The sequence below is a fragment of the Stappia sp. 28M-7 genome (genome assembly GCF_014252955.1).
Lineage (GTDB): Bacteria > Pseudomonadota > Alphaproteobacteria > Rhizobiales > Stappiaceae > Stappia.
Window position 1 is genome coordinate 1016772 of sequence record NZ_JACMIA010000001.1, and the last position, 56398, is coordinate 1073169.

Below are 56398 nucleotides of genomic sequence, written 5' to 3' on the forward strand. Positions count from 1 at the left end.
ATCTGTTCCATGAACTGCCGCCGAAGATCCGCCGCGTTGTGGCGCGCGAATTCGCCCGGGTGCTGAAACCGGGCGGGAGGCTGATCTTCATCGACAGCCTGCAACGAGGCGATCTGCCGGAGAATGACGGATTGCTGGAGCTGTTCCCCGATCTCTTCCACGAGCCGTATTACCGCAGCTATCTGGAAGAGGATCTCGATGCCCTGTTCGCGGCAGGGGGATTGCGCCGCGCGGAACTGTCGGCGGCCTTCCTGTCACGCGTCGCGCTCTACATCAAGGACTAGCCGCGTGCGGGCTCAGTCGACGTCGAGCGGTGCGGTGCCGGCAGCGCTGCCGTCCTCGGCCAGCTGAATGCGCTCGACCTTGGCTTCGGCGGCCTTCAGCAGCTTGTCGCAATGGCGTCGCAGCAGATCGCCGCGCGAATAGAGCTTGATGCTCTCTTCCAGCGGGACGTCGCCGCGCTCGAGCCGGCCGACGATCTCCTCAAGCTCCTTGAGAGCCACCTCGAAGGCGAGTGCCTCGATCGCCGGGTCGGTATCGTCTCGGGTCACGCGTCGGCTCCTGCTTGCTGCGTCGATTGGAATGCCAACCTACAGGGCGCTCCTTTGCCCGGCAAGGCGAGGCAAGGAGCCGCAGTCTTCGCCTGTGGATGGCGGCTCAGGCCTTCATGAGGGTCATGATGTGGGCGGCGGCCGAGCGTGCAAGTCCCTCCAGATCGTAGCCGCCTTCCAGAAGCGACACGACGCGTCCCCCGCAACTCCGGTCGGCGATATCCATCAGCTTGACCGTCGCCCAGGCGAAATCGGCCTCGACCAGGTTCAGCCCGCCGAGCGGGTCGCGCGCATGAGCGTCGAAGCCGGCGGAGATGATTACCAGATCCGGCCGGAAGCTCTCGACTCGCGGCAGGATAGCAAGATCCATCGCCTCGCGGAATTCGTCTCCGCCATCGCCTGCCGCAAGAGGCGCATTGACGATGGTGTTCGCCTCGCCGCGCTCGTTTGCGGCACCCGAGCCGGGGTAGAGCGGCATTTGATGGGTCGAGCAATACATCACGGTCGGATCGGCCCAGAAAATGTCCTGCGTGCCGTTGCCGTGATGCACGTCGAAATCGACGATCGCGACGCGCTCGGCGCCGTGCACCTGCTGGGCGTAGCGGGCTGCGACGGCGGCATTGTTGAACAGGCAGAAGCCCATGGCGCGGGCCGTTTCGGCGTGGTGTCCGGGCGGGCGCGAGGCGCTGAACGCGTTGCCCACCTTGCCGCTCATCACTTCGTCCACCGCCTGACAGGCACCACCCACGCCGCGCATCGCTGCTTCCCAGGTGCCGGGCGACATGGTCGTGTCGGCATCGACGCGAACCAGCCCGTCCTGTGGGGCCATCGTGTGAAGCATGTCGATATAGGAGGAGGGGTGCACCCGCGCGATGTCCTGAACCCGGCCCATCGGCGCGACTTCCCGCTGCAGCGTCTGGAAGCGCTCATGCTCCAGAATGCGGTCGATGGCTCGGAGTCTGTCGGGACGCTCGGGATGTCCTACCGGGGTCAGATGGTCGAGATACGCGGAGTGATGCAGGTAAAGGGTTGCCAAGTGCGTTTCCTTGCTTGGGCCGTTTCGGGCGCTTGGTGGCTCATCTGACCGGGCGCGGCGGGGCGTGTCAATGAGCCAAAGGCAAGGGTGCGGTGGTGACGTTGGCAGGTTTCACAGGGCGGCGGGCAAAAGAAAGCCGGGGCGGCTCGAGAGTGCCGGCCCCGGTGAGAGGTGCGGGCGAGCTAGGCCCGTAGGGGAGGTCCGCTGCATCGCCTGTGAAGGCAATGATAATACTAATCGATTCGTAGCCGTTTCAGAAGGTGGAATATGCGGAAAAGAGAAAAGCTACTTGAGAAAAGTTTCAAATCCGCAAGATGCCGATAAATTTTCAATGTAAGAAATAACAGGTATTCAAGTTGAGAGGTGTGTCATCTTGCTGTGACGCTGCGTTACCGGAAGGTGCCGCCCCGGCGAAACGCGGACGCCTGTTCGGGCGCTGGCGTGAGGGCTTGGCGGCTCAATCGCGAGGCGCCGCCGCCCGGCGCAGCCGGTCGTTGATGGCCTCGCCGAGCCCGCTTTCGGGAACCGGCATTGCAGCGATCCGCGTCGTCCCGCTGGCATCGAGCTCGCGCATGGCGGTGAAAAGATGCGCGGCCGCCTCCTGCAGGTCGCCGCTCTCGCTCAACTGGGCGATGGCGGATGCGCGTTCGGCGCCGGAAGGAAGCGGCGTGCCGAAGGCAAGCAGTGCCTCACCTGGCTCGACATGGGTAGCATTGAGCCGCAGGCCGGCACGCGGGGCGTAATGCGACGTCAGCATGCCCGGCGCCTCCGGCGCTGCGCCGGGTGAATTCGCGGGGGCCGCAAGCGGTTCGCCGAGAACTGCCTCGATCTCCTCACGGGCGATGCCGCCGGGCCGCAGTAGCGTTGCCCGGTTGCCGGCAAGGCCGACGATGGTGGACTCAACGCCCACCGGGGTCGGGCCGGCATCGATCAGCAGGGCAAGACTGTCGGCGAGATCGCCTGCGACCGCATCCGCTGTCGTTCCGCTGATGCGGCCGGATCGGTTGGCGCTTGGCGCGGCTATCGGGCGACCGCTGGCCTGCGAAAGCTCGCGCATGATCCCTGCGGCCGGTACACGCAAGGCGATGGTGTCGAGCCCGGCGGTCGCAAGGTCGCAGACGGGGCTGCCGGGGCGCTTTGGCACGACGAGCGTGAGCGGTCCAGGCCAGAACGCGGCTGCCAGCTTCTGCGCGCGTTCGTCGAGAACACCATGCTGGCCGGCAGCCTCGCTGGAGGCGACATGGGCGATCAGCGGATTGAAGCTGGGACGCCCCTTGGCGGCGTAGATCGCGGCGCAGGCGCGCGCGTTGGTCGCATCGGCCGCAAGCCCGTAGACGGTCTCGGTGGGGACCGCCACCAGCCGCCCTGCCAGAAGGTCGGCAACGGCCGCATCGAACTCCGGCGTGGTGCGCCAGCCGGTTCCCTGCGGGTCGATCTGCCAGCGCCGCATGTCCGTTTTCCTGCTTCCCGTAGCGGCGTTCGGAGAGCCGGTCGGTTTTCGCCACGTCACGTGTTGACGTTTACGTTAGCCGCAGCCATCCTCGCGCCCGAAATGATGCCGGGCGGTTCTGCGGCCTTAGCCGTCTTTCGTCAAGCACCGGCCTGTCAAGGGAGTGAGACATGTACCGTGCCCCCGTATCGGAGATCGCCTTCACGTTGAAGCAGGTGGCGGGACTGGGAGACGTTCTGGCCCATGATCGGCATGGCGAGGTGACCGACGATCTGGTGGATGCGATCCTGGAGGAGGCCGGCCGTTTTGCCGCCGAGGAAATCGCTCCCTTGAATGTCGTCGGCGACCGGCAGGGCGCACGGCTGGAGAATGGCGTCGTCACCATGCCCGAGGGCTGGCGCGATGCCTACAGGGCGTGGATCGAGGGTGGCTGGAACGCGCTGACCGGCGCGCCGGACTTCGGCGGACAGGACCTGCCCACCATGCTGCATGCCGCGGCGCTGGAGATGTGGAACTCCGCTTCCATGGCCTTCGCCCTCGGCCCGACCCTGACCATGGGTGCGGTCGAGGCGCTTGAAAAGCACGCTAGCGCGGACCTTCAGGAAACCTATCTTGCCAAGCTGGTCTCCGGCGAATGGATGGGGACCATGAACCTGACGGAACCGCAGGCGGGCTCCGATCTGAACGCCCTGCGGGCCCGTGCCGAGCGGGCGGGGGATGGCACCTATCGGATCTTCGGCCAGAAGATCTTCATCACCTATGGCGAGCACGACTTCACCGACAACATTGTCCATCTTGTGCTGGCCCGGCTGCCGGACGCGCCGGCCGGCACGCGCGGCATCTCGCTGTTCCTCGTCCCGAAGTTCCTGGTCAATGCCGACGGGTCGCTCGGTGAGCGCAACGATGTGCGCTGCGCCGGCGTCGAGCACAAGCTCGGCATCCATGCCTCGCCCACCTGCACCATGGTCTATGGCGACAACGACGGGGCCATCGGCTGGCTGATCGGGGAGGAAAACCGGGGACTGGCCTGCATGTTCACGATGATGAACAACGCGCGGCTCGCCGTCGGCATCCAGGGGCTCGGCGTTGCCGAGCGTGCCACCCAGCAGGCGCTGGCCTATGCGCTGGATCGGCGGCAGGGGCGAGCGGCCGGCCAGACCGGCGAGGGAATGAGCCCGATTGCCGCTCATCCCGATATCCGCCGTACCCTGCTCGACATGCAGGCCTGGACGCAGGTCGCCCGCGCGATCTGCTATGCTAATGCCCACGCCATCGACATGTCGCGGCTGGCCGGCGACGAGGCTGCGCGCACTCACTGGAGCGAGCGGGCGGCCACGCTGACCCCGCTCGCCAAGTCCTTCGCCACCGATATCGGCGTCGAGGTCGCTTCCCTCGGCGTGCAGGTGCATGGCGGCATGGGTTTCATCGAGGAAACCGGGGCCGCCCAGCACTATCGCGACGCGCGTATCGCGCCGATCTACGAGGGCACCAACGGCATCCAGGCCATCGATCTGGTGACCCGCAAGCTGCCGCTGTCCGGCGGCGAGCAGTTTCGCGGCCTGATCCGTGAGCTGTCGGCCGTGGCCGAGGCCGCAAGCGAAGCCGGCGTGGAATTTGCCGACGCCGGCAAGCGTCTTGCCGGAGCCCTGACCAGCCTGTCGGAGGCGACGGAGTGGATGCTGGCCGCGCTTGCCGAAGGCCGCCAGCAGGAGGCGCTGGCCGGCGCCACCCCGTTCCTGCGGCTTTTCGGCATCGCCTATGGCGGTGCGATGCTCCTCAAGGGAGCGCTCGCCGGGCGCGGCGATACCTCTCCCGACGGTGCCCGGCGGCTGTTGCTGGCCCGCTATTTCGCAACCGCCCGTTTGGCCGAAACCGCATCGCTCAAGGAGCAGGTCGTCTCGGCCGCTTCAGCCGTGCTGGACTACGATCCGCTGGCCTGAATGCGGAGTGGGGAGAGCGCGATGATCGAGATCGAGACAAGCGGGGCCGTCCAGCGCATCCGGTTGAACCGGCCGGACAAGAAGAACGCGCTGACCGGCGAAATGTATGCAGCGCTTGCCGAGGCGCTGGAGCAGCCCGCAGACGGCGTACGCGTGCACCTCTTATGCGGCGTGCCGGGAGCCTTTACCGCGGGCAACGACATCGGCGACTTTCTCGCCATGGCAGAAGGAGGGATGCAGGACACGCCGGTGGTGCGCTTCCTACATGCCCTTGCACGCTGCGAGACGCCCATCGTGGCGGCGGTCGACGGCCTTGCCATCGGCGTCGGCACGACGCTGCTCTTTCACTGCGACATGGTCTTTGCCAGTCCGCGCTCGTTGTTCCGAACGCCGTTCCTCGATCTGGGCCTCGTGCCGGAGGCGGGTGCCAGCTTGCTGGCGCCGCGCACCATGGGGCATGCGCGCGCTTTCGAGCTGTTGTGTCTCGGCGAGCCGTTCGATGCCGCGCGGGCGCAGGCTGCGGGCTTCGTCAATCACATCGTGACGGAAGACGAACTGGAGGCGCGCGCCCTTGCCGCCGCCAGCGCGATTGCGGCAAAGCCGGTGGAGGCCATGCGCCTGTCGCGCGGCTTGCTATGGGGCGACCGCACCGAACTGCGCAGCCGGATGGACGAGGAGATTCGCCTTTTTTCGGAACGGCTCGCCTCCGATGAGGCGAAAGCCGCCTTCACGGCGTTCATGGGCCGGTCGCGAAAGAGCCGCTGACAGGGAAGGGTAACGGGCTACCAGCCCATTGCCTTCCAGAGCAGGGCGCCGAGAAAGGCGCCGGCGCAGAGCGCGAAGGCGAGCCACCGCAGCACCGGGTTCTCGCGCTTGCGCGCGTTGCGCCGTGCAGGCCGTGGCTCGTCGTTCATTGTCGCCTCAGTCGAACTCGGGCCCGCGGGCTCGGTAAGGGCGCAGTTCCTTCCAGGCCCGCATCAGGGTTGCGAGCTCTTCATCACCCTCCTCGGGCAGCACGATCCGCAGCGTCACCAGCAGATCACCGCGCCCGCCGGTCCGGTTGGGCAAGCCCTTGCCCTTCAGTCGCATCGTCTTGCCGGCCTGAGCGTTCGGCGCGACAGTCAGGTTCACTGCCCCGTCGAGCGTCGGCACGCGGACCTTGGCTCCCAGAACGGCCTCATAAAGGGTGATCGGCAGGTCGAGTCGCAGGTCGTCGCCGGCCGGCGCGAACAGCGGATGACGGGCAAGGCGCACCTCGACGATGGCATCGCCCGCAGGTCCGCCGTTTTCGCCCGGCTCGCCCTGTCCGCGCAGGCGGATCTTCTCGCCGTCTGTCGTGCCGTCCGGCAGCTTCACATCCAGGGTCTTGCCGGAAGGCAGGGTAACCCGCGCCTTTCGGTCGTGGACGAGCTGTTCGAGCGTCACCTTCGCGGTGACATTGGCATCGCCGCCGCGCCGTGTCGGGCGTGCTCGCGGGCCCGCACCAGGGCCTGCGCCTGCACCCGCACCTGCTCCGCCGCCGGCAAAGCCGGCTCCGCCTCTGGCGCGGCCACCGAGGCCGCCGAGGATATCGTTCAGGATGTCGTCGAAGCCACCGCCCTGGCCGAACCCTCCGAAGCCGGAGGACTGTCCACGCGACTGACGGAAAATGTCGGAGTCGTCGAACCCGCCGCCGAAGCCGTGCGCCTGAAAGCGCGGCTTGCCTTCGGCGTCGATCTCGCCCCGGTCGAACTGGCCGCGCTTTTCCTTGTCGCCAAGGATTTCATAGGCCTGGTTGGCCTCGGCAAAGCGCTCCTTCGCCTTCGGATCGTCGGCGTTCTGGTCCGGGTGATACTTTTTCGCGAGCTTCCGGAAGGCTCGCTTGATGTCGGCCTCGCTCGCCGATTTCGCGACGCCGAGAACGGAATAGGGATCACGCATGGTTCAGACCGCAATGGTGTGTGTTGCAACGGGTATACACCCGCGCTGTGCTCAGGAACCATATGGTTGTTGATAGGAATAAAATCCAGTGGCAGGGAGCCTTCTACCCTGTCGGAATTTGCAAGGCAGGCGGCGCCCGTCAGCAGGACCGGCGGGCGAGTGTCAGCTCGCGGTCTCCGCCTCGGCGGCCTTCACCGACAGGTCGATGATCGCCCATTCCTGCATGAGATCGCGGCAGGCGGTGCCGAGATAGGCGCGCACGCCGCCAATCGTGTTGGCGGTCGTCTCGAAGCGGGTGCAGCCGGTGCCGCCGGACTGGGTGTCGTCCTTCACGGCGACGATGGTGCCGGAGTTCCCGGTGATCGGGTTGTTCCAGGAGAACGGCGGTTCGGCCATGCCGGATTCGTGTGCAGTCGCAATGGCGCGGGCGATGATGGCCCGGTCCTGCGAGCTGATGTCCACATCCGCGGCGTTCTGCTGGGAATCGATGGAACCGGTCAGGTCGAGCGGCGATTCCAAGTCGGAGCTGCCGATGGGCATGGACACGCTGCCGCAACCTGCGGCTACAAGCGGGAGAAGGAGCGCGAGTGCGACCGCGGTCGCCCGGCGGCAGCCAAGCTTGGTGCTGTCGCGGTCGCTGGAGATTGTCGTGATCCGGTTGTTTGTCATGGCGATACCGTCCCGACGCTGGTTGCTCGGCCTCGCAAGCAAGGCTGTTGCCCCTTTGCAACAGGATCGGGGAAAGCGATTAACAAACAGTAACCCGGCTCATACAGCGATCCCGTTTCCACTGCCGGGGCAGCGGGTTGTGGATCGCCTGTGATGAGCGGGGATGGCAAGAGATCAGTCCTGCTTGGCCAGCACCGCGCAGAATTCGCTTACCAGATAAGGGGTTGGGTATACCCGGTAGGGCGTGAGGCCGATCAGGCCGAGCCCGTTCAACGTGGTGATGATCTGGGTGAAGGTGTCGGGCGTGAAGCGCCAGGCATGCACGTCGATGTAGCTGCCCTTGCTCTGCTCCCACTCGCGGATCGCGTTGCGGGTCCGCCCGACCGTATGGTCGAGCGTACCGTGGTCGCCCTTCCAGTGGCGTGCTGCATCGTTATGCGTGGTCAGCGCCCGCATCTCGACGACGCTGCGCACGGTATGGACCTTCGGATTCTGGTAATGCGCCTCGATCACCTGGCCGAGGGTGGAGGGCGGAATGAAGTGGTCGAAGCAGAAGCGGCAATCCGGGACGATCATCGCGTAGACGCCGCCTTTGTCGAGTATGCGGTCCACTTGGGTCAGATGCGCGACGAGATTGGGCTGGTGCTCGATGACGTGCGAGGAGACGACCATGTCGAACGGCTCGTCGACGACGGCAAGGTCGCCCGAAGGCGACACGAAGTCGATCTGGGGAATGCCTTCCGGCTTTTCGCCGATGGCTTTCGCCCGCTCCACCAGCTGCGCCCGCGGCAGCACGTCGAAATGTTTGGTATGGGCCCCTTGCATTAGCGGACGGTGAAAGGCGCCCAGTTCCAGCGCCCTTTCGCCTCCCTGCAGCGCGTCCACGAAGTAGCCGCGTGCTGCGAGCGGCGAGGCGACCCGTCCCTCGGCCCGGCCGGTGTCGCGGTAGTGGCGCTCCAGCGCCTCGTCATCGAACTCGGCAAGGTCAGGATAGAGCGCGCGATAGTAGTCGGGATCGAATTCGGGAAGGAACCTGTCGCGCAGCGAAAGGGGCGCCACGCGCTTCAGCACAGCCTCGCGCGACCATGAGCCTGTGGTCTGCGGACGCCGCGATGCGGGTGCCCGGCGCCAGCCAAGACGCAGCGCGCCGGCGATCTTGTCGACCAGGGTCTTCATTGATTCGTATCGGCTTTCAGCTTGGTCATCGGCAGGCAAACTAGGGCAGGGGCGTCGGTGCTCAAAGCAGCTTCTTCCAGCGGAAGTAGAGGAAGGTGACAGCCACGGAGGCGATCATGATGCCGAGTGAGAACGGATAGCCGTAGGGCCAGGTGAACTCGGGCATGTCCTGGAAATTCATGCCGTAGATGGAGGCGATGAGCGTCGGCGGCAGGAAGATAACGGCAAGCACCGAGAAGATCTTGATGATCTGGTTCTGCTCCAGATTGACAAGGCCGACCGTCGCGTCGAGCAGGAAGTTCAGCCGTGCATCGAGGCCGCCCGCATGTTCGCGGATCGAGCGGATATCCCGGCCGAGCGCCTTTGCGGCGCTTTTCTGCTGGCTGTTGAGGTTCAGCGTCTTGGCGTGAAGGGCGAGGAACAGGAACAGCCGCTCCAGACTTGCGCAGGCGTCGTGCATGCGGGCGACCTTGAGGCCGATATGGCCGATCTTCTGGATCGTCGCCTTGTATTGCGTGCTCTTGCGGGTATCGAGGCCTGTCCCGAACACCTGGCTGGAGACCGCGTCGAACTCGGTCGAGCACTCTTCCACCACATCGGCAGCCCGGTCCGCGATCGCATCCAGCAAGGTGAAGAGGATGTCGCAGGCAGACCGGATCGGTATTCCTTCATGCTGGATCCGGCGGACCGCAATCGCCACCGAGGCCGGCTCGCCATGGCGCAAGGAGACGAGACGATCTTTCGTCGCCACCAGGGTCATGGCCGCGGACTTCGGATCGGGATTGCGGGCAATCAGCGGCATGACCGCCGTCATGATCAGAGCGGACTGAAGTTCGTAGAGGCGTTCGGAGGTTTCGATCGCCGCCATTTCCTCGCGCGTCGGGATCTCTGTGCCGATCCAGGCTTCCGCCAGCGCTCGTTCTTCTCGCGTGGGAGAGAACAGGTCCACCCAGAGCGCCAAATCGGGAATTCGCATTTCGCTTGAGCAGCGGATTTCGACAATGCTGCCCGCGTCGAGCGTATAGGCGGTGATCATGCGAAAAGGCTCCCGGAGTGTTTCGTTTCCGATCCCGGCAACCTATAGCGCTTTCTTGTCGGATTTGCCGCACTTAGGGTGAGGGGGCGCCCGATGGGCGCCGCTGCCTGGTCCCTCCCGGCGGCTGCCGGGATCACTTGGCCTTGGGGGCCGTCGCCTTGACCATGCCGGTCTTGCAGATAGTCGCAGCCGTAACGGCACCGATGCCGACCGGCTTGTAGAGCGAAGCGAGGCTCGGGCGCGGAGCGGGAGCGGCGGCTTGGGGAGACTTGGAAGTCATGACATGGTCCGGGTTTGGTTGCGCCGAGGAACATCCCTTCGGCGATGCGCACAAATCCTCTGTGATTTGGACAAAACTAAGGATGCGCCAAGAAAAGACTGTGATGCCAGTCACACTTCCTAACGTCCTGTAACCTTTCGCGATTTTTGGCTGCCGGGAAAATGCCCCAAAGATGTTCGGAAGGCTTTTTCTTTTCCGCAAAGAAGAAGTGAAATCAACAGGCTGACGATATCAAAAAGGCGTCACTGCGCCGGCGCTGCGCCCCGGCGGTCTTCCTCATAAATTTCTGACAAATCATCGGGCAGCTGTTCCAGCGTGGCCGGCTGCTCGCCTGCCTGCTCGCTGACACTGTCCGTCTCCTGCGCTCCCGGCTTGTTGCCGGGCAGCGGCGGGGGGGCGTTTTCGCGCTGCGGGGCATCGGGATCGAGCAGGGGCAGATCTGCCGGCAGCTCCTCGTCCTCGTTCACCGGCTCTAGCGTTCCATAGGCTGCAACGAGAACCGCGTCGAGATCCTCGAAGAAGCTGCGGATGCGGTTGGCATTGGCTCCAAGGTCATGCGCGCCGAATCGCGATGCGGAGCGGATGTCGAGCCGGGCGCCGACAGGGTCCGGCAGGATGCGCAGGGCAATGTCGTCGCGAAAGGCGAAGACGAGCGAGGTCGCGACCGCCTGAAAGCGTGTGGGCTCGTCCGGCATTCCCGGGGGCAGTTCCGCGGTAACGGTCCAGCGGTTGCGTATGGCGACCTGGAGCGCTGCCTGGTGCAGATCCGAGGGCGGAATGCGGAAGCGTCGCGATACCAGGTCGGGATAGGCCTCGGCTTGTGATTCGCCGGTGGTGAAGGGGCGACCGCTCGCCAGTTGCGGCGGATTCTGCGTGTCCGTGCTGACGTCGGAAAGACGGGGATAGATCGCAAAGGCGTAGAGCGCGACGAAGGCTGGGGAGAGCGCGATCAACCCGTAGAGGAAACCGCGCACCGCCTTGGCCCAGCCATGACCGCCGCGCTGCCACAGGACCAGCCCTGCGGCCAGCGCCGAGCCGCAGGCCAGCGCGCCCAGCAACAGGCCGAGCGTCAACAGGACCAGGAACTGCGGGGTCGTGACGATATCGGCCCTGTGGACCAGCGCCGAGATCACAAGAACGGGCAGGGCGAGCCGCCCGAACTGGAGACTGGCTGCCGCGAGGCGCGACCGGAAAGGGGGCAGGATCTTGCGCATGCGGCGGGCGGCAACTTTCCTGTGACATCGACCGCGTTTCGACCCAACCGCTTACCACGACCGGAGACGAATGCGAACCGCCTTGCGTTTCTCAGCCCGTGTCGGCGAACCGGAAGTCGGCAAACTGTTCGCGCAAGCTGGTCTTTTTGATCTTTCCTGTCGCCGTGTGCGGGATCTCGTCCACGAAGACCACGGCATTCGGCATCCACCAGCTGGCGATCCGGCCCTCCAGCACCTTCAGGATGGCTTCCTCGCTCGGTGTCCGCCCTTCCTTGGCAACCACCACCAGCAGCGGCCGCTCGTCCCATTTCGGGTGCGGCACGCCGATGACGGCGGCCTCCGCCACATCCGGATGGAGCAAGGCAAGGTTCTCCAGCTCGATGGTGGAAATCCACTCGCCGCCCGACTTGATCACGTCCTTCGCGCGGTCGGTGATCTGCATGTAGCCATAGGGGTCGATATGGGCGACGTCGCCGGTATCGAAGAAGCCTTCGTCGTCGAGGATCGGCGTGTCCTCTTCCTTGAAATAGGTGCGCGCCACCGCCGGGCCGCGCACCTTCAGCCGGCCAAAGGTCTTGCCGTCCCAGGGGCGCTCCTTGCCTTCGTCGTCGGTGACCTTCATCTCCACGCCGAAGGGCGCAAAGCCCTGCTTCTCCTGCAAATCGAGCAGGGCTTCGCCTTCGAGATCCGCCACTTCCGGCCGGGTCGCGCAGACCGAACCGAGCGGGCTCATCTCGGTCATGCCCCAGGCGTGGCGCACGCGGACGTCGTAGATCTCTTCGAAGGCCTTGGTGATGGCTCTCGGGCAGGCGGATCCGCCGATCACCACCCGGTCGAGATAGGGCAGCTTGCGCCCGCTCGCCTCCAGGTGCTGGAGCAGCATCAGCCAGATCGTCGGCACGGCCGCGGTCAGGGACACCTTTTCCCCGTCAAGCAGCTCCCACAGGGCTTCGCCGTCCATGCGCGGCCCGGGCAGTACCAGGGCGGCCCCCGCCATCGGTGCGGAAAAGGCGAGGGACCAGCCGTTGGCATGGAACAGCGGGACCACCGGCATCACGCGATCACGGGACGACAGCCCGAGCATGTCGGGCGTTGCCGCGGTCAGGGCATGCAGCACGTTGGAGCGGTGCGAGTAGACGACGCCCTTCGGGTTTCCGGTCGTGCCGGAGGTGTAGCACATGCCGGCGGCCGCGCTCTCGTCGAGCTCCGCCCAGGCGAAGTCGGCATCGGTCTCGGCCAGCCATTCCTCGTAGGGAACGGCATCGAACCCGGTCGCGGGCAGGTGCGCCTCGTCGGTGAGCACGATCACCTGCTCGACGGTGGTCAGATGCGGCAAGACCTTCTCCACCAGCGGCAGAAAGGTCAGGTCGACCAGCAGGAAGCGATCTTCGGCGTGATTGATGATCCAGATGATCTGGTCGGGAAACAGGCGCGGGTTGACCGTGTGGTAGATGGCGCCGATGCCCATCAGCCCGTACCACGCCTCCATGTGGCGCCAGGTGTTCCAGGCGAGCGTCGCCAAGCGGTCGCCCTCGCGAATGCCGGCCTTCTGCAGCCGCTTGGCGAGTTGCAGCGAACGGGTGCGCAGCGTCTTGTAGGTGGTGCGGTGGATCGGTCCTTCGACCGATCGCGAGACGATTTCGCGATCCGGGTGGTTGCGCGCGGCATGGTCGAGAATGCGGGTACAGGTCAGCGACCAGTCCTGCATCAGACCGGCCATCCTCGGCTCTGGCATGGGTTTCCTCTCCTCCGGCAAGTGCCTCTTGTGACGAGGCTTTTCTTGCGGAGAAGCATAGCACCGGCCACGGGGGGCCTGTCCAGCGGTCGCCCGGGCGTCAGTTTCGGACGATCAGCGTCTCGATCCAGTCGATGGCTGCGCTCAAGGAGCCGGCGACATGGTCGGCATGCGGGGCAAGCACCTCTGCCCCGACGGTGCCGGTCGTGACCGCCAGTGTCCTCGTGCCGGCCGCCTGGCCGGCATGCATGTCGTGCAGGCTGTCGCCGACCATCACCACTTCCTGCGGATCAAGACCGAGAGCTGCGCAGAAGCCCGAGACCATGCCGGGCGAGGGTTTCGCCCCATGCCCGCTGTCGAAGCCGATCACCGCTGCAAAGCGCTGCGTCAGGCCAAGGGCGTCGAGCTGCGCCAGAGCGGAGGCTTCCGCATCGTTGGTGGCGATGCCGAGCGCCAGCCCATGGCCGGCGAGCCGGTCGAGCGCGGGCACCAGGTCGTCGAAGGGCGACAGGTGCGGCAGGCTCATGGCGCCGATGCGGGCGTTGATGTCCTCGGCAAGCGCCTTGGGATCGGACAGTCCGAGGATCTCGGCAAAGGCGTCGGCGATATCGTCGTTGGAACCGGCGATCAGCACCGAGTCCGCCTCGAAACGTACCGCCTCCAGATCGAAGCCCGCTGCCGCGGCGAGCCGCTCGGCCTTCAGCCGGTCTCCGGCCGCAAGCTCGCTCATCAAGGTGTGGAACGTCGGCGCCCAGGTGTTCTGGAAGTCGATCAGCGTGCCGTCCTTGTCGAACAGCACTGCGCGCACGGACGCCATGGTCAGGCTGCCCTGCCGAGGGCCACGGGCAGCAGATCGGACATGCGCTCGATCACCAGATCCGCCTCGCTCACCAGCCGCTCGCGCGGGATCGCCCCCGTCGTCACCGCGATGCGCATCATGCCGGCGGCCCGTGCCGCGTGCATGTCGTGCAGGCTGTCTCCGACCATGGCGATCTCGCCCGGCTCGAGCCCGACATGGCGGGCGAAGGCGAGAAGCTGACCGGGCTCGGGCTTCGACCCGTGGCCGCTGTCATAGCCGGCCAGGAAGGTGAAGGCCTCGCCGAGGCCGAGAGCCTGCATCTGCTTGCGCGCGGACGCCTCGGTGCCGTTGGTGGCGATGCCGAGCGGCATGCCGCTGCCGTTCAGCGCGGTCAGTGTGTCCACCACGCTGTCGAACGGAGTGACCGTGCGGTCGCAATGGTCCAGCAGGATCGTCTCGATGCGCTCCAGCATCGCCTGCGAGTCCGGTTCGCCGATCACCTCTGCCCAGCCGGCCGAATAGTCCTTCGGCGACTGCACCTTGAGGACCGACGGGCCGGTAAACCGCGCCTGGGCGACGTCGAACATGGCAAGCTCCTGCAGCGTCTCCAGAAGCGCTTCGTCGCCGCGCGCCAGGTCCTTCAGGACAAGCGCGATGGCTGGGCCCCAGGTGCTGTCGAAGTCGGTCAGGGTTCCGTCGCGGTCGAACAATACGGCCTTGATGCGCATTGAGGTCTCGTTCGGTGGGAGGTGTCGGGCGGGCATCGACCCGCATTCCGCCGTCACATGCCACGTTCCCCGCCGCCCGTCAAAGGCGATGGAGCGCGGCGCGGGTCATGGCGTGTCGGTCAGGGCAGCTCCAGGCGGCTGCCCAGCGTGAGGGCCGGGGTTTCGCCGGGGGCGATGCCGACGAGCCCGCGTTCGATCAGCCATTCGACCTGTGCCAGCACCGACAGCGCTGCCGCCCCGTGCAGCGAGCGGTCGACATCGGCATAGATCGTCGCCACCATTTCCGGGATCGTCCGGTCTCCGGCGGTGAGCCGGTCGAGGATCGCTTTTTCCCGCGCCTGCCGATGCGCGGCAAGGCCGGCCACATACTCGGCAGGATCGACGACCGCGCCGCCATGGCCGGGCAGGTAGCTTGCATCATTGCGTTCCGAGAGCCGTGCAAGCGAGGCCATGTAGGCGCTCATCGAGCCGTCCGGCGGCGCAACGATCGATGTCGACCACGCCATGACATGGTCGGCGGAAAAGAGCACGCGGCCCTCGTCCAGTGCGAAGGCGAGGTGGTTGGCGGTATGGCCGGGCGTTTCCACCGCCGTCAGGGTCAGCCCGTCGACGCTTACGCTGTCGCCGCCACACAGCTCGCGGTCGGGCGCGTAGTCGGTATCGGCGCTGGCATCCAGCGGGTTGATCTCGCCCGGCAGCAGCGCGCGCGCTGCCCGGTGCGGACCGCAGCCGACGAGCGGGGCGCCGGTCATCTCCTTGAGCAGCCTTGCGCCCGGCGAATGGTCCACATGGGTGTGGGACACCAGGATCGCCGAGATGCGGGTCGCGCCGGCCGCAGCCACGAGCGCCCGTACATGATCGGGATCGGCAGGGCCGGGATCGAGCACCGCCACCTCGTCGCGCCCGATCAGATAGCTGTTCGTGCCATGCCAGGTGAAGGGACCGCGATTGGGAGCGGTAAGGCGGCGTACCGCGGCTGAAATCTCGACCACCTCGCCGTGGCGCGGGTCGAAGTCCCGATCATGTCGCAGGGAAACCATAGCTTTTGGGGGTCCGTTTCTGATTTTCGCTTTTGCCCGCAGGGAAAAAGTCGGGTCAGGCAAGTGAGTGGGGTGACCGGCGTTTGCTTCGCAGCCGGCTAATCTTTCGGTTGAAAGATCATTTCTGCCCCCATAACGTCAGTCCTGCATGTGAGGGGCGGTGTTGCTGAACATTGCCGCGCGGGGAGCCCATCGTGCTCCGGTCGCGCGAGCCGGTCGGCCAATGTCACTCCCTTCCGTGTCACACTAACGTTGTCAAACTGACCTATGGCCGAGCGAGCGATGCGGGGAGGAGACCCGTCATTCCGTCGCCGCTCGCAAGACCAATTAAAACGGAGAGGTCCGACATGTCCATTTCCCGCCGTTCGGTGCTCAAGGGCTCCGCAGCCGCATCGACCCTGCTTGCCGCCCCGGCCATCCTGAAGGCCGGCGATGCGCTGGCCTCGTCCGGCCAGGTCAACGTCTTCGCCTGGGGTGACTACATCCAGCAGAACATGATCGACAAGTTCGAGGGCGACACCGGCATCAAGGTGAACCTGTCGACCTATGGCTCCAACGACGAGGCCGAGCAGAAACTGCGCGCCGCCGGCGGCAAGGGCTTCGACGTGATCTTCCCGTCGATCACCAACGGCAACAACTACTATCCGGACGGCCTGCTGCAGCCGGTCGACGAGAGCAAGCTCGCCCTCGACAACCTGATTCCCTCCATGCTGCGCGACAGCGTCCAGCTGGGCGGCACCTATCGCGGCAAGCGTATGCTGCTGCCGTTCAACTGGGGCACCGAGGCGATCACCCTCGACAGCAGCCAGTTCAACGCCGACGACGTTTCCTACGGCACGATGTGGTCGCCGGAAGCTGCCGGCAAGGCCGCCTTCCGCCAGAAGTCGGTGATCATGGGCGTCGGCCTTTATCTGGACGCCACCGGCGAGGTGAAGTCCAACCGCATGCTCGACGTCTACAAGACCGAGGAAGATGCCCGCCGCGTGTGGGACGCCTGCGCCAAGTTCATCATCGAGCGCAAGGCCAACATCGCCGCGTTCTGGAACAATGCGACCGAGGCGACCAACGCGTTCAAGCAGGCCGGTGCGACCATCGGCCAGACCTGGGACACCACCGGCCTCCTGCTGAACCGCGAGGATGCCAAGTGGAAGTACCGCATGCCCAAGGAAGGCGGCATCACCTGGATGGACTCCATGGGCATCCCTTCGGGCGCGGAGAACCTGGAGCAGGGCTATGCCTTCCTCAACGCCATGCTGGACCCGAAGATGGCTGGCCTGCTGGCGATGAACACGGGCTACAACTCGGCCGTTTCCGGTGCCGCCGAATACGCGGGCGACAACTACAAGGCCCAGTTCGCCGACGTTTACAATGCCGAGAACCTCGCCAACCTGTGGTGGTGGCAGGCCGACACGCCGTGGTTCGCCACGCTGCGTGAGGAGTATGTGGACAAGATCACCAACGCCTGAGGCGCTTGGATCATGCGGATCGCAGCCTTGCGCTGCGATCCGCTTTTTTGTTTCCGGCCGGGTGCTTTCGGGTCCGGACCACATGCCAGACGAGGGGCAAATGCACGGACAAGACGTCGTCCTCGACGGGGTGTCGATGCGCTTCGGCGATTTCACCGCCGTTCAACCGACCGACCTGACGATCAATGCCGGGGAGTTCTTTTCCATTCTCGGCCCCTCGGGCTGTGGCAAGACCACGATCCTGCGGATGATCTCCGGGTTTCTCGATCCCAGTGCCGGCGATGTGCGCATCGGCGGGAAAAGCATGGCCGGCATCCGTCCCAATGCCCGTCCGACGGCCCTCATCTTCCAGAACCTTGCGCTCTTCCCCTTGATGAGCGTTTGGGAAAACGTCGCCTTCGGCCTCGAGGCGCGGGGCGTGCCGAAGAAGGTGCGCCGTGAGCGGGCCGAGGAACTCCTGGCCATGGTCGCGCTGACGGGGCAGGGCGAGAAGAAGCCGACCGAGCTGTCCGGCGGACAGCGCCAGCGCGTCGCCATCGCCAGGGCTCTTGCGGTCGAGCCGGCGGTGTTGCTGCTCGACGAGCCGCTTTCCGCCCTCGATCTCAAGCTTCGCCAGCACATGCGCAGCGAGCTGAAGGACCTGCAGCGCAAGACCGGCGTCACCTTCATCTACATCACCCACGACCAGGGCGAGGCCCTGACCATGTCCGACCGCGTGGCGGTGATGAATCGCGGTGTGGTCGAGCAGGTCGCCACGTCCGACGAGATCTACAATCTGCCGGCGACCCCCTTCGTCGCGAGCTTCGTCGGCGAGCAGAACGTCTTCCGCGGTCGCCTGTCCGGTGTCGAGGGCGAGGTCGCGCGCGTCGACACGCCCCAGGGCGAGATGCTCGCCCATCTGCGCGGCAAGGCCGGCGTCGGCGACGAGGTCATGATCTTCGTGCGCCCCGAGCGGATGGGCCTTGGGTCGGCCGGCGTCGCGGGCGAGCCGCGCAACCGCTTGCGCGCCACCATCGAGCGCCGCGACCTGGAAGGGCCTTTCGTCAATCTGCATTGCCGGGCCGGCGATGCGCCGGTGACGGTGCATCTGCCGAATTCGGGCGATGCGTCCTCTTCGCTGGCCTCCGGCGAGACGGATCTGGGCTTCCGGCCTACCGATGCCATCGTGATGCCGGTCGGGGAGCTCGCCCGTGAATAGTCTGGTCAAGAGCTACGGCAAGGGCCTGACCGGGATCTTCCTGGCGCTGACTGCCGTGTGGATCGCCATTCTGATCGTGCTGCCGCAGGCCCGCATGATCGAGCGCGCCTTTACCTATGTCGACCGGTCGGGCGACGCGGCGACCCTGTCGCTGGAGATCGACCGCGCCTATACGCGCGTGTTCGACATCGACACGGACCTTCGCGACCTCAACGGCCAGCTTGCGGCCGGGCAGGCGAGCGATGCGGCTCCCGCTGCCGGCCTGCCGACGCCTTCGCTCGTGCCCTCTCCGTCGCTGGTTCCCTCTCCCTCCCTGGCGCCGTCATTGCCCGCAGCGCCCAGTCCCTCGCTTCCGACGCCTTCGCTGCCGAGCCCCGGCGTGCCGAGCCCGTCGCTATCCACGCCGTCGCCGGCAACGCCCACACCAGGCGTTGCCCCGAGCCCCTTCGCCTCGCCCCAGGAAGCCCTGCCGCGTGAGGAGATCGAGGCCCGCATCGCGGCTCTGGAGGAGGAGAAGGCCGGTCTTCAGGCGCGCATCGCCGAACTGGAGGTGCAGGAGGCCGAGATGACCTCGACCGCCGGCATCAACGAGCGCTATTCGGCGAAGAACTTCACCGACATGAGCGAGCTGCATTTCCGCATCTTTCTCTCGACCATCGTCTATGCGCTCTGCGTGACGCTGCTATCCTTCGTCGTGTGCTATCCGGTCGCCTATGCCGCGGCCACGGCCAAGAGCGCCAACAAGGTCGCGCTGATGATGCTCGGTCTCGTGATCCCCTATGCGATCAACGAGCTGCTGCGCATCTTTTCCTGGGTGATGATCCTGGAGAAGCAGGGCATCCTCAACGGCGTCCTCGACGTCATGGGCCTGATCGACATGCAGGCGGGCGAGGGCGTGCGCTTCGTCGCCTCCAACGGCGCCGTGTTCACCGTGATGGTCTACGCCTATGTGCTCTTCATGGTGTTCCCGATCTACAACACCATCGACACGCTGGATAAGAACCAGATCGAGGCGGCGCGCGATCTCGGCAGCTCTACCTGGCGCATCCATTGGCGCGTCGTGCTGCCTCATGCAAAGCCGGGCATTGCCGTGGGCGCGATCATGACCTTCATGCTGTCCGCCGGGTCCATCGCCGTGCCGGAGATCGTCGGCCGCGGCCTGCATCCGGACTGGTTCGCGCAGGTGATCTATCGCCGCTTCTTCGAGGCGGGCTCGTGGAACGAGGGCGCAGCCTATTCGCTGGCGCTGCTCGTTGCCTGCATCGTCTTCATCCTCATCAACATGGCCGTCTTCCGGGTCGGCATCAGGGACATCGCGAAATGACCGTCGCCACCGCAGAAAGCGCCGCCGGCGGTGCGGTGCCGCGCCGTCGCCGGACCAGGGACTGGTCGGACGCGGTGCTGTCCGGCTACCTGCTGCTGTTCTTCGCCTACATGTTCCTGCCGCTGATGTTCATGGTCGCGGCCGCGTTCAACGCCAATCCGACGCCCTCCGTCACCGACTGGCAGGGCTTCACGCTGAAATGGTTCCAGGAGTTGCCGCAGGATGCTCGCTTCGTGCAGGGCCTGCTGCATTCGCTGGCCATCGCCGGCGGCGTCATCGTCATCTCCATCCCGCTCGGCCTTGCCGGGGCGCTGATCCTGACACGGCTGCAATCGCGTGCCTCGACGCTGCTCTACACCGTGCTGGTCTCGCCGATCCTCACCCCCGGCATCGTGCTCGGCGCCACCACGATGATCTTCTGGCGCGATGCCTTCGGAATGGAGGCCGGGCTCTTCACCGCAGCCATCGCGCAGGCGGCCTTCATCGCGTCCTACTGCATGCTGATGTTCATGGCGCGCCTGCAGCGTCAGGACCGCGCGCTGGAAGAGGCAGCCCTCGACCTCGGCGCCTCCTCGGTCTTCGTTTTCCGCCGCATCACGCTGCCGTTCCTGATGCCGACCGTGCTCACCGCCTCGCTGATCTCGTTCCTGCAGTCGATCGAGAACTACAACACGACCTTCTTCGCGATCGGCTCCAGCTGGACGCTCGTCACCGAGATCGGCGCGCGCATGCGCTTCGGCCTGTCGCCGATGATCAACGTGATCGGCGTGATCTTCGTCGTCATCACCGTTGCCGCGGCCACGGCCTGGGTGCTGGCCAAGCGGCGTTCGGGCAACAGTTGACGCGCCAGCCGGTCGACTGCGACCCTGAGGTCCCTTCTTCCGGCGATTCATTCGGGAGCTGACATGTCCGACAGGGACGGGCCCATTGTCTTTGAGCGCACGCTGCCTTTGGCACGCGAGGCCGCCTTCGATCTTCTGGTCGACCGTATCGGCGAATGGTGGCCGCACGAGTACACGTTCTCGCGCGATCCCGCAGCCGATCTGTCCATCGAGCCGGTTGCGGGCGGCGCCTGCACCGAGCGGCTGCCCGGCGGGGCCCGCATCGTGTGGGGGACGGTCCTGTCCATCGAGCGCCCTCTCTATCTGCGCCTGGCCTGGCAGATTTCGTTCGACCGCAAGCCGGTTCCGGATCCTGCCGCTGCCAGCCGTGTGATGATCGAGTTCCGCCAGATGGCCGACGGCACCCGCATTGAGCTCACCCATGGCGATTTCCTCCGCCATGGCGAGGACGGCATCGCCTATCGCGAGGCGATGGCTTCACCGGAAGGCTGGCCTACCTGTCTCGATGCGCTGGAGGCGGCTGCCAGGGCCCGCCCGGCGCGGCGATGAAGCTCTCCTTCCGCTGCTTGCCGGAGTTGGCTGGCCATGTGCCGGAGCCGGTTCCGGCCCGCGCCAGCCTGCCCGACTGGCTGAAGGCGGCGCCCTCGCTCGTTGCCAGCGAGGTTCTGGGCGGGGCGGAGGTGCGCACGTTCAAGCATTGCCCGCCGCTGATCGACGCTCTGGCCCAAGGGGTGATGTTCCGCCTTGCCGCCGATCTCGATATCGCGGGCGGCGAGATCTCATGGGACTGGTCGCCGCCGGTCACGGAGACGGCGCGCCAGACCCGCTCGCCCGTCGGCCTGCATGTGCCTGAACAGGCGGAAGGGCTGCCGTTCGGGCTTCCCGATGGGCAGTTCGTGCTCAAGTTCACCAATTTCTGGACGGTCGAGGCGCCCGGCGGCGTCTCGCTGCTGTTCACTCATCCGCTCAACCGCGAGGACCTGCCGTTTCGCACGCTTGCCGGCATTGTCGACTGCGACCGCTATCGCGACGGCTTCGTCCATTTCCCGGCCATCTGGCAGGATGCAGGCTTTTCCGGGCGCCTGCCCGCCGGAACGCCGGTCGCGCAGGCCTTTCCGATCCGCCGGGAGGCGTTGGAGCTGGACATCCGCGCGATGGACAGGGGCGAACTCGCCCGGCATCTGGAGGTGCAGGACGGCCTGCAGCAGGACCCGGGGCTTTACCGAAAGAGCTTCCGCGCACCGCGCGAGAGATAGCCTTCAGCCGGCGCCGGCAGGCTGTGTCTTGCTGGTCAAGGCAAGGCTCGAAAGCGGGATCGTCCCGCGCGGTCCTTGGCTTATCGCCTTCAGCAGGCGTGGCCGTTCGGCGGGCAACTCGGCGAACAGGGCTCTCAGGCCGGAGCTCGCCTCCGGCCGCCCGAGCCGCAGTCCGGCCTCGGCCTTGCCGATGGCCGCGTCCCTGTCGGAGGGGCGCAGGGAGAGCACCCGGCCGAAAGCCTCTTCCGCCTCGTGTGCCGCATCGCGGCGCAGGTACAGGCGGGCAAGGTTCAGCCATCCGTCCGCATCCTGCGGGGCTTTCCCGACATAAAGCGCAAAGCCGGCTTCCGCGGCCTCATGCCGGCCGGCATCCATGGCGGCGGCCGCCTTTTCGAACAGGGCGTTCAGATGATCCGGCGCGAGTTTGAGGGCGGCCGCGAAGCTCGCCTCCGCTGCGTCCGCCTCGCCGAGGCGGCGCAGGACCAGACCGAGATTGTAGTGCAGCGAGGCGTTGCCGGCGTCAGCCCGCAGCAGGCGCTTGAGCGCCTTGCGGGCCGTCTCCCAGTCCTGTGCCGCCAATGCCTGCGGCAGCAGCTCCGCCGCCCTGGCCGGTGTCATCGCGCGAAACCTCCCAGACATCGTGCCCCTAGGGGCGATGCTTCATCCGGCAGATAGCATCCGCACGGGGTTTCGCAAAGCGGGGCTCCAGATTGTTTCCCGTCTTCGGTTTCCGTCTTGGGGCTGTCATGTTGACCATGCTATTCAGGGCGTCCCGTTTCCGGCCGTTCCGCTCAGCGTCTTTCCGCCGCCCTGCGGGCATGATCGCCGGACGGCAAACAGAAAGACCCGACCGGCGACCGGAATGAGCGACGACACCACAGAGCGCCCCGCAGCGCGTCCCGGCCTGCGTAGCCGGCTTCGCGAACGCATCGCCGAGCAGCGCTGGGTGCTGGTCGCTCTCGTCGCGGTCGCGCTATTGGCGATCTTCGTTGCCCGGGTGCCGCCACTTCTGGTCGCCGTTGGCGGGGCGCTCCTGCTCCTTGCCGCGCTCGTTCCCCCTACGCGCCGCCTTCTGGTCACCCGCCGCCGCCGCGAGGCCCGGTCCCTGACGCCGTGGCCGGAGACGGGCATGAAGCAGCTGGCCGACGCGCTGCCGAACCCCTGCTTCATCGTCGACCGGCGCGGCATCACCCGCTACGTCAACCGGGCGGCGCGCGTGCGCTTCGGCGATCCGTTGCCGGGCGATCCGATCTCGCTGCGCCTGCGCGTGCCCGTTCTTCTTGAAGCGCTCGACAAGGTGATGGGAGGCGGCCCGGCCCAGCGGATCGAGTGGAGCGAGCGGGTTCCCACCGAAAGCTGGCTCGAGGCCTATGTCACCCCGATCGCGGAACTGGTTGCGCAGCCCGGCGAGCCGGCGCGTGCGGGAGCGGCAGGCGGGGCAGGGCGCTTCGTTCTGGTGACCCTGCAGGACCTGACCGAGCAACGGCGTCTGGAGCGCATGCGGGCCGACTTCGTCGCCAATGCCAGCCACGAGCTGCGTACACCGCTGGCCTCGCTGACCGGCTTTGTCGAGACGCTGCAGGGCCCGGCGCGCGACGATCCCGTCGCCCGTGAGCGATTCCTGTCGATCATGCAGCAGCAGGGCGACCGCATGCGCCGGCTGATCGACGATCTGCTGTCCCTGTCGCGTATCGAGCTGAAGGCGCATGTCCAGCCGGAAACCGTGCTCGATCTGGCATCCCTGCTGCGGCATGCCTGCGACGCGCTGAAACCCGTCGCCGACGAGGCCGATGTGGTGCTCGATATCGAGACGCCGCCGACGCCGTGCCCGGTGCGGGCCGACCGGGACGAACTGCTTGAGGTGATCGAGAACCTGGTCGGGAACGCCATCAAGTATGGCGCCACCGGCAAGAAGGTGGAGATCCGGCTCTCTCTTGCCCCTCCTGCAGGCGAGGGCGCGCGCACGGGAGGCACGTTTGTCATGAGCGTGCGCGACTTCGGCCCCGGCATTGCGGCCGAACACCTGCCGCGCCTGACGGAACGGTTCTACCGGGTGGATGCGTCCCGTAGCCGGGAAACCAAGGGCACCGGCCTCGGGCTTGCCATCGTCAAGCACATCCTGACCCGTCACAAGGCAAGGCTGGAGATCGACAGCGCGCCCGGCAAGGGGGCGGTCTTCACCGCCAGGTTTCCTGTCGCAAAAGACGCCGAACTCCCTGTTGCTGATCGAAAAGTCATTTCCGATCAAGGCGTTGAACTGTCACAAAACTGATACCGGACCTTCATATAAGCATCACGGGCCAGGACTAGGGTGCCCTCGACCTCGCGGGAATAAGTCTGCGAGGTAACGTGAGAAATCCTGAAATCCAGGGAGAGGTCAGGTGAACATCAAAGCTCTTCTCAGCGCGACCGCGGTCGCTTCGGTCGCCTTCGCTGGCGCCGCCATCGCTCGCGACCAGATCCAGATCGCCGGCTCCTCGACGGTTCTTCCCTACGCCTCCATCGTTGCCGAGGCCTTCGGCGAGAACACCGACTTCCCGACCCCGGTGGTCGAGTCGGGCGGTTCCTCCGCCGGTCTGAAGAAGTTCTGCACCGGCGTCGGCGAGAACACCATCGACATCGCCAACGCTTCGCGTGCCATCCGCGAGAGCGAGATCAAGGCCTGCGCCGAGGCCGGCGTGACCGACATCATGGAGGTCCGCATCGGCTATGACGGCATCGTCTTCGCCTCGGACATCAATGGCGCCGACTTCGCCTTCACCCCGACCGACTGGTATAAGGCGCTCGCCGCTGAAGTCGTCGTCGACGGCAAGCTCGCTGCCAACTCCGCCACGAGCTGGAAGCAGGTCAACGACGCCCTGCCGGAGCAGGAAATCCAGGCTTTCGTCCCGGGCACCAAGCACGGCACCCGTGAAGTCTTCGAAGAGAAGGTCATGATGCAGGGCTGCGAAGACAGCGGCGCGCTCAAGGCCCTCGTCGACGGCGGCATGGACAAGAAGGAAGCTGCGAAGAAGTGCATCACGCTTCGCACCGACGGCCGTTCGGTTGACATCGATGGCGACTACACCGAGACGCTCGCCCGTCTCGACGCCAACAAGGCGGGCATCGGCGTGTTCGGTCTCGCCTTCTACGAGAACAACACCGACAAGCTGAAGGTCGCGACCATGTCGGACGTGGTCCCCTCGACCCAGTCGATCGCTTCCGGCGAGTACCCGGTTTCCCGCCCGCTGTTCTTCTACGTCAAGAAGGCGCACATCGGCGTGATCCCGGGCCTGAAGGAGTTCGCCCAGTTCTTCGTCTCCGACGAGCTGGCCGGTCCGGACGGCCCGCTGGCCCAGTACGGCCTGGTCTCCGACCCGGAGCTGGCCAAGGTCCAGGAAGCGGTCGCCTCCGAGACCACGCTCACGCACTGAGCCGGTCGGACTAGCAAGGGGGCGGCGCCTTTCAGGGCTTTGCCGCCCCCTTTTTCTTCCCCGAGCTCCGGATTTTCAGCCTCATGTCCTTGCCGCTGATCGTTCTCGTGATACTTGCCCTTGCGGCGGCCGGCTTCGTTCTGGGTCGCGGCCGGGCGATGGCCAGCGCCGGCGGAGACATCCGCCTGCTGCATTCCCTTCCCGGATATTATGGCTGGAACGTTGCGCTCGCCGCGATGATCCCGGCCTTTCTCGCCCTCGTGCTCTGGCTTGCCATCCAGCCTGTGGTGATCAACGGCCAGGTATCGTCGATGATCTCGCAGGCTTCCATCGACCAGAGTTCTCTGGACCTGGTGATGAGCGACGTGCGCCGCGTCGCCGAGGGACTTGATACCGCGGTCGCCGCCGGCGCTCTCACCTCCGAGCAGGCGGGATCGATCCGCACCGAATTCACCGACGTGCGCGACCGTCTCGGCCAGGTCGGCGTCGCACTCGGCTCGGACGTGACCTCCGAGACCCTGCACGCTGCACAGCGCTACCGCGAGTTGTCCGGCCTTGGCGACCTCGGCCGGGCCATCGTGGTTCTCGGCCTTGCCGTTCTCGGCGCGGCCTGGGCCTGGCAGCGCTCCAACAAGGATTTTCGCGCCCGCAACTCCGTGGAGCGGGTCGTGCGTTGGATCCTCATCGCAGCCGCCTCCATCGCCGTCCTGACGACCGTCGGCATCGCATTGTCGCTGATCTTCAACACGGTCGAGTTCTTCCGCCTCTACCCGGCGGCCGACTTCTTCTTCGGTCTGACCTGGAGCCCGAGCTTCGGCGGCGGCTCCGAGCTCGGCATCGTGCCGCTGATCTGGGCAACGCTCTACATCTCGCTGATCGCCCTGGCGGTCTCGGTTCCCGTCGGCCTCTTCGCGGCGATCTATCTCTCCGAGTATGCCACCCCGGCTGTCCGCGCCGTGGCCAAGCCGCTGCTGGAGGTGCTCGCCGGCATCCCCACCATCGTCTACGGCCTGTTCGCGCTGCTTACGGTCGGCCCGCTGCTGGTCGACGTCTTCGGCAATGGCGGCCTGCTCGGCGTCAACTGGATGGCCGGCGGCACGGCGGTCATGACCGCCGGTCTGGTGATGGGCATCATGCTGATCCCCTTCGTCAGCTCGTTGTCCGACGACATCATCAACGCCGTTCCGCAGGCCATGCGTGACGGCTCCCTCGGTCTCGGCGCCACCCATTCGGAGACGGTGAAGCAGGTGATCCTGCCGGCCGCGCTTCCGGGCATCGTCGGCGCCATCCTGCTGGCCGCCTCGCGCGCCATCGGCGAGACCATGATCGTGGTGCTGGGTGCGGGCGCCGCCGCCAAGCTGAGCCTCAACCCCTTCGAGGCGATGACCACCGTCACCGCCAAGATCGTCAGCCAGCTCACCGGCGATGCCGACTTCGCCTCCCCCGAGGCCTTGGTCGCCTTCTCGCTGGGCATGACCCTCTTCGTGGTCACGCTGGGGCTGAACATCTTCGCGCTCTACATCGTGCGCAAATACCGGGAGCAGTACGAATGACCGACACGGCCATGAGCTATCCCGCGGGCAAGGAAGCCGGGCAGGCCGTCCGCAAGAAGACGTCGCTGCTCGAGGTCGACGCCCTGACGCGCCGCCGCAATGCCGCCGAGAGCCGCTTCAAGATCTACGGCATCGTTGCAATCCTGATCGGCCTGTTCTTCCTGGTGGCGCTTCTCTACGCCATCTTCAGCAACGGCCTCACCGCCTTCAACCAGACCTTCGTCTCCGTTCCGGTGACGCTGGAAAAGAGCGCGGTGGAGCAGGCGGAAGCCTCCATCGTCAAGACGTCGCGCTACAATGCGATGATCGACCAGGCTCTCGTAGCGGAGCTGGGCCGCGCCGGCATCTCCACCGACATGAAGCCAGCGGACTTGCGCAAGATGCTGTCCTCCGGCGCCGCCGCCCAGGTGCGCAGCTTCGTGCTCGCCAATCCGGGCCGCATCGGCGAGACGGTGACGTTCGAGCTGCTGGCCTCCTCGCGGGTCGACGGCTACCTCAAGGGACGCGTCACCCGCGAAGCGCTCGTCAACGACAAGAACCTCGATGCCGCCCATCTCGACCTGGTCGACCAGATGGCGGACAAGGGCGTCGTTGAGAAGCGCTTCAACATGGACTTCATCACCGGGTCCGACGCCTCGGACTCGCGTCCCGAGCAGGCCGGCATCGGCGTGTCGATGATCGGCTCGCTCTACATGATGCTGGTGGTGTTGTTCCTGTCGCTGCCCATCGGTGTCGCCGCCTCGATCTATCTTGAGGAATTCGCACCGAAGAACCGCTTCACCGACCTGATCGAGGTCAACATCTCGAACCTGGCGGCGGTGCCTTCCATCGTCTTCGGTATCCTCGGCCTTGCGGCGTTCATCCAGTTCGCACACCTGCCGCAGTCGGCACCGATCGTCGGTGGCCTGGTCCTGACGCTGATGACGCTGCCGACCATCATCATCTCGACGCGTGCCTCGCTGAAGGCGGTGCCGCCGTCGATCCGCGATGCAGCGCTGGGTGTCGGCGCCTCCAAGATGCAGTCGGTGTTCCACCATGTGCTGCCGCTGGCCGCACCCGGCATCCTCACCGGCACCATCATCGGCCTTGCCCAGGCACTCGGCGAGACCGCGCCGCTGCTGCTCATCGGCATGGTCGGCTTCATCGCTTCCAACTACCCCGGCAGCCTCGCCTCCGGCTTCCTCGATCCGAACTCGGCCATGCCGGCCCAGATCTACGAGTGGGCCAAGCGCGCGGACCCGGCCTTCTACGAGCGGGCATGGGGCGGCATCATCGTCCTGCTGCTGTTCCTCATGACCATGAACATCGTCGCGATCATCCTGCGCCGTCGTTTCGAGCGTCGCTGGTAAGGGGGCTTTCCAAGCCATGAACCAAATGACCAAGCCTGAGAAAGTCGCCGCCATGAACGAGGCCAAGATTTCAGCCGAGAAGGTCCAGGTCTTCTACGGCGACACCCACGCCATCAAGGATGTGAGCATCCGCATCGAGGAGAAGACGGTCACCGCCTTCATCGGCCCGTCGGGCTGCGGCAAGTCGACCTTCCTTCGCTGCATCAACCGGATGAACGACACGATCGACGTCTGCCGCGTCGAGGGCAACATCCTGATCGACGGAGAGGACATCTACGATCCCAAGGTCGACCCCGTGCAGCTGCGCGCCAAGGTCGGCATGGTGTTCCAGAAGCCGAACCCGTTCCCCAAGTCGATCTTCGACAACATCGCCTACGGCCCGCGCATCCATGGCCTGGCCCGCAACAAGGCGGCGCTGGAGGAGATCGTCGCCTCCAGCCTGCAGAAGGCCGGCCTGTGGAACGAGGTGAAGGACCGCCTCGACGAGCCGGGCACCGGCCTGTCCGGCGGCCAGCAGCAGCGCCTGTGCATTGCCCGCGCCATCGCCGTCAGCCCGGAAGTGATCCTGATGGACGAGCCCTGCTCGGCCCTCGATCCCATCGCCACCGCCAAGGTGGAGGAGCTGATCGACGAGCTGCGCGAGAACTACACGATCGTCATCGTCACCCACTCCATGCAGCAGGCCGCCCGCGTCTCGCAGCGCACGGCCTTCTTCCACCTCGGCAACCTAGTCGAGGAAGGGGCGACGAACGACATCTTCACCAACCCCCGGGACAAGCGCACCCAGGACTACATCACCGGCCGCTTCGGCTAGTCTGGACCAGCCGCGGGAACAGACGGGATGACGCGTGCACCTTGCCGCGCCCCGAATGGAGAAGAGACATGAGCCAACATACCGTTTCGTCGTTCGACGAGGAGCTGAAGGAAGTCGCCGGCCGGGTGTCGGAGATGGGCGGCCTCGCCGAGATGATGCTGAACGATTCCGTGCAGGCCCTGGTGCGCATGGACAAGGAGCTTGCCCGCCGCGTGATCGCACAGGACAAGCGGGTCGATGCCCTGCAGTTCGAGATCGAGGAGCAGGCGATCCTGATCATCGCCCGCCGTCAGCCGGTCGCCAGCGACCTGCGCGACGTGATCTCGGCGATGCGCATCTCCAACGACCTTGAGCGCGTCGGCGATCTCGCCAAGAACGTCGCCAAGCGCGTCATCGCCATCGAGGGTACCTTCGACTCCAAGAAGTTCGCCCTCGGCGTGGAGCACATGACCGAGCTCGCCCAGAGCCAGCTCAAGGATGTGCTGGATGCCTATGCCGGCCGGGACGGCGTGGCGGCGGCCTCCGTGCGCGACCGCGACGACGAGGTCGACGCGCTCTACACTTCGATCTTCCGCGAACTCCTCACCTACATGATGGAGGATCCGCGGCAGATCTCGGTCTGCGCCCATCTGCTGTTCTGCGCCAAGAACATCGAGCGCATCGGCGACCATGCAACCAACATCGCCGAGAACGTCATGTACATGTCGACCGGCGTGCTGCCGACCGACGAGCGTCAGAAGGTCGACGAGACCGGCATCGAGACCGATACCGCGTCCTGAGGACGCCCTGGCAACCTGACGATGGCGCGGACGGCCCTGCCGTCCGCCGCCGCTGACAACGAGAGCCGGCAAGGCGGCGCGAGCGAAAAGCCGCGCCGATGCCTCCCGGCCGGGTCGATTGGACAAGGGTATCCGACATGCCGAAGGTCCTTATTGTCGAGGACGAAGAGCCTCTCATCATGATGCTGCGCTACAATCTCGAGGCCGAGGGCTACACGGTCGAGACCTGCATGCGCGGCGACGAGGCCGATCTTCTCCTGCGCGAGAGCCAGCCGGACCTGCTGCTTCTCGACTGGATGCTGCCGGGTCTGTCCGGCATCGAACTGTGCCGCCGCCTGCGCTCGCGTGCCGAGACGGAACGTCTGCCGGTGATCATGCTCACCGCCCGCGGCGAGGAACAGGAGCGCATCCGCGGCCTTGCCACCGGTGCCGACGACTATGTGGTGAAGCCGTTCTCGATCCCGGAGCTGATGGCGCGGGTGCGCGCGATGCTGCGCCGGGCAAAGCCGGAGGTCGTCTCCTCGCTGCTGCGCGCGGGGGATCTGGAACTCGACCGGGAGACCCACCGGGTGCGCCGCTCGGGCCGCGAGATCCATCTCGGCCCGACCGAGTTTCGCCTGCTGGAGTTCCTGATGACCTCGCCGGGGCGCGTCTTCTCGCGCGAGCAGCTGCTCGACGGCGTCTGGGGCCATGACGTCTATGTCGACGAGCGCACGGTCGACGTGCATGTCGGGCGCCTGCGCAAGGCCATCAACCGCGGCAAGGTGCCGGATCCGATCCGCACCGTGCGCGGCGCCGGCTATGCCTTCAACGACCAGTTCGCCGCCGCCTCCTGAAACCCGCAGCTAGCGGAAACGCCTGAGCGGCTGTCGCGCCGTCTATCTGCGAACCGGCACCAGAATGCGAAAAGGCCCGCCGCGGATACCGCAGGCGGGCCTTTCTCGTAACTGCGCCCCCGGAAACGGGCCGGGGCGTTGCCTCAGCCGTTGGCGACGTTGCGGTCGCGGCGGCGGTCGCTCGCCGGCTGGTAGGCGATGCGGCAATGATAGGTGCAGTAGGGAACGCCCGGGTTCGACGGGTGGCCGCAGAAGTAGAAGTCTTCCTTGGTCGGGTCGCCGATCGGCCATTTGCAGGTCCGCTCGGTCAAGGTCAGGATCGTCGCGCGCTTGGCGATCGGCACCAGCTCGGCAACCGGCTTGGCCTGCGGCGCGGGAGCCGCGACCGGAGCGGTCTCGATCTTCAGCGCGGTGGCGCCCACCGTCTGCGGTGCCGAGGGGGCATTGCCGCCCTGCTGCTGGGTCGCGGCCTGTGCCGCTTCCTCCGCGCCGCCCTTGGCCGGCTTGGTGCGCGCCTTCTGCGCGGGAGCCGCCGCCTTGGCGCGTCCCGACAGGCCGAGGCGGTGGACCTTGCCGATCACCGCATTGCGGGTCACGCCGCCCAGTTCTGCAGCGATCTGGCTGGCGCTCAGCCCGTCGGTCCAGAGCTTTTTGAGAAGGTCGACGCGTTCGCTTGTCCAGGACATGCGCTCAACTCCGTGTTTGATCGGGCCCCGACATCTGGTTAATAAAAGGTTATCGGCACACCGTGAGGGTGCCCCGCTCATTGCCGGATTTTGAGGCTATTGTGAGTCGGATACACGAGATCTCGTATTTCTTGACTGCAAAGCTACAATATGCCGGGTTTGCGGTTCAAGGTGAGGGGGCGATTCACCTGGGGATTGATACGGTTTTCCCCAGAAAAGGCCGTTTCCGGCGACTTTGGTCCTGCCAGCGCCCGAGCGGCGCGCATAGCCAATTCCGTTGACTTTCCCGCGCTCTCCCGGTGTATAACGGGGCTTCCTCGCCGTGCCGCCTCTCGTGGGCGGCATAATTGCTTTCGGCGATGCCTGTCGGCGGTTCTTGCCGCTCTTTGCGGCGGCATGACGGCAGCGTTCCGACAGCAGGCGAGGGGATCGAAGGCGGCTCGCTCCGCCAAGGCATCTCCCCGGCAGGACAGCCGGTCAATGGGAGCAGGTAAGGACATGGAAGGCTCATCTCTCTATCAGACCTACAGCCGCGCGAACCTGGAGTTCGTGCGTGGCGAGGGTGTGTGGCTGGAGACTTCCGATGGCCGACGCTTTCTCGACTGCGCCGCCGGCATCGCCGTCAATTCGCTCGGACATTCCCATCCCGGTCTCGTCAAGGCACTGAAGGACCAGGCCGACAAGCTGTGGCACGTGTCCAACGTCTATGCCATCGAGGGGCAGGAAGCGTTCGCGCGCAAGCTGGCCCAGGCGACCTTTGCCGACCGGGTGTTCTGCACCAACTCCGGCGCCGAGGCGCTGGAATGCGCGATCAAGACCGCGCGGCGCTACTTCTATGCGAAGGGCGAGCCGGAGCGGGTCGACATCATCACCTTTGAGGGTGCCTTCCATGGCCGTACGCTGGCGACCATCGCCGCCGGCGGGCAGGAGAAGTATCTGGAAGGCTTCGGTCCCAAGGCTCCGGGCTTCGTCCAGGTGCCGTTCGGCGACCATGAGGCGTTGCTTGCCGCCATCGGCGATACCACCGCAGGCCTGCTGATCGAGCCGATCCAGGGCGAGGGCGGCATCCGCCCGGTGCCGACCGAGTACCTGCGCGAGCTGCGCCGCCTGTGCGACGACAAGGGCATCCTGCTGATCCTCGACGAGGTGCAGACCGGCGTCGGGCGTACCGGCAAGCTCTTCGCGCATGAATGGGCGGGCATCACCCCGGACATCATGGCCGTGGCCAAGGGCATCGGCGGCGGTTTCCCGCTCGGCGCGTGCCTTGCGACCGAGGAAGCGGCCTCCGGTATGAAGCCGGGCACGCATGGCACCACCTATGGCGGCAATCCGCTGGCCATGGCGGTCGGCAATGCCGTGCTCGACGTGGTGCTGGCCGACGGTTTCCTCGACAGCGTCCAGAAAAAGGGCCTGCTCCTGAAGCAGAAGCTGGCCGCCGTCGTCGACGGTCATCCCGCGATCTTCGAGGAGATCCGCGGCAAGGGCCTCATGCTCGGCCTGAAGTGCCGGGTCACCAACACCGAGCTGCTGTCGCATTTCCGCGAGGCCGGCGTGCTGGCCGTGGGCGCGGGCGACAACGTCCTGCGTATCATGCCGCCGCTGACCATCACCGAGGCGGAGATCGAGGAGGCCGTGTCGCGGATCGATCAGGCCGCTACCGCCATGGAAGCCGGGCTCGAGCGGGGAGCTGCAGAGTAATGACCATCCAGCCGCGCCATTTCCTCGACCTGACCGACGTCGATGCCAGCGAGCTGCGCTTCATCCTGGACGGCAGCCGCCGCATCAAGCAGGCGCGCGGCCCCGTCCGCGTGTCGGGCGGCGGCCCGCTCGCCGGCCGCGTTCTGGCCATGGTGTTCGAGCAGCCCTCGACCCGTACCCGCATCTCCTTCGACGTGGGCATGCGCGAGCTCGGCGGCGAGACCTTGATGCTGACCGGTGCCGAGATGCAGCTCGGCCGCGGCGAGACCATCGCCGATACGGCCCGCGTCCTGTCGCGCTATGTCGACGCGATCATGATCCGCATCCTCGATCACGATGCACTGACGGAGCTGGCCGAGTACGCCACCGTGCCGGTCATCAACGGCCTGACCAAGCGCACCCACCCGTGCCAGATCATGGCCGACGTGCTGACCTTCGAGGAGCACAAGGGCAGCATCGCCGGGCGCAGCGTCGCCTGGACCGGCGACAGCAACAACGTGCTGGCGTCCTGGGTGCATGCTGCGGCCAAGCTCGACTTCGCGCTCAACATCGCCACCCCCTCGCAGCTGGCGCCGCCGGCCGAGCTCATCGCCGCCGCCCGCAAGGCCGGTGCCGAGATCCGCATCACCGACGATCCGTTCGAGGCCGTTAAGGGCGTCGACTGCGTCGTCACCGACTGCTGGGTCTCTATGGGCGACGATGATGGCGATCGCCACAACCTGCTGAGCCCGTATCAGGTCAACGACCGCCTGATGGCGGAAGCCGACCGCGAAGCCATCTTCATGCATTGCCTGCCCGCCCATCGCGGCGAGGAGGTGACCTCGGAGGTGATGGACGGACCGCAGTCCGTCGTCTTCGACGAGGCGGAAAACCGGCTCCATGCACAAAAGGGCATCCTTGCCTGGTGCTTCGGAGCCCTGCAGGACGCATAGGACCCGACATGAGCGTTCAGGACGAACTGGAGCGGCTGGGCGTCACCCCGGCCGGTCGCGATGCCGTGCTTCCCTTCGCAGTGGAGCCTCTGGACGTGCGCGGCCGCGCCGTGATGCTCGGCCCGGTTCTCGACCGCATTCTCGAGCGCCACGCCTATCCGGCGCCGGTCTCGCGCCTTCTGGGTGAGGCGGCCACGCTGGTGGCGCTGCTCGGCACTTCGCTGAAGTTCGACGGACGCTTCACCCTGCAGACGACGACCGACGGCCCGGTTTCCATGCTGGTCGTCGATTTCCAGACGCCGGACGGTTTGCGCGCCTGCGCCCAGTTCGATGCCGAGGCGGTTGCGGCGGCCGAGGCGGCCGGGCGCACCGACACCCCCTCGCTGCTCGGCAACGGTCACCTGGCCATGACGGTCGACCAGGGCGCGGCGATGAACCGCTACCAGGGTATCGTCGCGCTGGACGGCATCACGATGGAAGAGGTGGCGCATCGCTACTTCGCCCAGTCCGAGCAGATCCCGACCGTGGTTCGCCTTGCTGTCGGCGAGGTGCTGGATCGCCGCGCCGGGGAAACTCCGCGCCATTCCTGGCTTGCCGGCGGTGTGCTCGCCCAGTTCCTGCCCGAGGCGCCGGAGCGCATGCGCCAGGCCGACCTGCCGCCGGGCGATGCGCCGGAAGGCGCGCTGGAGCACGAGTTCGAGGAAGACGACGCCTGGCGCGAGGCCCGCGCCCTGGTCGAGACCCTGCGCGACGACGAACTCGGCGACCCGGACATGACGGCCGAGCGGCTGCTGTTCCGCCTGTTCCACGAGCGCGGCGTGCGCATCTTCTCGCCCCAGCCGCTTGCCGACCGCTGCCGCTGCTCGGACGAGCGCATCCGGGGCATGCTGAAGGGCTTCACCACCGAAGAGCGCGACGACATGACCGTCGAGGGCCGCATCGAGGTGACCTGCCGCTTCTGCAACACCCGCTACGACTACAGCCCCGACGAGTTCTGATCCGCCTTTGGCGGGCCGGACCGGGCACGAAAAGCGGCGGAAACCGTTCCATCCTGTCACCGGATGTGACAGGAGTCGCAATGGTCACATTTTGATACACTCTTCGCCTTGCCAGTCGTTTGCGGCACCTGAATAGTCCGCAAATGCGGCATGTGCGTCCGCGAAGCAATCCAGTCCGCGCCCGAACGCCTATAGGTAGTGGGACCGCGCAAGAGAGCATTCGAGTGGAAAAGAGTGTCATGCTGAAATCGGTGGACGACGACAACCGCACCCCGAAAGGGGAGGTCGCGTTCGAGCGCCCGCACACGCGGCAGCGCTCTGCCGGTCGTGCGGGCGTCATGGCGATCAAGCTCTTTCTGCAGGCCGCGATCGCTCTCGCCGTGCTGCTCGCCGCCTATGTCGGCATGAACCGCCTGATCCTTGCCAAGGATCCGGTACCGGTGCGCCCGGCGCGCGAGACCGCCTTCATCGTCGAGACGACGCAGTTGGAGGTGCGCGACCACGCGCCGATGCTCTCGCTCTACGGCGAGGTGACGGCCGCGCGCACCGCCGAGCTGCGTACGCTGGTGGCCGGCGAGATCGTCCGGGTCAATCCCTCCCTGGAGACCGGCTCCATCATTTCTTCCGGCGAGGAACTCCTCGCCGTCGATCCTTTCCAGTACGAGGGCGCCGTCACCGAGGCGCGCGCCAATCTCGTCGAGGCCCGTGCCGCCCTTGTCGAGGCCAGGGGCCGGGTGTCCACCGAGGAAGGCAATGTCGAGCGCGCCCGCGAGCAGCTCGAATTCGCCCAGCGCGATCTGGAGCGGGCCGAGCAGCTGCTCGGCAGCGGCTCGGTGACCGAGCGCACCGTCGACGAACGCCGCCTGCTGGTCTCCCAGCGCGGCCAGGCCCTGGAGCAGCGCCGTTATGCCCTCGATGTCGAAAAGGCGCGCGTCGACCAGCAGCAGGCGGCCATCGACCGGCTGCAGTGGCGTCTGTCGCAGGCCGAGCGGAATCTTGCCGACACCGTGCTGAAGGCGCCCTTCGATGCGGTGGTGCGCTCGGAAAATGCAGCCATCGGCCGCCTTGTCGGCGTCAACGACGTGGTGGCGACCCTCTATGAGCGCGATGCGCTGGAGGTCCGTTTCACCCTTTCCGACAATCAGTACGGCCGCATCCTGTCCGACAGCGGCACCGTCGTCGGCCGTCCGGTCGAGGTGCTTTGGTATATCGGCGGCCAGCCGGTCACCTATGCCGGCGAGATCCGCCGGGTCGGCGCCGAGGTGGCGCTGGCGCGCGGCGGCATCGACGTCTATGCCAGCGTGACCGTCGCCGAAGGCCAGCCGGCCCTGCGCCCCGGCGCCTTCGTCGAGCTGCGCCTTGCCGATCGCACCTACCCGGACTCGGCCCGCATTCCCGAAGGCGCGATCTACGGCACGGACCATGTCTTCGTGGTCGACGAGGAAAACCGCACGCGCCGCCGCGACGTCGAGGTTCTCGCCTTCGACGGGACCCATGTCATCGTCTCCGGAGATCTGGCCACCGGCGACCGCCTGGTCTCGACCCGGCTGGACAAGGCGGGCGAGGGCCTTCTCGTCTCCGAGCCGCGCAATCGCGGCGCCAATACTGGCGGCTGATCCATGCGCGACACCGGTTTCGTTCCGCGCGGCGTCATTGGCCATTTCCTGCGCCATCGCAACGCCGCCAATCTGGTCATGGTGCTGATGATCCTGTTCGGCGCCTTCGGCCTTGCCCGGCTGAACGCCGAGTTCTTCCCGCAGATCGTCATCGATCGCATTTCCGTGTCGGTCTCCTGGCCGGGTGCCAGCGCCGAGGACGTGGAGAAGAACATCCTCCAAGCCATCGAGCCGGAGCTGCGCTTCATCGACAATGTCGACGAGATGGTCTCCTACTCGCGTGAGGGCGCGGCCTCGATCAGCCTGGAATTCCTCGAAGGCGCCGACATGCAGAAGGCGCTGTCGGACGTGGAACAGGCTGTTGCCGGCATCACCACGCTTCCCGACGATGCCGAGCGGCCGCGCATCTCGCTCGCCAACTGGTTTGACCGGGTGGCCCGCGTGGCCTTGCGCGGTCCCTTCAGCGAAGACGCACTGAAGGCCTTCGCCCGCCAGATCCGCGATGGCCTGATCGACCGGGGCATCGACAAGGTCTCGTTCAACGGCTTTCGCGACACCGAATACGTGGTGAAGGTGCCCGAGCGCGAGCTGCGCCGACTCGACCTGACGCTTGCCGACATTTCCGAGCGCGTGGCCGCCAACACCCGCGACCTGCCCTCCGGCGACCTGCAGGGCGGCGTCGAGCGGCAGGTGAGGGCGGTGGCCGACACCACCTCGCCGGAGGCGATCAGCCGCATCGTCGTCAAGTCCTTCCCGACCGGCGAGAAGATCGAGCTGCGCGACATCAGCGATGTGTCGCGCTCCTACGACCCGGACCAGACCATCGGCTATTCCGACGGCATGCGCGCCGTCGAACTGACGGTGGAGCGCTCGGCCCGCGCCGACCAGCTCAAGGTCAATGCGATCCTCGACCGCTATCTGGCGGAGATCGCACCGCAGCTGCCGGCCTCGCTGGAGCTGGTCAAGTACGAGGTGCGCGCCGAGGCGCTGACCGACCGGATCATGATCCTGGTGGAGAACGGCATTTCCGGCCTGTTCGTGGTGGTGATCGTGCTCTTCGCCTTCCTCAACGGCCGCATCGCCCTGTGGGTTGCGGCCGGCATTCCGGTCGCGATGATGGCGACGCTCGGGTTCATGTGGATGTCGGGGCAGACCATCAACATGTTCTCGCTCTTCGCGCTGATCATGACGCTCGGCATCATCGTCGACGACGCCATCGTGGTTGGAGAGCACACGGCGACCCGCATCGCCATGGGCGATGGTCCCTATCAGGCGGCGGAAGAAGGTGCCGGGCGCATGCTCTGGCCGATTGTCGCCGCCTCGACTACCACCATCGCCGCCTTCCTGCCGATCACCCTGATGGGCGACACCATCGGCCAGCTGATGGGCGTGCTGCCGCTCGTCGTCGTCGCGGTGATCACCGCCAGCATCATCGAGTGTTTCTTCGTGCTGCCGGGCCACCTCGCGCATTCGCTCGCCCGCCCGCCGTCGTGGAACTGGTGGCGGGTGGTGCTGATCGCCGGCGTGCCGGGCTTGTTCCTCGTCGGTCTTGCCGGACGCGAGGACATCACCGTGCCGGTCTGGCTCGACTGGTTGGCCGTGCCGGCACGCGCGGGCCGCGAGACTTTCGGCACGCTGCCCTTCGATGTCGCCGTGATCGTGGTGTTCTTCGCGATTGCCGCGGCGATCGAGTTCCTGCTGCTGCTGATGCGCCGGGCTCGCACGCGCCGCACCTTCGACGAACGCCCCGGCTGGTTCCGCCGCAACTTCGATGCCGGCTTCGGCTGGTTCCGCGACGTGCCCTTCCGCGGTTTCGTGCGCCTGGCCTATGACTGGCGCTATGTCACGGTGGCCTTTGCCATCGGCCTGCTGCTGCTCACCGCCGGCCTGATGCGGGGCAACCATGTCGGCTTCCGCTTCTTCCCCTCGCCGGAGGCGGAGAACATCCGCGCCACTGTCGATTTCGTCGCCGGCATCTCCATCGAGGACGCCGAAAAGGCCCTGCTGCGCATCGACGGGGCATTGCGCCAGGCTCAGGAGAGCCTGACGGCGGAGAACGGCGAGACGCTGATCGTCGCCTCCTATGCGACCCTCGGCCAGTCCGGCAACAGCCGCGGCAACAATGTCGCCAGCATCGACGTCCAGCTGACCACGTCCGAGCAGCGGAGCGTGCGCACGCCGGAAATCGTTCAGGCCTGGCGCCGTGCCATCCCCGAGATTGCCGGTACCAAGCGTGTTGCCGTGTTCGAACGTCGCGGCGGCCCCCCGGGGCGGGACCTCGACGTCCGCCTGATGGGCGACGACACGCGTGTGCTCAAGGAAGCCTCGCTGGAGCTGCAGGAACTCCTCACCTCCTATCCCGGCGTCGACGGCGTGGCCGACGACCTGCCCTACGGCAAGCCGGAACTGGTGATCGAGCTCAGCCCGCGCGGCAAGGCGCTCGGCTTCACCGTCGAAAATGCCGCCCGCCAGATCCGCTCCGCGCTGGAAGGCTCGATCCCGCGCCGCTTTGCCCGCGGCGAGGAGGAGATCACCATCCGCGTCATGCAGGAGGTGTCGCTGGGCGGCGGGGCCTTGCGCGAGCTCTCCTTGCGCGCGCCGAGCGGCGAGTTCGTGCCGCTGACCGAGGTCGTGACACTGAATGAGCGCGAGAGCTTCTCGGTGATCCAGCGGCGAGACGGCCGGGTTACCGTGGCCGTCTCGGCCGATGTCGACCCGGAGGCCACCTCCAATATCGAGATCGTCCGGGACCTTGAGACCGGCAAGATGCAGGAACTCGCGGGCAAGTACGGCATCGACTACCGCTATTCGGGCCGCGAGGAGGAACGGCGCGCCGCCTTCTCCGACCTGCAGCTCGGCATGGTCGCGGCCCTGTCGATGATCTACCTGATCCTCGCGGCGATCTTCGCCAGCTATTTCAAGCCGCTGGCAGTGATGTCGATCATTCCCTTCGGCGTCGTCGGCGCGGTCGCCGGCCACTATTTCATGGCCTACGACCTGACCATCCTCAGCTTCGTCGGCCTGCTCGGCCTGTCGGGGATCCTGGTCAACAACTCGATCATTCTGGTGGACCGGTTCGAGGACCATATAAAGGATGGCCGCAGCGTTGCGGAGGCCGCGGTCATCTCGGCGCAGGATCGTCTGCGCGCCGTGCTGCTGACCTCGCTGACGACCATCGGCGGTCTTGCGCCGCTGTTGTTCGAGACCAGCCTTCAGGCGCGTTTCCTGATGCCGATGACCATCACCATCGTCTTCGGTCTCGCCACCGCCACGCTTCTCGTGCTGGTGCTGGTGCCGGCCCTGGTCGGTATCGGCGAGGACCTGCGGCGGATGGTCAGCCTGCGCCGCGACCCGCATGGCAATGGCGGCGGCGATCACGGTCGCTCCGGCCCGCCGGCCCAGATGCCGGCGGAATAGGGTCTCCCTTCAGACCAGCCGCCTTGCGAAGTCGGCTGCCGCCTTCGCGGCGAGCGCCAGGTTCCCGTCCCAGGTCGCAGGCGATGCTCCGCGCGGAGCAAGGTCGTGGTTGCCGTCCTCCAGCCAGACCAGCGCGACATGCGCGGGCAGGGTGACTTCGGCGAGCTCGGCGGCATTGCCGAAGCCGTCGCGGTCGCCTTGCGCGATCAACACGGGCCGGCGCGCGCCTTCCAGAGGCGCCATGCGCCAGTCGTCCGGCTTGCCTTGCGGGTGGAACGGATAGCCGAGGCAGACGACGCCTGAGACGCGCTTGGGCAGAGAGCTGCCGGCCGCCAGCATGGCGGCAACGCGCCCGCCCATCGACTTGCCGCCGACCAGAACCGGCCCCTCGACGCTTTTCAGCACATCCTGCAGCGCGGTCTGGTACTCGCCGATCAGCAGGTCGGCCTTCGGCGGCGGCCGCTTCGGTCCGCCGGCGCGCCGCGCGGCCATATAGGCGAACTCGAAGCGCGCGATGGCAAGGCCTGCCGCCGCCGCATGGCCGGCGAAACGGTTCATGAAGCCGGAATCCATCGCAGCGCCCGCGCCATGGGCAAGCAGCAGCGTGGCCACGGTCGGCGTGTCGCCTTCGGGGCGGGTCCAGAGTAGCTCGGTCATCCGTGGCCTTTGGTCGCGATCTGTTGATTGATGTTGCGGGCTCCTGTCTCACGGGATGAGGTAAGGTGCAAGCTCCGTTCTGCCGAGGCAGGGACCGCGAGGGATTGATGAGCGAGGCAACCGTCAGGCTGCTGCTGTTTCTGGGCATTTTTGCCGCCATGGCGCTGTTCGAGCTGGCCTTGCCGCGCCGTGCGCTGATCTTCTCGCGCGCTCGCCGCTGGACCACCAATCTCGCCATCGTCGCCACCGACACGGCGGTGCTGCGGATCGTCTTTCCCATGGCCGCCGTCGGCGTCGCGCAGTGGGCGGGCGATCAGGGGCTCGGCCTCTTTCCGGCGCTCGGCATGCCGCTGTGGATCGCCGGGCTGCTCGGCTTCGTGCTGCTGGATTTTGCCGTGTGGGCCGAGCACTGGGCCTCGCACAAGATCCCGCTGCTCTGGCGCATCCACCGCATGCACCACGCCGACCGCGACATTGACCTGACCACCGCCCTGCGGTTCCATCCGCTGGAGATCGTGCTGTCGATGGTCTGGAAGGCGGCGGTCGTTGTTGCCTTCGGCATCCCGGTGATGGCGGTCCTCGTCTTTGAGGTGGTGCTGAACGGAGCGGCGATGTTCAACCACGCCAATGTCCGTCTGCCGCTGACGCTGGACCGCTGGCTGCGCCTGCTGGTCGTCACGCCGGACATGCACCGGGTCCACCACTCGGTGATCCGCCGCGAGACGGATTCCAACTACGGCTTCAACCTGGCGATCTGGGACAGGCTGTTCGGCACCTATGTCGCCCAGCCGGCGAAAGGACACGAGGGCATGACCATCGGCCTCGACGAATATCAGCACGAGGGGCCGACCGGTTACGTCTGGTCGCTCGGTGTGCCCTTCATGCGGATGCACCCGCAAAGCGGGATGCGCGGCGAAGACGCCGGCGATCCGCAGCGGCCTGCCTCCGACGCGGCCGAATAGGCAGCCTCAGTAGAAGCTGACGGGGAAGTAGCGCAGGTACAGCTCGCTGTAGACGCCCTTGAGCTGCAGCCGCTGCAGGGCGTGGTTGACCGCCTCCTGCCGCAGCGCGTCCTCCTTGCGGAAGGCGATGGTCATGCCGCGGTCGAAATAACCCGGCTCGATCCATGGCTCGCCGACAAAGCCGCAGCAGTCGCCTGAGGTCTTGCCATTGAGCCAGAAGGACAGGGACAGCCCGTCGCCGAAATGCACCACGGCCTCCTCGGTGCCGAGCGCTGCGCGCGCTTCCGTCGCCCCGTCGAAGGTCACGATCTCGGCATCGGCGAAATAGGTGCGCAGAAAGCGCTCGTGCATCGTCCCGGCGACGACGGAGATCTTCCGCCCCGCCAACCCCTCGGGGGTGGTGTCGACCTCCTTGCCCTTCAGCGCGACGAAGCGGGCCGGCAGGCCGAGATAGGGATCGGAGAAGAGCAGCGTCTTGACGTTGGCTTCGTTCGCGGCGAGCCCGGCGATGACCGCATCGCCTTCCTCGCGTATCATGGCCGGCACCAGCGCGTCGAAGGACTTGATGCGCAGCGAGCAGGCCGCGTCCAGTTCCTCGCAGATCGCGCGGGCGAGATCGATGTTGAAGCCGGTCAGGCGGCCGGTCCCGTCGCGAAACGAGAAGGGCGGGAAGTCGTCGCTGGCGAGGAAGCGGATCGTCTCGGGCGATACGGTCGGCTGGTCGCTGCTGCTGCGCGGGTCCCAGAAATTCGGCACGGTGACATCGGGCACCGCCTCCTGCGCCTCGGCCGGGCCGGTGAGGGAGGCAGAAAGAAGCGCGAACCATGCAACCGCAATGAAAGCAAGGGTTGCAATTCCTGAAGTCCTGCTATCAAATCGCATCGCTGTCGTGGCCGTTTGTCGGGGGGCGAACCGCAATGAAGTCCGGGCTTTGCGCCTGCGCCGTGCCGCTTGGCCGGCAGTCCTGCCGCCGCCGCGCGGCCCTTCGGCCTTTCGCGCGCCCGTATGCCGTTGCTCCCGGTCTCCCTTGCCCGCCTGTCGAGGGGCCTGCACGTTGATGGCGGATGGGCAGTTTCCGGACCTTTCGTTTCCGCACGCTGCCCGCGCCGACGCGATCCTATCACACCGATCCGCGCCCGCGTCCAGCCATGCGTTGCGGCCACATGGGCGCCGCAACGGCGCCGCAGCACCTGCCTCCGCGCTCCGCCAGCCCTCGTCGGTGCGCGTGGAGCCCTTGTCCGGCCGCAGACCCGCGGCCATGTTGCCGCCGGAGCTGGCCCTGCTGCGCGGGCGGGGTCTTGCCGATGCGCATCTGGCGACGTTGGCCCGCCGAGCCGGCCCGCGCGAGGGCGCGCTCGCCCGTCTGCTGATGGAGGAAGGGCTCGTCTCGCCCGATGCCTATTACGCGGCGCTCGCCCAGTCGCTCGGCCTGCCCTTTCTGCCGCAGGGCAGTTTCCGGGCGGATGCGCAGCTGGAACTTCTGCCACCGCGCGGGTTTCCCGGACCGCTGTTTTGCGGACGCACGCCCACGGGCGAGCGGCTCGCCGTGTTCGCGCCGGTGCCCGAGAGCGCGCCGGCGATCCGCGCGTTGCTGGCGCGCGCGCCATCTCTGCGGGACCGTCTGGCCATCGCCACCCCAGTGGCGCTCGAGCTTGCCGGCCGGGTCGCTGCACCGGGCCTGAGGCTGGCGAGCGAGCGGCCCGACGTCAGTGCCCGCGTGGTACTGACACGGGGGCAGATCGCCGTTCTTGGCCTTGCGGTCGCTGCCTTCTGCCTCGGGCGGTTGCTCACCGTGGAGGCGCTGGTCATCTTCGCCTCCGTGCTGGTGACGCTGCTCGGCATGCTGCTCGGCGCGTTGCGGCTTCTCGCCGGCCTCAGCCACACGCCCAGCCCGTCGCCGGCCCGTCTTCTCCCCGACCACCTGTTGCCGCGCTATTCGGTGCTGGTGCCGCTTTACCGCGAGGCGCGGGTGGCGGAAAGTCTCGCCCGGCACCTCGATGCCCTCGATTATCCCCGGGACCGGCTGGAGGTCCTTTTTCTGCTGGAGGAGGACGACAACGAGACCCGAGCCGCGCTGGAGCCGCATCTGGCGCCCGGCATGCGCATCCTCAGCGTGACCGGGCCGGGGCCGCGCACCAAGCCGCGCGCGCTCGTCCATGGCCTCGACCACGCGCGCGGCGAGCTCATCGCCGTCTTTGACGGGGAGGACCGGCCGGAGCCGGATCAACTGCTGCTGGCCGCCTCGCGCTTTGCCGAGCTGCCGCCATCCGTTGCGGTGCTGCAGGGGCACCTCGCTATCGACCACCGCAGCCACCGCTTCTTTCCGCGACAGTTCCTGCTGGAATATGCGGGCCTTTTCGATTGCCAGTTGCCCTGGTTTTCCGCGCGCGGCTTGCCGTTTCCGCTCGGCGGCACGTCCAACCACTTCCGCCGCACCGCGCTGGATGCGGTCGGCTCCTGGGATCCCTGCAACGTCACCGAGGATGCCGACCTTGCCCTGCGGCTGGTGCGCGGCGGCTGGTCGATGCAGATGCTCGCCTCCACCACCTTCGAGGAGGCGCCGCTCAGTTGGCGGGCCTGGCACGCGCAGCGCAGCCGCTGGCTGAAGGGCTGGCTGCAGACCCTGCTGGTGACCCTGCGCGATCCTTTCCGCCTGGCCGAGGAGCTGCGCCGCACGCGCCTTGCCGTTCTGCTCGTCTACCTTCTGGCGATGGTGGTGACGCTCGCGGCGCATCCCTTCTTTGTCGGCATCCTGTTGCTCTACGGGTCCGGCGTCGCCGGGCTGCTGCCGCGCTTCGATCTGCTCGGCGGCGTGGTGCTGACCTTGGCCGGTGTCAGCGTGATCCTGTGCTATGCCAGCATGACGCTGCTGGCGATCGCCGGGGCGGCGGCGCGCTCGCGTCTGCCGTCGCTGCTCGATCTGGCGCTGATCCCGGCCTATTGGCTGGCCCAGAGCCTTGCCTTCTACGCCGCCGTCGTCGACCTGGTGCGCCGGCCGCATCGCTGGCAGAAGACCGAGCACGGCCTTGCCCGGCGTCCGTCGCGAATGCCCGGCGTTCAAAGGCACGGCAAAACCCACTAGTGTCATCTCTCGTTTGTCCCGTGATTCCCGGCTGGTGCGCGACGTGTCGTCCTTTTCCTTCGTCCATGCGGCGGACCTGCATCTCGGAAGCCCTCTGACCGGGCTTGCCCTGCGCGATCCCGAGATCGCCCGCCGCTTCGGCGAGGCGACCCGCACTGCGCTTTCCACCCTCGTCTCGCGGACCATCGAGGCCGAGGCCGCCTTCATGGTGATCGCCGGAGATGTCTATGACGGCGAGTGGCGCGACAATTCCGTCGGCTTGTTCTTCGCCCGCGAGATGGCGCGGCTGGAGCGCGCCGGCATTCCCGTCTTCATCCTGCGCGGCAACCACGATGCCGAAAGCGTCGTCACCCGCGCCGTCACCCTGCCGGACAATGTTACGAGCTTCGGCACCCGCCGTCCGGAGACGCACACGCTGGACGATCTGCGCGTTGCCCTGCACGGCCAGAGCTTCCCGGACCGCCAGGTCGGCGAGAACCTTGCCGCCGCCTATCCGGCGCCGGTGCCGGGCCATTTCAATATCGGCGTGCTGCACACCTCGCTGACCGGCCGTCCGCCCCATGCCGACTATGCGCCCTGTTCGCTGGCCGATCTGGCGGCGCGCGGCTACGGCTACTGGGCGCTCGGCCATGTCCACGCCTTCGAGGTGGTGAGCGAGGATCCGCCGGTGGTCTTTCCCGGCAACATTCAGGGCCGCTCGATCCGCGAGACAGGCGAGAAGGGCGCGGTGCTGGTCACCGTCACCGACGGCGAGGTTTCCGGCATCGAGCGGATGATCGTCGACGAGGCGCGCTGGGCCCGTGTCGAGATCGCCGCCGGCGGGGCGGACGATCTTGCCGGCCTCGTCGCCGCGGCGCGCGAGGCGCTGCGCCCGCATGTGGCGGCGGCCGAGGGGCGCCCGCTCGCGCTGCGCCTGCGACTGTCCGGTGCGAGCCCGCTTTACGGCTGGGCGCTCGCCAACCGCGCGCTGCTCATCGACGAGATGCAGAATGCCTGCCATCAGGCGGATGCCGAGGCCTGGCTGGAAAAGCTGGAGCTCGACCTTGCTCCGCCCGCCGAGGCCCGTCCGCTCGCACCGCTCGATGCTTCGCTCGACCTTGCCGCGCTGCTTGCAGAGGCGGCGAACGATCCGCACTTTCGCGAGGAGGCCGCCGGCCAGATCGGTCTGCTGGTGAACAAGCTACCTGCCGGTCTCGTCGATCCGGCCGCGCCCTTCGGCGAAGAGCTCGACACGCTGGTCGCCGAGGCGCGGGCATTGCTCGCCGAACGCATCGCGGAAGGGAGCTGAGGCGGATGCGGATCGAGCGGCTGCATCTGCTGCGCTACGGCAGCCTGACCGACCGGGAGCTGCGCTTTCGCCCTGGCGCCGGCCTGCATCTCGTCTACGGCCCCAACGAGGCGGGCAAGAGCTCGACGCTTGCCGCAATTTCCGACCTGCTGTTCGGCTTCAGCGAGAAGCGGCGCGCGGCCGACGGTGCCGAGGAGCGGCGCTACGACTTCCTGCATGAGGCACCGAGCCTGCGCGTGTGCGCAACGCTCACGGATGCGCGCGGAAACAGCCTGTCGCTGCGTCGCCGCAAGGGCCGCAAGAACACCCTGCTGGCCGACGACGACGGCGAGGCGCCGCTTGGCGACGACGCGCTTGTGCCGTTCCTCGGCGGGCTGACGCGCGAGGTCTTCCAGCTTGCCTTCGGCCTCGATAGCGAGCGCCTGCGCGAGGGCGGACGCGCGCTTCTGGCCGGCGACGGGGAGGGCGGAGAGATCTTCGCCGCCGCCTCGGGCCTCCATGGGCTCAATGCTCTGCGCGCCGATCTTGACCGCGAGGCCGACGGGTTGTTCGCGCCGCGCGCCTCCGGCAACCGGAAGATCTATCAGGTTCTCGAGCGCCATACGGAGGCGCGCCGCGAGGAGCGCGAGCGCCAGCTGCGCGAAGCCGAATGGAAGTCGCTGAACAAGGCGGTCGAGACGGCGAACGAGACGCTGGCCGAGGCCGAGGCGCGGCTGAGCGAGGCGCATGCCCGCCGCGAGCGCCTTGCCCGTCTTGTCAGCCTCAAGCCGCTTCTCGCCCGCCTCACCGCGAGCGAGGCACGCCTTGCCGCCTTCGCCGATCTGGATCAGGTGCCCCGCGGTCTTGCCCGGCGGCTGGAGGAAGCGCTGGCCGCCGTGACGGCAGCTGCGGCTGCACAGCGGGACGCGGTCCGCCGCCTGCAGGAAGCGGAAGAGCTGGCGCGCGGCATCGCTGTCGACCGTCCGCTCATCGAGGCGGCTGCGGAGGTGACCGCGCTGCATGCCGAGATCGGCGCCTTCCGTCAGCGCCAGCGCGACATTCCGCGCGTGACCCGTGAGGCGAGCGACCTGACGGATGCGCTGGGTGCCCAGCTGCGCCGCCTCGGCCTCGCCTTGGACCCGCAGGACAGCGAGGCGATCCGCGCCCGCCAGCCCACGGACGCAGCCCTTGCCGATCTCGCCGCGCGCCTTGCTGAGGGCGACCGGCTGTCGCGCCAGCGCGCCGATTTGCAGTCCGCGCTTGCCAGGGAGAATGCGGATTTCGAGCGCCTGTCCGGCGGGGCGGCGGACGGGCGTGTCGCCGATCCGGCTCCCTCGCGCGCCCGCCTTGCCGCGCTCGCCCCGCAGGTCCGCCAGTTGGAAGAGCGCGACCGGCTGCTGCCGACGCGCCAGCGTTTGACCAGCCGCCTCATGGAGGCCGCCGCGCGCCTGTCGCCGCCGGTCGCCGAGCCCGAGCGTCTCGCCGGTGCGCCGCTGCCCGGTCTCGAGCAGATTGCGGAGTTCCGCGCCCGGTTCGATGAGATCGGCGACGCGCTGCGGCGCCACCGCGAGCAGGACGCGGCATGGGGTGAAGAAATTGCGGGTCTCGACGCCGCGATTGCCGAGAGCGAGCGCGGCGGCGACATGCCCTCGCGTGCCCGCATCGATGCCGCACGGCACGAGCGCGATGACGCGCTGGCCAAGGTGCCGGACGGCGGCACGCCAGCGCTTGACGCTGCACAGCCGCTGCTGCGCGAGGCCGATCACCTGGCCGACCGCGCCATTGCGGAGGCCGACCGCGTGTCGCGCCATGCAGGTGATGTCGCCCGGCGCGATGCGCTGCTCGCCCGCCGGGCCGAGGCCGCAGAGGGCGGGGCGAAATTGTCCGCAGCCCTCGCCACTGCCAAGGAAGCCTGGGCCGCGCTCTTTGCGCCGCTCGGGCTGGAGCCGGCAGGCCCCACCGCCATGACCGAATGGCGAAAGTCGGTCGACCGCTGGCTGGAACAGCGCGAGGAACTGGCCGACCTCGTTGCCACCATCGATGGCCTGGAGGCCAGTGCCGGCCGTGCGCTGCCCGGGCTTGCCGCTCTTGCCGGTGAGCTGGGACTGTCCGTACCGGCACCCGGCGATCTCGCCCGCGATGGCCTTGCACTGCTGCGCCTTGTCGAGGGCGAGCTGGAGCGCCGGGCGGAGGCCTTCCAGCAGGGGCGGGCGCTGGCTGCCCGCATCGAGGATGCCGCGGCGCGGCTCGACGGCCTGCAGCGTCAGGCCGCTGCCGTCGAGGAGGCGCTTGCGTGCTGGCGGCAGGACTTCGACGCAGCGCTCGGCGGGGCGGGGCTCGATCCTGGTGCTTCGCCGCAGGCGGCCGCTGCCGTGCTGGAAGTCTGGCGCGTGCTGCCGGCGGCGCTGGGCGAACGCGACAAGCTCGCCCGCCGGGTGCATGGCATGCAGCGCGACAACGAGGCGTTCTCTGTGGCCGCTCTCGATCTGGTCCGCCGGGTCGCGCCTGGCCTTCTCGACGACGGGGCGGGCGAGGAGCCCGACCGGCTGGTCGAGACCCTGCAGCGCCGTCTTGCCGAGGAGCGTGTGGCGCTCACCAGGGCAGAAGGGGCGGGCGAGGCGCTTGCAAGGTCTCGTACCGAGCTGTCCCGTGCCGAGGAGCGGCAGGCCGCCGCCAACGCGCAACTTTCCGCCCTGTGCGCCGACCTTCCCGAGGGGCTCCAGTCCGACGACATGGTGCCGCTCGCCGGCCGTCTGGCCGAGCGCGACAGCGTAGCTGCCGCCCTCGACGAGACGCGGGCGCTGTTTGCCGAAACGGCCGCCGGGGAGCCCCGCGAGGCGGTCGCCGAGGAGCTCTCCGGGCTCGATGACGGGGCCGCGCAAGCCGCGCTGGAAAGGCTTGCCGGCGAGATCGACGCGCTGACGGCGGACATGAAGGAAGCGCTCGCCGCCCGCCATGCCGCATTGGGCGAGCGCGAGCGCGCCGAGGCCGGGGAGGGCGCCGACCGCGCCGCCTTCGAGCGGCTGGCCGCCGAGGCGGAACTGCAGGAACTCGGCCGCCAGTGGCTCGTCACCCGGCTCGCCTCGCTGCTTCTCTCAGGGGCGCTGGAGCAGCACCGCGCCCGTCAGGACGACCCGCTGCTGGACCACGCCGGCCGGCTGTTCGCCGGGCTCACCTCCGGCTCCTTCGACGGGCTGACGCGCCGTTTCGGCGAGGACGACCGGGCGGAGCTGCTGGCCCGTCGCCCGGACGGGGCGACCGTTGGCCTTGTCGGTCTGAGCGACGGCACCTGCGACCAGCTCTACCTGGCGCTGCGCCTTGCGTTTCTGGCCGACTACGCCACCCGCGCGGAGGCGGCGCCCTTCATCGGCGACGACCTGTTCCAGACCTTCGACGATGCGCGCACGGCCGCGGGCCTGCGCACGCTCGCCGGCCTGTCGGACACGTTGCAGCCGATCCTCTTCACCCACCACGCTAGCGTGGTCGACATCGCCCGGCGGGAGCTGGGCGAGCGACTCGACCTGCTGGAGATGTGAAAGGCTTACGCTGCGTGTTGCCAGCGGCCGCGCGATCCGGCATGGCTTGCCGCATGATCGCATTTCCCCACCTGGAAGCCTGCCATGCGCGCTGAGCGCTTCGATACTGTTATTCTCGGGGCCGGCGCCGCCGGTATGATGTGCGCTGCCCATGCGGGTGCGCGGGGCGGACGCGTGCTCGTCATCGACCATGCCAAGGCGCCCGGCGAGAAGATCCGCATTTCCGGAGGTGGCCGCTGCAACTTCACCAATATCGGCGCGACGGCCCGCAATTTCCTGTCCGAAAACCCGCATTTCGCCAAGTCCGCGCTCGGCCGCTACACCGCTCGCGATTTTCTGGCGCTGGTCGAGCGGCACCGCATTCCCTGGCACGAGAAGACGCTGGGCCAGCTTTTCTGCGACAACTCGGCCGGGGATATCATCGCGATGCTGCGCGCCGAGATGGCTGCGGTCGGTGCCGAATTGCGGTTGTCGACGACGCTGGAGGAGCTGGAGCACGTGGATAACGGCTTCCGCCTGACGCTGGGCGGCGAGGGCGCGGCGACGGTCTCCTGCCGCCATCTGGTCGTCGCCTGCGGGGGCAAGTCGATCCCCAAGATGGGCGCGACCGGCCTTGGCTACCGCATCGCCGAGCGCTTCGGCCTCGCCGTCACCGAAACGCGGCCCGCCCTGGTGCCGCTGACCTTCGCCGAAGACATGCTGGCGGGGTTCCGCGAGATCGCCGGCGTGGCAGCGCCCGTGCGCGTCTCCTTCGGCAAGACCTCGTTCGACGAGGCGATGCTCTTCACCCATCGCGGCCTGTCCGGCCCGGCGATCCTGCAGATCTCGTCCTATTGGCGCGAAGGCCAGCCGGTCCGCATCGCCTTCCTGCCGGACCGCGACCTCCTGGGTGAACTGCGCGCCTCGCGCCAGGAAAACGGCCGCCGCAGCCTGGCCAACGCGCTCGCCGAGATCCTGCCGAAGCGGCTCGCCGGCTACATGGCGGAGCGCCACGGCTGGTCGGGCCAGATGGGCGAGACCGGCGACCGCAAGCTTGCCGCCATCGCCGCGACGCTGCAGGGCTGGGAGGTGATGCCGCTCGGCACGGAAGGGTACCGCACGGCGGAGGTGACGCTGGGCGGCGTCGACACGGCGGGGATTAACTCCAGGAGCCTGGAGGCGAAGGCCGTGCCTGGCCTCTATTTCATCGGCGAAGTGGTCGACGTCACCGGCTGGCTCGGCGGGTACAATTTCCAGTGGGCCTGGTCGTCGGGCTGGGCCGCGGGCACGGCGATTGCGGAGGCGGGCGCTTAAGGCCGCCGCTAGAGCGGGATTTCGCCCGCCACCCGCCGCGCCCTCTCGTCGCCCTCGCCGGCAAGACCCTGGGCGACGCCCGCGCGGTCGGCGGCGCTGCGGTTCTGGCTCATCTTCCGCTTGCCCTCCAGACGGGTGATAACCATTCGCATGCCAACGATCCCGCGAAGCTGGGCGGCGACGAAATCGGCCGGCGCGTCGGACACGGCCCAGGCGTCAGTGCGCCCGGCCTCATGCCGGTCGGTGAGGCGAGCGACCACGTGAAGAAGCCGGTCCGCATCCTCGAAAAACTCAATCTTTCCATAGGCATGGACGGCGGCGTAGTTCCATGTCGGCACGACCTTGCCGTGCTCCGCCTTGCTGGCGTACCAGCCGGGAGAGACATAGGCATCCGGCCCGGAAAAGGTCGCCAGCGCCTCACCGAGGACCGGCGCGCGCCACTGGGGATTGGCGCGGGCAAGATGCCCGTGCAGCACCCCGAACGGCCCCTCAGCGGGGTCGAAGAGCAGCGGCAGCGGCGTCGCCAGCAGGCCGTCGGCGGTGGCGGTGACAAGGGTCGCGAGGGGGCAGGCCCCGATCATCGCGGCAAGCGCTGCGGGATCGTCCTCGCGAAAGGCAGGCGGCGTGTACATCTTTGACGGTCCGGCGGTCGAAACTGCCTTGAAACTAGCGGCGTTCCGCGCGCCCGCGAAGGTCCGCCGGCCCACGCAATCGGGGTACCGCTTGGCCCAAACCGAAGCTCAGGCGAGCAGGGCGGCAAGGCCCTCGTGGGTGCGGCCGGGCGCGATCTGGTGGATCTCGGCGCTGACGACGCCCGCCGCGACGAACGGGTCCGCGGCAACGCGCGCCTCCAGCGCCTCGCGGGGCTCGTCGCGGGCGAGAACGGCACCCCCGACCCCCGGCACCAGGCTGCCGGCGAGAAGGAAGACGCCGTCCTCGAAGCCCTGGCGGATCCAGGCGTTGTGCCCGTCCATGTGGCGGGGCGCGTCCGCGCGGTTGGCGGCGAATTTCAGGAACACGACAAACATGGTTTTCTCCTTGGAAATATAAGACTGATCAGGTACTTGCGGCACGGTGCGGTCGAGCCAGCGGGTGAGATCGGCGACTTCCCGCTCGACGAACTCTGCATCGCCAAGCGCACTGGCGAGGGTCGCTATCCCCTGGCTGCGGGCGATCAGATGCAGCGCCAGCCGGTCGGCATCAGGGCCAAGGCCGAGCGCGGTGAACTGGCGCGCCAGCCAGTCGCGGAACAGGGCGAAGAGGCGGCCGGCATCGCTCAGCGCGGGATGGTCGATCTTGGCGAGCTCGGCGGTGAGCGTGCCGACCGGGCAACCGTGGCGCAGGATCTTCGCCCGGTTGGCGATCAGGATGCGGATGAAGCAGCGGATGCGCGCCGCCGGGCTGTCGCCGGCCTCGCTCTCCCAGGCCACCAGGAGCGCGCGCGTCGCCTCCAGCCGTCGGTCGATCACGGCGCTCAGGATTTCGTCTTTCGTCTTGAAATGATGGTAGAAATTGCCCCGCGAAATGCCGACCGCCGCCGCGATATCGGCAAAGGACGTGTGCTCGAACCCCTGCTCGTAAAACAGCCGGTCGGCCTCGCCGACGATCTGGTCACGGGTCGCGCGCGCCATTTCCCCACACCCTTCCTCTGGTGCTGCCCGGACAGGGGATAAGACCTGCCTGGGACGTTTGTCCTAATCTGGATTTAGGACGAGCGTCCCAATTCTGTCAAGCGGGGACAACAGGGACGGCGGGGAGGGCGGGACGGGCGAAGGAAGGACGCGCGACAAAGCGGCGCAAAACGCCCGAAACGGCGCCGTGGCGGCAGGAATCTCCGGCTAACCATCTGAAAACAATTATGTTTTGGTCGCTATCGAAAATTGAGAAATTTTGCGCGGAATTTTGCAAAATCGCGTCTCAAAAAGCCCGAAAATTGAGAAAGCCGTCGCAAACGCGCTGAAATCGGCCGGTCGCTAGAAATCGGCAGGGGAAGCCGCGGCACTGGTCAGGAGAGGGACCGGCTGCCCGGCCCGACCGCCCGCCCACCGGCCGGACTGCTCAGTCAGGCCGAGAGGGAAGGACCGGGATGTTATCCCCGGGTCGGATTTTCATGAGGCAGTCTGGGGTGCAGGAACAGCCCGAGCGCGAGACGGCGCCGGCAAAGCCCGAGCGGTCCGGCACCCGTCACGCTCTTACGACCGCCCAGCCCAGCGGCAGGTCCAAACACCACCGGCCGCATCAGGGATGCGAGGGGCACACGGGCAGAAGGTCGCAAACCCTTCGCCAACGCTGGTGGCCGAGCGCGCCCGAAGGCTTGATTTGCCCGTGTGCAAGAGCGAGTTTACAGGCATTTGCTAGGCTAGGAAATCGCAGGGTATAAATGGACGAGCGGTGGAGTGAATTACTTACGTCTGCTTTGGAGTCTCAGCTTAGCCATTCGTCGGCGAGAGATATGTTTGGAAAATTTAATTTTCCTCCGAATGAAATATCCCATCCTCAAAGAAAATTGTGCGTTCTGGTGAAATTAAGCAGCATAAGTCAATATTCTTGGCCATAGATAGCGAAAGTGTACTATTAAACGCCGATCCGCGATTGGGCTCAGTAGAATGAGGTATATATCTGCTCACAATCCTCATTGACCAACCCATCAACCGATATGGTTCATTTTCATCTCCACGCTCGAACACTATCGCGCCGTCGTGAATGCTTGGATTTTCTGAGAAAGCTTCTGATAGAGTCCGAAGTATCTCTAAGTCGAATGGTGAGCCTATCTTAGGCGTAGGTGAGCGCCTCATGGGTAAGCAGTCTTCCTCCGACACTCGGCCGGTAGCGAAAACTAGTATTATGGGGTGGAATGGCAATTCGACTTGGCGCAATCTCGCCAATGTTTGCTTCAGTCCATTGCTCAAGAGGCCACCTTGCCCAATCGGTTGTCAGTCTCAACGCTGCTTATCATCGCAACGATGGTTTGGGGAGTGTCGCTTTGGATTCTGGGGATTGAACTAACGTGGGACCACGCAAAGCCCTATTCACTGACGGTTGTAGTCCTAACGTCGGCCGTATGGGTTTTCGACAGGTATCTTTGGAAGATTTGGCCAGTCAGTGTTTTCTGCAAAAGGCCCAACTTGAATGGTACATGGCAAGCCACCCTTCAATCCTCCTATGCTGACCCAGAAACTGCTAAGAAGGCCCATCCTATCGAAGGGTATGCGGCGATACGTCAAACTTTCTCTTCGATGTCGATTCGACTGATGACCGAGCAGGCGGAATCCTTCTTAGTTGCGAGCGACTTCAACCTCCACAATGACGGCACAGCATACATCTATGGAGTGTATCAGAGCGATCCCAACATCCTACTTAGGTCGAATGTGAGCGAAATTCATTATGGGAGTTTTAAATATAAGGTTGTGGGGAAGCCGCCCTTTGAGTTGAATGGTCACTATTGGACAGACAGAAACACGAATGGTTCAATAATTCTTTCTAATCGAAGGGACAAGATTTTCGACAGCTATTCTCATGCTAAGTGTGCAAAATAATAGAATTTTAGCTCAACAAAAGGTTGGAAAAAGAGGTAGGTCTGATGCTTGAGGCCTCGCCGGTTTGCCGAATTCTTAGCCTCGATGGTGGTGGTGCCAAGGGCTTTTATACGCTTGGAATTCTTCAGGAGCTCGAAGCGATGCTGTCGCAGCCCCTCCACGAAACATTCGATATCATCTTCGGCACGAGTACCGGTTCGATCATCGCTACGCTGCTCGCTACTGGAAAATCCGTGAAGGAGGTCCACGCACTCTACTGCGAGCATGTTCCAAAGATCATGCAGGCGAAAAAGGCCGCCGAGCGCACACGCCGTCTGCAGGAGGTTGGAAGGACGGTGTTCGGCGAAAATCGGTTCGATACTGTCCTCACCGGCCTCGGTATTGTCTCGACCAAGTGGCAGCTTGAGACGCCGATGATCTTCAAAAGCCGTCAGACGCAGGCACATGGACGGAGAGCCACCTTCGTTCCTGGATTTGGTTGCACGCTCGCCGATGCTGTCGAAGCGTCATGCTCAGCTTACCCGTTCTTCGAACGGAAGACCGTGACGACCGACAGCGGTAACGAAGTTGAACTTTTCGATGGCGGCTATGTAGCCAATAACCCTGCACTATACGCGCTCGCGGATGCGACCGGGCCGCTCGGCTTCTCAGCGACGGATTGTCGGATGCTGAGCATCGGGTGTGGCCAATATCCTGAGCCGCGTCAGGGCTTCATCGCTCGCCAGATCAAAAGCTTTCTACCGGTGCAGCTCCTTCAGAAGACCCTAGAGGTGAACACCGCATCGATGGATCAGCTTCGGCAGTTGCTTTTCCCGAACGTCCCGACCGTACGCGTGAGCGATACCTTCGACAAACCGGAGATGGCGACAGACATGTTTGAGCACAATTTAAAGAAATTGAACCTGCTTCGTCAGCAGGGCGAGCAATCTTTCGGCCTCCGAGAGAAGGAAATCCAAAATCTATTGTTGATGTGAGGAATGTTCATGGCAATCTCGGAAGCGCAACTCGAGACTTGGTCCCACCAAGGCTCTCAAGTCCAATCAGCGAGCACTTATAAGTCCATCAGAGACGTCTTGAATGATCCAGGCTCGCCCTACTACAAATGGATGTACCGCATCTTCCTTCAGGGATCGTACGGAAATGATACTAATATCTATGCAGACAGTGATGTCGATGTTGTGATCTGCTTGACCGAGGTCTACTACGGCGATGTCTCGCATCTGAGCGATGAGGAAAAAGCACGCTACAATGCCAACCGCTCGCCGGGCACGATCGGCTTCAAAGAATTCAAGGCGCATGTGCTTGCTTGGCTGACAAAGAAATTTGGCTCAGGCGTGACAGCTGGCAAGAAGGCAATCTTCATACCTGGCGATAGAAATCGACGGGACGCGGACGTCCTCGTCTGCGTGGCGAATAAGATGTTCATATCATACCCTGCCACGGGTGAACCCGCTTTCTACGAGGGCGTGTGCTTCTGGACATCGGATGAAGAGAAGATAGTCAACTATCCGCGTCAGCACCTAGACAATTGCACAGCCAAGAACGGGGCAAGCGCGAGCCGATTTAAGCCGAGCATTCGGATTTTGAAGAACATGCGAAATGCCATGATCGAACAAGGTTATATTAATGCGGGGCTTGCTCCATCGTACTTTCTCGAGGGGATGCTCTCCAATGTTCCAACGCAGCAATTTGTAAATAGCCATCAGCAGACATTCGAGAACTACATGGACTGGCTTCAGGCGTGTTCGGTCGGAGATCTGACGTGCGCAAACGGCATCCACTATCTCGTTCGTGACGGGCAGTCGGTATGCTGGAACCTAAGCGACTTCAATACCTTCCGGGCCTCGGCGATGCGATTCTACAATCGAGGATAAGCCGCGCTCGTCAGCGCACACCCCCGCCACTCGCGCGGGCAGTCGATCTCAAAAACATCCGGGGGGAGGGGGTGGAGCGGGTGAAGGGAATCGAACCCTCGTCTGGAGCTTGGGAAGCTCTCGCTCTACCATTGAGCTACACCCGCATCTCGGCCTCTATATCGGCGCGGGGCGGGCGGGCTGTCAAGCGCCTCGCGGGCGGCTGGGGAGGGCTCTCCCGCGAAATTGCTTTCTCCTTGATTTTGCGGTGCCGATGACCACTTCTCGTGCCGACCGGCGGTCCCGCCGGTGCGCGCGCCGCACAAAGCGTCCTGGAGAGTGAAGACATGCGTGAACGGCTCAAGGCCCTGGTCCAGTCTCGCCGCTGGGAGGCGGTGATCATCGCGCTGATCGTCGTCAATGCGGTGACGCTCGGCCTGGAGACGAGCCCGAGCGTGATG

At 66.3% G+C, this 56398-nt stretch carries 50 protein-coding genes and 1 tRNA gene (2 of these 51 only partly in view); 30 read left to right on the plus strand and 21 right to left on the minus strand.

All coding sequences use genetic code 11. The features are described from left to right. On the plus strand, nucleotides 1–284 hold the end of the coding sequence (locus H7H34_RS04650; RefSeq protein WP_185924403.1) for a class I SAM-dependent methyltransferase. It extends 847 nt beyond the left edge of the window; 284 of the gene's 1131 nt are visible here — the last part of the coding sequence; its start codon lies off the left edge, out of view; the stop codon is at nucleotides 282–284. Between the two features lie 12 nt (nucleotides 285–296). Here the strand turns inward: H7H34_RS04650 and H7H34_RS04655 are convergent, their stop codons facing one another. The 3 genes from H7H34_RS04655 to H7H34_RS04665 all read right to left on the minus strand — a co-directional run bounded on the left by H7H34_RS04655 (nucleotide 297) and on the right by H7H34_RS04665 (nucleotide 3037). Next, nucleotides 297–551, minus strand: a complete 255-nt coding sequence (locus H7H34_RS04655) for an exodeoxyribonuclease VII small subunit (RefSeq protein ID WP_067220865.1) — start codon at nucleotides 549–551, stop codon at nucleotides 297–299. A gap of 106 nt (nucleotides 552–657) precedes the next feature. Then, nucleotides 658–1587: a histone deacetylase family protein gene (locus H7H34_RS04660; RefSeq protein WP_120268755.1), complete on the minus strand. Its 930-nt coding sequence runs from the start codon at nucleotides 1585–1587 to the stop codon at nucleotides 658–660. Between the two features lie 457 nt (nucleotides 1588–2044). Next, entirely contained in the window at nucleotides 2045–3037 is a 993-nt protein-coding gene (locus H7H34_RS04665; RefSeq protein WP_185924404.1) for an L-threonylcarbamoyladenylate synthase, read from the minus strand. Nucleotides 3038–3207: 170 nt separating this feature from the next. On the opposite strand from H7H34_RS04665, the gene H7H34_RS04670 reads away from it, so the two are divergent. Continuing rightward, nucleotides 3208–4977, plus strand: a complete 1770-nt coding sequence (locus H7H34_RS04670; protein ID WP_185924405.1) for an acyl-CoA dehydrogenase — start codon at nucleotides 3208–3210, stop codon at nucleotides 4975–4977. Nucleotides 4978–4998: 21 nt separating this feature from the next. Beyond that, nucleotides 4999–5742, plus strand: a complete 744-nt coding sequence (locus H7H34_RS04675) for a crotonase/enoyl-CoA hydratase family protein (RefSeq protein ID WP_185924406.1) — start codon at nucleotides 4999–5001, stop codon at nucleotides 5740–5742. A gap of 17 nt (nucleotides 5743–5759) precedes the next feature. On the opposite strand, the gene H7H34_RS23600 is transcribed toward H7H34_RS04675, so the two are convergent. The 11 genes from H7H34_RS23600 to H7H34_RS04725 all read right to left on the minus strand — a co-directional run bounded on the left by H7H34_RS23600 (nucleotide 5760) and on the right by H7H34_RS04725 (nucleotide 15574). Continuing rightward, nucleotides 5760–5891, minus strand: coding sequence for a hypothetical protein (locus H7H34_RS23600; protein WP_256431520.1), 132 nt, complete (start codon nucleotides 5889–5891; stop codon nucleotides 5760–5762). A gap of 7 nt (nucleotides 5892–5898) precedes the next feature. Continuing rightward, nucleotides 5899–6897 (minus strand): DnaJ C-terminal domain-containing protein, encoded by a 999-nt coding sequence (locus tag H7H34_RS04680; RefSeq protein WP_120268759.1) that lies wholly within the window; start codon nucleotides 6895–6897, stop codon nucleotides 5899–5901. 162 nt (nucleotides 6898–7059) lie between these two features. Continuing rightward, entirely contained in the window at nucleotides 7060–7566 is a 507-nt protein-coding gene (locus tag H7H34_RS04685) for an RT0821/Lpp0805 family surface protein (RefSeq protein ID WP_209006156.1), read from the minus strand. 174 nt (nucleotides 7567–7740) lie between these two features. Continuing rightward, nucleotides 7741–8742, minus strand: coding sequence for a class I SAM-dependent methyltransferase (locus H7H34_RS04690; RefSeq protein WP_120268760.1), 1002 nt, complete (start codon nucleotides 8740–8742; stop codon nucleotides 7741–7743). Nucleotides 8743–8803: 61 nt separating this feature from the next. Next, on the minus strand, nucleotides 8804–9778 hold the full coding sequence (locus tag H7H34_RS04695; RefSeq protein WP_120268761.1) for a magnesium transporter CorA family protein: 975 nt from the start codon (nucleotides 9776–9778) through the stop codon (nucleotides 8804–8806). Nucleotides 9779–9911: 133 nt separating this feature from the next. Beyond that, on the minus strand, nucleotides 9912–10058 hold the full coding sequence (locus H7H34_RS04700; RefSeq protein ID WP_158592675.1) for a hypothetical protein: 147 nt from the start codon (nucleotides 10056–10058) through the stop codon (nucleotides 9912–9914). A gap of 242 nt (nucleotides 10059–10300) precedes the next feature. Continuing rightward, nucleotides 10301–11272, minus strand: coding sequence for a DUF1499 domain-containing protein (locus H7H34_RS04705; RefSeq protein ID WP_185924407.1), 972 nt, complete (start codon nucleotides 11270–11272; stop codon nucleotides 10301–10303). 91 nt (nucleotides 11273–11363) lie between these two features. After that, nucleotides 11364–12992 carry a long-chain-fatty-acid--CoA ligase gene (locus tag H7H34_RS04710; RefSeq protein WP_185926441.1) on the minus strand — a complete coding sequence of 543 codons (1629 nt, stop codon included), beginning with the start codon at nucleotides 12990–12992 and terminating at the stop codon, nucleotides 11364–11366. A gap of 115 nt (nucleotides 12993–13107) precedes the next feature. Next, nucleotides 13108–13824, minus strand: a complete 717-nt coding sequence (locus H7H34_RS04715) for an HAD family hydrolase (protein ID WP_120268764.1) — start codon at nucleotides 13822–13824, stop codon at nucleotides 13108–13110. Between the two features lie 2 nt (nucleotides 13825–13826). After that, on the minus strand, nucleotides 13827–14534 hold the full coding sequence (locus tag H7H34_RS04720; protein ID WP_185924408.1) for an HAD family hydrolase: 708 nt from the start codon (nucleotides 14532–14534) through the stop codon (nucleotides 13827–13829). A gap of 119 nt (nucleotides 14535–14653) precedes the next feature. Beyond that, the gene (locus H7H34_RS04725) at nucleotides 14654–15574 is read right to left on the minus strand and encodes an MBL fold metallo-hydrolase (RefSeq protein ID WP_185924409.1); all 921 of its coding nucleotides are present in this window, start codon (nucleotides 15572–15574) and stop codon (nucleotides 14654–14656) included. Nucleotides 15575–15921: 347 nt separating this feature from the next. Between H7H34_RS04725 and H7H34_RS04730 the strand changes: the two genes are divergently transcribed. The 6 genes from H7H34_RS04730 to H7H34_RS04755 all read left to right on the plus strand — a co-directional run bounded on the left by H7H34_RS04730 (nucleotide 15922) and on the right by H7H34_RS04755 (nucleotide 21660). Further along, on the plus strand, nucleotides 15922–17040 hold the full coding sequence (locus H7H34_RS04730) for an extracellular solute-binding protein (protein ID WP_120268767.1): 1119 nt from the start codon (nucleotides 15922–15924) through the stop codon (nucleotides 17038–17040). Between the two features lie 100 nt (nucleotides 17041–17140). Then, nucleotides 17141–18238, plus strand: a complete 1098-nt coding sequence (locus H7H34_RS04735) for an ABC transporter ATP-binding protein (RefSeq protein ID WP_120268768.1) — start codon at nucleotides 17141–17143, stop codon at nucleotides 18236–18238. Further along, nucleotides 18231–19562 (plus strand): ABC transporter permease subunit, encoded by a 1332-nt coding sequence (locus H7H34_RS23375; RefSeq protein WP_185924410.1) that lies wholly within the window; start codon nucleotides 18231–18233, stop codon nucleotides 19560–19562. Before H7H34_RS04735 ends, H7H34_RS23375 begins: the two co-directional genes overlap by 8 nt. After that, nucleotides 19559–20404 (plus strand): ABC transporter permease, encoded by an 846-nt coding sequence (locus H7H34_RS04745; RefSeq protein WP_185924411.1) that lies wholly within the window; start codon nucleotides 19559–19561, stop codon nucleotides 20402–20404. The genes H7H34_RS23375 and H7H34_RS04745 overlap by 4 nt, the downstream gene beginning before the upstream one ends. Before the next feature lie 63 nt (nucleotides 20405–20467). After that, nucleotides 20468–20953, plus strand: coding sequence for an SRPBCC family protein (locus tag H7H34_RS04750; RefSeq protein ID WP_185924412.1), 486 nt, complete (start codon nucleotides 20468–20470; stop codon nucleotides 20951–20953). Continuing rightward, nucleotides 20950–21660, plus strand: coding sequence for a hypothetical protein (locus H7H34_RS04755; RefSeq protein ID WP_185924413.1), 711 nt, complete (start codon nucleotides 20950–20952; stop codon nucleotides 21658–21660). Before H7H34_RS04750 ends, H7H34_RS04755 begins: the two co-directional genes overlap by 4 nt. Nucleotides 21661–21663: 3 nt before the next feature. On the opposite strand, the gene H7H34_RS04760 is transcribed toward H7H34_RS04755, so the two are convergent. Continuing rightward, the gene (locus tag H7H34_RS04760) at nucleotides 21664–22278 is read right to left on the minus strand and encodes a tetratricopeptide repeat protein (RefSeq protein ID WP_185924414.1); all 615 of its coding nucleotides are present in this window, start codon (nucleotides 22276–22278) and stop codon (nucleotides 21664–21666) included. Between the two features lie 244 nt (nucleotides 22279–22522). Between H7H34_RS04760 and H7H34_RS04765 the strand changes: the two genes are divergently transcribed. The 7 genes from H7H34_RS04765 to phoB all read left to right on the plus strand — a co-directional run bounded on the left by H7H34_RS04765 (nucleotide 22523) and on the right by phoB (nucleotide 30404). Next, nucleotides 22523–23932, plus strand: coding sequence for an ATP-binding protein (locus H7H34_RS04765; RefSeq protein ID WP_185924415.1), 1410 nt, complete (start codon nucleotides 22523–22525; stop codon nucleotides 23930–23932). A gap of 109 nt (nucleotides 23933–24041) precedes the next feature. Beyond that, nucleotides 24042–25073: a substrate-binding domain-containing protein gene (locus H7H34_RS04770; protein ID WP_120268774.1), complete on the plus strand. Its 1032-nt coding sequence runs from the start codon at nucleotides 24042–24044 to the stop codon at nucleotides 25071–25073. An 83-nt stretch (nucleotides 25074–25156) separates the two neighbouring features. Further along, nucleotides 25157–26626, plus strand: a complete 1470-nt coding sequence (pstC, locus tag H7H34_RS04775; protein ID WP_067220924.1) for a phosphate ABC transporter permease subunit PstC — start codon at nucleotides 25157–25159, stop codon at nucleotides 26624–26626. Beyond that, nucleotides 26623–27975, plus strand: a complete 1353-nt coding sequence (gene pstA, locus H7H34_RS04780) for a phosphate ABC transporter permease PstA (RefSeq protein ID WP_185924416.1) — start codon at nucleotides 26623–26625, stop codon at nucleotides 27973–27975. The genes pstC and pstA overlap by 4 nt, the downstream gene beginning before the upstream one ends. Nucleotides 27976–28027: 52 nt before the next feature. Further along, nucleotides 28028–28789 (plus strand): phosphate ABC transporter ATP-binding protein PstB, encoded by a 762-nt coding sequence (pstB, locus tag H7H34_RS04785; RefSeq protein ID WP_371811355.1) that lies wholly within the window; start codon nucleotides 28028–28030, stop codon nucleotides 28787–28789. 68 nt (nucleotides 28790–28857) lie between these two features. Next, nucleotides 28858–29568: a phosphate signaling complex protein PhoU gene (phoU, locus tag H7H34_RS04790; protein ID WP_067220932.1), complete on the plus strand. Its 711-nt coding sequence runs from the start codon at nucleotides 28858–28860 to the stop codon at nucleotides 29566–29568. Between the two features lie 137 nt (nucleotides 29569–29705). Then, nucleotides 29706–30404: a phosphate regulon transcriptional regulator PhoB gene (gene phoB / locus H7H34_RS04795; RefSeq protein WP_067220934.1), complete on the plus strand. Its 699-nt coding sequence runs from the start codon at nucleotides 29706–29708 to the stop codon at nucleotides 30402–30404. Between the two features lie 143 nt (nucleotides 30405–30547). Here the strand turns inward: phoB and H7H34_RS04800 are convergent, their stop codons facing one another. Next, nucleotides 30548–31090 (minus strand): GcrA family cell cycle regulator, encoded by a 543-nt coding sequence (locus H7H34_RS04800; protein WP_185924417.1) that lies wholly within the window; start codon nucleotides 31088–31090, stop codon nucleotides 30548–30550. Between the two features lie 498 nt (nucleotides 31091–31588). Here H7H34_RS04800 and H7H34_RS04805 point away from each other — a divergent pair, with 498 nt between their 5' ends. The 5 genes from H7H34_RS04805 to H7H34_RS04825 all read left to right on the plus strand — a co-directional run bounded on the left by H7H34_RS04805 (nucleotide 31589) and on the right by H7H34_RS04825 (nucleotide 39751). Further along, nucleotides 31589–32788, plus strand: a complete 1200-nt coding sequence (locus tag H7H34_RS04805; RefSeq protein WP_120268776.1) for an aspartate aminotransferase family protein — start codon at nucleotides 31589–31591, stop codon at nucleotides 32786–32788. Continuing rightward, nucleotides 32788–33720, plus strand: coding sequence for an ornithine carbamoyltransferase (argF, locus tag H7H34_RS04810; protein WP_185924418.1), 933 nt, complete (start codon nucleotides 32788–32790; stop codon nucleotides 33718–33720). The genes H7H34_RS04805 and argF overlap by 1 nt, the downstream gene beginning before the upstream one ends. Nucleotides 33721–33728: 8 nt before the next feature. Further along, a complete protein-coding gene (locus H7H34_RS04815) occupies nucleotides 33729–34718 on the plus strand; it encodes an Hsp33 family molecular chaperone (protein ID WP_185924419.1) in 990 nt (329 codons plus the stop codon). Nucleotides 34719–34942: 224 nt separating this feature from the next. Next, nucleotides 34943–36334, plus strand: coding sequence for an efflux RND transporter periplasmic adaptor subunit (locus H7H34_RS04820; RefSeq protein ID WP_185924420.1), 1392 nt, complete (start codon nucleotides 34943–34945; stop codon nucleotides 36332–36334). 3 nt (nucleotides 36335–36337) lie between these two features. Continuing rightward, on the plus strand, nucleotides 36338–39751 hold the full coding sequence (locus H7H34_RS04825; RefSeq protein ID WP_185924421.1) for an efflux RND transporter permease subunit: 3414 nt from the start codon (nucleotides 36338–36340) through the stop codon (nucleotides 39749–39751). Nucleotides 39752–39760: 9 nt separating this feature from the next. On the opposite strand, the gene H7H34_RS04830 is transcribed toward H7H34_RS04825, so the two are convergent. Then, nucleotides 39761–40408: an alpha/beta family hydrolase gene (locus H7H34_RS04830; RefSeq protein WP_185924422.1), complete on the minus strand. Its 648-nt coding sequence runs from the start codon at nucleotides 40406–40408 to the stop codon at nucleotides 39761–39763. Between the two features lie 107 nt (nucleotides 40409–40515). On the opposite strand from H7H34_RS04830, the gene H7H34_RS04835 reads away from it, so the two are divergent. Next, nucleotides 40516–41370: a sterol desaturase family protein gene (locus tag H7H34_RS04835; protein WP_185924423.1), complete on the plus strand. Its 855-nt coding sequence runs from the start codon at nucleotides 40516–40518 to the stop codon at nucleotides 41368–41370. Between the two features lie 6 nt (nucleotides 41371–41376). Here the strand turns inward: H7H34_RS04835 and H7H34_RS04840 are convergent, their stop codons facing one another. After that, on the minus strand, nucleotides 41377–42141 hold the full coding sequence (locus H7H34_RS04840; protein WP_209006157.1) for a transporter substrate-binding domain-containing protein: 765 nt from the start codon (nucleotides 42139–42141) through the stop codon (nucleotides 41377–41379). Between the two features lie 487 nt (nucleotides 42142–42628). Between H7H34_RS04840 and H7H34_RS04845 the strand changes: the two genes are divergently transcribed. The 4 genes from H7H34_RS04845 (at nucleotide 42629) to H7H34_RS04860 (ending at nucleotide 50548) form a co-directional block, all read left to right on the plus strand. Beyond that, nucleotides 42629–44452: a glycosyltransferase family 2 protein gene (locus H7H34_RS04845; protein WP_185924425.1), complete on the plus strand. Its 1824-nt coding sequence runs from the start codon at nucleotides 42629–42631 to the stop codon at nucleotides 44450–44452. A gap of 13 nt (nucleotides 44453–44465) precedes the next feature. Continuing rightward, nucleotides 44466–45740 carry a metallophosphoesterase family protein gene (locus H7H34_RS04850; protein ID WP_245164978.1) on the plus strand — a complete coding sequence of 425 codons (1275 nt, stop codon included), beginning with the start codon at nucleotides 44466–44468 and terminating at the stop codon, nucleotides 45738–45740. Nucleotides 45741–45745: 5 nt separating this feature from the next. Beyond that, on the plus strand, nucleotides 45746–49255 hold the full coding sequence (locus H7H34_RS04855; protein ID WP_185924426.1) for a YhaN family protein: 3510 nt from the start codon (nucleotides 45746–45748) through the stop codon (nucleotides 49253–49255). Nucleotides 49256–49339: 84 nt separating this feature from the next. Next, nucleotides 49340–50548 carry a BaiN/RdsA family NAD(P)/FAD-dependent oxidoreductase gene (locus H7H34_RS04860; protein WP_185924427.1) on the plus strand — a complete coding sequence of 403 codons (1209 nt, stop codon included), beginning with the start codon at nucleotides 49340–49342 and terminating at the stop codon, nucleotides 50546–50548. Nucleotides 50549–50556: 8 nt separating this feature from the next. Here the strand turns inward: H7H34_RS04860 and H7H34_RS04865 are convergent, their stop codons facing one another. Further along, nucleotides 50557–51180, minus strand: coding sequence for an FMN-binding negative transcriptional regulator (locus tag H7H34_RS04865; RefSeq protein WP_185924428.1), 624 nt, complete (start codon nucleotides 51178–51180; stop codon nucleotides 50557–50559). Between the two features lie 108 nt (nucleotides 51181–51288). After that, complete coding sequence (locus H7H34_RS23675) at nucleotides 51289–52179, minus strand: TetR family transcriptional regulator (protein ID WP_185924429.1); 891 nt, start codon at nucleotides 52177–52179, stop codon at nucleotides 51289–51291. 1332 nt (nucleotides 52180–53511) lie between these two features. Here H7H34_RS23675 and H7H34_RS23680 point away from each other — a divergent pair. The 3 genes from H7H34_RS23680 to H7H34_RS04885 are packed head-to-tail and all read left to right on the plus strand — an operon-like array spanning nucleotide 53512 to nucleotide 55958. Then, nucleotides 53512–54084, plus strand: a complete 573-nt coding sequence (locus H7H34_RS23680) for a Cap15 family cyclic dinucleotide receptor domain-containing protein (protein ID WP_463668134.1) — start codon at nucleotides 53512–53514, stop codon at nucleotides 54082–54084. Nucleotides 54085–54128: 44 nt separating this feature from the next. After that, nucleotides 54129–55058, plus strand: coding sequence for a patatin-like phospholipase family protein (locus tag H7H34_RS04880; protein WP_185924431.1), 930 nt, complete (start codon nucleotides 54129–54131; stop codon nucleotides 55056–55058). A 9-nt stretch (nucleotides 55059–55067) separates the two neighbouring features. Further along, nucleotides 55068–55958 (plus strand): nucleotidyltransferase domain-containing protein, encoded by an 891-nt coding sequence (locus H7H34_RS04885; protein WP_185924432.1) that lies wholly within the window; start codon nucleotides 55068–55070, stop codon nucleotides 55956–55958. 72 nt (nucleotides 55959–56030) lie between these two features. On the opposite strand, the gene H7H34_RS04890 is transcribed toward H7H34_RS04885, so the two are convergent. Continuing rightward, nucleotides 56031–56104, minus strand: a tRNA-Gly gene (locus H7H34_RS04890). A gap of 180 nt (nucleotides 56105–56284) precedes the next feature. Here H7H34_RS04890 and H7H34_RS04895 point away from each other — a divergent pair. Next, on the plus strand, nucleotides 56285–56398 hold the 5' portion of the coding sequence (locus tag H7H34_RS04895) for an ion transporter (RefSeq protein WP_185924433.1). 681 nt of this gene lie beyond the right edge of the window; the window shows 114 of its 795 coding nt (coding positions 1–114); the start codon lies at nucleotides 56285–56287; the stop codon falls past the right edge of the window.

Bases quoted from the DNA above. Each gene is read 5' to 3' on its own strand.
- H7H34_RS04665 (WP_185924404.1), bottom strand. From the start codon at position 3,037: ATGCGGCGCTGGCAGATCGACCCGCAGGGAACCGGCTGGCGCACCACG.
- H7H34_RS04670 (WP_185924405.1), top strand. From the start codon at position 3,208: ATGTACCGTGCCCCCGTATCGGAGATCGCCTTCACGTTGAAGCAGGTG.
- H7H34_RS04675 (WP_185924406.1), top strand. From the start codon at position 4,999: ATGATCGAGATCGAGACAAGCGGGGCCGTCCAGCGCATCCGGTTGAAC.
- H7H34_RS23600 (WP_256431520.1), bottom strand. From the start codon at position 5,891: ATGAACGACGAGCCACGGCCTGCACGGCGCAACGCGCGCAAGCGCGAG.
- H7H34_RS04680 (WP_120268759.1), bottom strand. From the start codon at position 6,897: ATGCGTGATCCCTATTCCGTTCTCGGCGTCGCGAAATCGGCGAGCGAG.
- H7H34_RS04685 (WP_209006156.1), bottom strand. From the start codon at position 7,566: ATGACAAACAACCGGATCACGACAATCTCCAGCGACCGCGACAGCACC.
- H7H34_RS04690 (WP_120268760.1), bottom strand. From the start codon at position 8,742: ATGAAGACCCTGGTCGACAAGATCGCCGGCGCGCTGCGTCTTGGCTGG.
- H7H34_RS04695 (WP_120268761.1), bottom strand. From the start codon at position 9,778: ATGATCACCGCCTATACGCTCGACGCGGGCAGCATTGTCGAAATCCGC.
- H7H34_RS04700 (WP_158592675.1), bottom strand. From the start codon at position 10,058: ATGACTTCCAAGTCTCCCCAAGCCGCCGCTCCCGCTCCGCGCCCGAGC.
- H7H34_RS04705 (WP_185924407.1), bottom strand. From the start codon at position 11,272: ATGCGCAAGATCCTGCCCCCTTTCCGGTCGCGCCTCGCGGCAGCCAGT.
- H7H34_RS04710 (WP_185926441.1), bottom strand. From the start codon at position 12,992: ATGGCCGGTCTGATGCAGGACTGGTCGCTGACCTGTACCCGCATTCTC.
- H7H34_RS04715 (WP_120268764.1), bottom strand. From the start codon at position 13,824: ATGGCGTCCGTGCGCGCAGTGCTGTTCGACAAGGACGGCACGCTGATC.
- H7H34_RS04720 (WP_185924408.1), bottom strand. From the start codon at position 14,534: ATGCGCATCAAGGCCGTATTGTTCGACCGCGACGGAACCCTGACCGAC.
- H7H34_RS04725 (WP_185924409.1), bottom strand. From the start codon at position 15,574: ATGGTTTCCCTGCGACATGATCGGGACTTCGACCCGCGCCACGGCGAG.
- H7H34_RS04730 (WP_120268767.1), top strand. From the start codon at position 15,922: ATGTCCATTTCCCGCCGTTCGGTGCTCAAGGGCTCCGCAGCCGCATCG.
- H7H34_RS04735 (WP_120268768.1), top strand. From the start codon at position 17,141: ATGCACGGACAAGACGTCGTCCTCGACGGGGTGTCGATGCGCTTCGGC.
- H7H34_RS04745 (WP_185924411.1), top strand. From the start codon at position 19,559: ATGACCGTCGCCACCGCAGAAAGCGCCGCCGGCGGTGCGGTGCCGCGC.
- H7H34_RS04750 (WP_185924412.1), top strand. From the start codon at position 20,468: ATGTCCGACAGGGACGGGCCCATTGTCTTTGAGCGCACGCTGCCTTTG.
- H7H34_RS04755 (WP_185924413.1), top strand. From the start codon at position 20,950: ATGAAGCTCTCCTTCCGCTGCTTGCCGGAGTTGGCTGGCCATGTGCCG.
- H7H34_RS04760 (WP_185924414.1), bottom strand. From the start codon at position 22,278: ATGACACCGGCCAGGGCGGCGGAGCTGCTGCCGCAGGCATTGGCGGCA.
- H7H34_RS04765 (WP_185924415.1), top strand. From the start codon at position 22,523: ATGAGCGACGACACCACAGAGCGCCCCGCAGCGCGTCCCGGCCTGCGT.
- pstC (WP_067220924.1), top strand. From the start codon at position 25,157: ATGTCCTTGCCGCTGATCGTTCTCGTGATACTTGCCCTTGCGGCGGCC.
- pstA (WP_185924416.1), top strand. From the start codon at position 26,623: ATGACCGACACGGCCATGAGCTATCCCGCGGGCAAGGAAGCCGGGCAG.
- pstB (WP_371811355.1), top strand. From the start codon at position 28,028: ATGAACGAGGCCAAGATTTCAGCCGAGAAGGTCCAGGTCTTCTACGGC.
- phoU (WP_067220932.1), top strand. From the start codon at position 28,858: ATGAGCCAACATACCGTTTCGTCGTTCGACGAGGAGCTGAAGGAAGTC.
- phoB (WP_067220934.1), top strand. From the start codon at position 29,706: ATGCCGAAGGTCCTTATTGTCGAGGACGAAGAGCCTCTCATCATGATG.
- H7H34_RS04800 (WP_185924417.1), bottom strand. From the start codon at position 31,090: ATGTCCTGGACAAGCGAACGCGTCGACCTTCTCAAAAAGCTCTGGACC.
- H7H34_RS04805 (WP_120268776.1), top strand. From the start codon at position 31,589: ATGGAAGGCTCATCTCTCTATCAGACCTACAGCCGCGCGAACCTGGAG.
- argF (WP_185924418.1), top strand. From the start codon at position 32,788: ATGACCATCCAGCCGCGCCATTTCCTCGACCTGACCGACGTCGATGCC.
- H7H34_RS04815 (WP_185924419.1), top strand. From the start codon at position 33,729: ATGAGCGTTCAGGACGAACTGGAGCGGCTGGGCGTCACCCCGGCCGGT.
- H7H34_RS04825 (WP_185924421.1), top strand. From the start codon at position 36,338: ATGCGCGACACCGGTTTCGTTCCGCGCGGCGTCATTGGCCATTTCCTG.
- H7H34_RS04830 (WP_185924422.1), bottom strand. From the start codon at position 40,408: ATGACCGAGCTACTCTGGACCCGCCCCGAAGGCGACACGCCGACCGTG.
- H7H34_RS04835 (WP_185924423.1), top strand. From the start codon at position 40,516: ATGAGCGAGGCAACCGTCAGGCTGCTGCTGTTTCTGGGCATTTTTGCC.
- H7H34_RS04845 (WP_185924425.1), top strand. From the start codon at position 42,629: ATGTTGCCGCCGGAGCTGGCCCTGCTGCGCGGGCGGGGTCTTGCCGAT.
- H7H34_RS04855 (WP_185924426.1), top strand. From the start codon at position 45,746: ATGCGGATCGAGCGGCTGCATCTGCTGCGCTACGGCAGCCTGACCGAC.
- H7H34_RS04860 (WP_185924427.1), top strand. From the start codon at position 49,340: ATGCGCGCTGAGCGCTTCGATACTGTTATTCTCGGGGCCGGCGCCGCC.
- H7H34_RS04865 (WP_185924428.1), bottom strand. From the start codon at position 51,180: ATGTACACGCCGCCTGCCTTTCGCGAGGACGATCCCGCAGCGCTTGCC.
- H7H34_RS23675 (WP_185924429.1), bottom strand. From the start codon at position 52,179: ATGGCGCGCGCGACCCGTGACCAGATCGTCGGCGAGGCCGACCGGCTG.
- H7H34_RS23680 (WP_463668134.1), top strand. From the start codon at position 53,512: ATGGTTTGGGGAGTGTCGCTTTGGATTCTGGGGATTGAACTAACGTGG.
- H7H34_RS04880 (WP_185924431.1), top strand. From the start codon at position 54,129: ATGCTTGAGGCCTCGCCGGTTTGCCGAATTCTTAGCCTCGATGGTGGT.
- H7H34_RS04885 (WP_185924432.1), top strand. From the start codon at position 55,068: ATGGCAATCTCGGAAGCGCAACTCGAGACTTGGTCCCACCAAGGCTCT.